Annotated in this window: 53 protein-coding genes (1 of these 53 running past the window's edge); 27 read left to right on the top strand and 26 right to left on the bottom strand. The window is 74.2% G+C overall.

From position 1 onward, the window contains the following. Positions 1-391: 391 nt before the first annotated feature. Together HDG68_RS15095 and HDG68_RS15100 are read right to left on the bottom strand one after the other, a co-directional pair. Entirely contained in the window at positions 392-760 is a 369-nt protein-coding gene (locus tag HDG68_RS15095; RefSeq protein WP_172153478.1) for a helix-turn-helix transcriptional regulator, read from the bottom strand. 85 nt (positions 761-845) lie between these two features. Beyond that, positions 846-1631 (bottom strand): deoxyribonuclease IV, encoded by a 786-nt coding sequence (locus HDG68_RS15100; protein WP_172153479.1) that lies wholly within the window; start codon positions 1629-1631, stop codon positions 846-848. A gap of 113 nt (positions 1632-1744) precedes the next feature. On the opposite strand from HDG68_RS15100, the gene HDG68_RS15105 reads away from it, so the two are divergent. The 5 genes from HDG68_RS15105 to HDG68_RS15125 all read left to right on the top strand — a co-directional run bounded on the left by HDG68_RS15105 (position 1745) and on the right by HDG68_RS15125 (position 6792). Beyond that, positions 1745-1984: an SHOCT domain-containing protein gene (locus HDG68_RS15105; RefSeq protein WP_172153480.1), complete on the top strand. Its 240-nt coding sequence runs from the start codon at positions 1745-1747 to the stop codon at positions 1982-1984. An 11-nt stretch (positions 1985-1995) separates the two neighbouring features. Then, a complete protein-coding gene (locus tag HDG68_RS15110) occupies positions 1996-2295 on the top strand; it encodes a hypothetical protein (protein WP_172153481.1) in 300 nt (99 codons plus the stop codon). A gap of 9 nt (positions 2296-2304) precedes the next feature. Further along, a complete protein-coding gene (locus HDG68_RS15115) occupies positions 2305-3138 on the top strand; it encodes a hydroxymethylpyrimidine/phosphomethylpyrimidine kinase (protein WP_172153482.1) in 834 nt (277 codons plus the stop codon). Positions 3139-3298: 160 nt separating this feature from the next. Beyond that, on the top strand, positions 3299-5965 hold the full coding sequence (locus HDG68_RS15120) for a phosphoenolpyruvate carboxylase (RefSeq protein WP_172153552.1): 2667 nt from the start codon (positions 3299-3301) through the stop codon (positions 5963-5965). Then, positions 5965-6792: a copper homeostasis protein CutC gene (locus HDG68_RS15125; protein WP_172153483.1), complete on the top strand. Its 828-nt coding sequence runs from the start codon at positions 5965-5967 to the stop codon at positions 6790-6792. Before HDG68_RS15120 ends, HDG68_RS15125 begins: the two co-directional genes overlap by 1 nt. Positions 6793-6865: 73 nt before the next feature. Here HDG68_RS15125 and HDG68_RS15130 read toward each other — a convergent pair whose 3' ends face one another. Genes HDG68_RS15130 through HDG68_RS15150 form a run of 5 tightly spaced genes read right to left on the bottom strand, consistent with a single transcriptional unit; the run spans position 6866 to position 12105 of the window. Then, positions 6866-7828 (bottom strand): 5'-3' exonuclease, encoded by a 963-nt coding sequence (locus tag HDG68_RS15130; protein WP_172153484.1) that lies wholly within the window; start codon positions 7826-7828, stop codon positions 6866-6868. Positions 7829-7847: 19 nt separating this feature from the next. Further along, positions 7848-8234, bottom strand: a complete 387-nt coding sequence (gene crcB, locus HDG68_RS15135; RefSeq protein WP_172153485.1) for a fluoride efflux transporter CrcB — start codon at positions 8232-8234, stop codon at positions 7848-7850. After that, entirely contained in the window at positions 8231-8689 is a 459-nt protein-coding gene (locus tag HDG68_RS15140) for a CrcB family protein (protein WP_172153486.1), read from the bottom strand. Before HDG68_RS15140 ends, crcB begins: the two co-directional genes overlap by 4 nt. A gap of 27 nt (positions 8690-8716) precedes the next feature. Further along, complete coding sequence (locus tag HDG68_RS15145; RefSeq protein ID WP_172153487.1) at positions 8717-9718, bottom strand: sigma-70 family RNA polymerase sigma factor; 1002 nt, start codon at positions 9716-9718, stop codon at positions 8717-8719. Between the two features lie 44 nt (positions 9719-9762). Continuing rightward, a complete protein-coding gene (locus tag HDG68_RS15150) occupies positions 9763-12105 on the bottom strand; it encodes a SpoIIE family protein phosphatase (protein WP_172153488.1) in 2343 nt (780 codons plus the stop codon). 149 nt (positions 12106-12254) lie between these two features. Between HDG68_RS15150 and HDG68_RS15155 the strand changes: the two genes are divergently transcribed. Both HDG68_RS15155 and HDG68_RS15160 read left to right on the top strand, forming a co-directional pair. Next, positions 12255-12944 carry a hypothetical protein gene (locus HDG68_RS15155; RefSeq protein ID WP_343037611.1) on the top strand — a complete coding sequence of 230 codons (690 nt, stop codon included), beginning with the start codon at positions 12255-12257 and terminating at the stop codon, positions 12942-12944. Between the two features lie 50 nt (positions 12945-12994). Beyond that, a complete protein-coding gene (locus tag HDG68_RS15160; RefSeq protein ID WP_172153489.1) occupies positions 12995-14191 on the top strand; it encodes an aminotransferase class I/II-fold pyridoxal phosphate-dependent enzyme in 1197 nt (398 codons plus the stop codon). On the opposite strand, the gene HDG68_RS15165 is transcribed toward HDG68_RS15160, so the two are convergent. Next, positions 14181-15194 carry a D-alanyl-D-alanine carboxypeptidase family protein gene (locus tag HDG68_RS15165; protein ID WP_172153490.1) on the bottom strand — a complete coding sequence of 338 codons (1014 nt, stop codon included), beginning with the start codon at positions 15192-15194 and terminating at the stop codon, positions 14181-14183. The genes HDG68_RS15160 and HDG68_RS15165 overlap by 11 nt on opposite strands. Before the next feature lie 61 nt (positions 15195-15255). Between HDG68_RS15165 and HDG68_RS15170 the strand changes: the two genes are divergently transcribed. Next, positions 15256-17289 carry a penicillin-binding transpeptidase domain-containing protein gene (locus HDG68_RS15170; RefSeq protein WP_343037612.1) on the top strand — a complete coding sequence of 678 codons (2034 nt, stop codon included), beginning with the start codon at positions 15256-15258 and terminating at the stop codon, positions 17287-17289. Positions 17290-17374: 85 nt separating this feature from the next. Here HDG68_RS15170 and HDG68_RS15175 read toward each other — a convergent pair whose 3' ends face one another. The 3 genes from HDG68_RS15175 to HDG68_RS15185 all read right to left on the bottom strand — a co-directional run bounded on the left by HDG68_RS15175 (position 17375) and on the right by HDG68_RS15185 (position 21562). Beyond that, positions 17375-17824, bottom strand: coding sequence for a hypothetical protein (locus tag HDG68_RS15175; protein WP_172153491.1), 450 nt, complete (start codon positions 17822-17824; stop codon positions 17375-17377). 73 nt (positions 17825-17897) lie between these two features. Further along, complete coding sequence (locus tag HDG68_RS15180) at positions 17898-19163, bottom strand: amidohydrolase (RefSeq protein WP_172153492.1); 1266 nt, start codon at positions 19161-19163, stop codon at positions 17898-17900. A gap of 350 nt (positions 19164-19513) precedes the next feature. Next, entirely contained in the window at positions 19514-21562 is a 2049-nt protein-coding gene (locus tag HDG68_RS15185) for an NAD(+) synthase (protein ID WP_172153493.1), read from the bottom strand. Between the two features lie 71 nt (positions 21563-21633). Here HDG68_RS15185 and HDG68_RS15190 point away from each other — a divergent pair, with 71 nt between their 5' ends. Both HDG68_RS15190 and HDG68_RS15195 read left to right on the top strand, forming a co-directional pair. After that, positions 21634-22407: a copper resistance protein CopC gene (locus tag HDG68_RS15190; RefSeq protein ID WP_172153494.1), complete on the top strand. Its 774-nt coding sequence runs from the start codon at positions 21634-21636 to the stop codon at positions 22405-22407. A gap of 159 nt (positions 22408-22566) precedes the next feature. Further along, entirely contained in the window at positions 22567-22848 is a 282-nt protein-coding gene (locus tag HDG68_RS15195; protein ID WP_172153495.1) for an HU family DNA-binding protein, read from the top strand. An 87-nt stretch (positions 22849-22935) separates the two neighbouring features. Here the strand turns inward: HDG68_RS15195 and HDG68_RS15200 are convergent, their stop codons facing one another. After that, positions 22936-25734, bottom strand: coding sequence for a lysylphosphatidylglycerol synthase transmembrane domain-containing protein (locus HDG68_RS15200; protein ID WP_172153496.1), 2799 nt, complete (start codon positions 25732-25734; stop codon positions 22936-22938). 188 nt (positions 25735-25922) lie between these two features. Between HDG68_RS15200 and HDG68_RS15205 the strand changes: the two genes are divergently transcribed. From HDG68_RS15205 to HDG68_RS15220, 4 genes are read left to right on the top strand one after another with little or no spacing between them, the layout of a single operon-like run. After that, positions 25923-27572, top strand: coding sequence for an ABC transporter substrate-binding protein (locus HDG68_RS15205; protein ID WP_172153497.1), 1650 nt, complete (start codon positions 25923-25925; stop codon positions 27570-27572). A 16-nt stretch (positions 27573-27588) separates the two neighbouring features. Continuing rightward, positions 27589-28632, top strand: coding sequence for an ABC transporter permease subunit (locus tag HDG68_RS15210; RefSeq protein ID WP_172153498.1), 1044 nt, complete (start codon positions 27589-27591; stop codon positions 28630-28632). Beyond that, a complete protein-coding gene (locus HDG68_RS15215; protein ID WP_172153499.1) occupies positions 28632-29702 on the top strand; it encodes an ABC transporter permease in 1071 nt (356 codons plus the stop codon). The genes HDG68_RS15210 and HDG68_RS15215 overlap by 1 nt, the downstream gene beginning before the upstream one ends. Next, positions 29699-31405, top strand: coding sequence for an ABC transporter ATP-binding protein (locus HDG68_RS15220; protein WP_172153500.1), 1707 nt, complete (start codon positions 29699-29701; stop codon positions 31403-31405). The genes HDG68_RS15215 and HDG68_RS15220 overlap by 4 nt, the downstream gene beginning before the upstream one ends. On the opposite strand, the gene HDG68_RS15225 is transcribed toward HDG68_RS15220, so the two are convergent. The 3 genes from HDG68_RS15225 to HDG68_RS15235 form a co-directional block, all read right to left on the bottom strand. Next, positions 31357-32193 (bottom strand): CPBP family intramembrane glutamic endopeptidase, encoded by an 837-nt coding sequence (locus tag HDG68_RS15225; RefSeq protein ID WP_172153501.1) that lies wholly within the window; start codon positions 32191-32193, stop codon positions 31357-31359. The genes HDG68_RS15220 and HDG68_RS15225 overlap by 49 nt on opposite strands. 117 nt (positions 32194-32310) lie before the next feature. Next, the gene (locus tag HDG68_RS16765; RefSeq protein WP_216648537.1) at positions 32311-32616 is read right to left on the bottom strand and encodes a type II toxin-antitoxin system antitoxin; all 306 of its coding nucleotides are present in this window, start codon (positions 32614-32616) and stop codon (positions 32311-32313) included. Continuing rightward, a complete protein-coding gene (locus HDG68_RS15235; protein ID WP_172153502.1) occupies positions 32613-33557 on the bottom strand; it encodes an SPFH domain-containing protein in 945 nt (314 codons plus the stop codon). Before HDG68_RS15235 ends, HDG68_RS16765 begins: the two co-directional genes overlap by 4 nt. A gap of 164 nt (positions 33558-33721) precedes the next feature. On the opposite strand from HDG68_RS15235, the gene HDG68_RS15240 reads away from it, so the two are divergent. Genes HDG68_RS15240 through HDG68_RS15255 form a run of 4 tightly spaced genes read left to right on the top strand, consistent with a single transcriptional unit; the run spans position 33722 to position 36406 of the window. Next, entirely contained in the window at positions 33722-34420 is a 699-nt protein-coding gene (locus HDG68_RS15240; RefSeq protein WP_216648522.1) for a hypothetical protein, read from the top strand. Beyond that, the gene (locus HDG68_RS15245; protein WP_172153503.1) at positions 34417-34716 is read left to right on the top strand and encodes a transcriptional regulator; all 300 of its coding nucleotides are present in this window, start codon (positions 34417-34419) and stop codon (positions 34714-34716) included. The genes HDG68_RS15240 and HDG68_RS15245 overlap by 4 nt, the downstream gene beginning before the upstream one ends. Next, positions 34713-35609 carry an ABC transporter ATP-binding protein gene (locus tag HDG68_RS15250; protein WP_172153504.1) on the top strand — a complete coding sequence of 299 codons (897 nt, stop codon included), beginning with the start codon at positions 34713-34715 and terminating at the stop codon, positions 35607-35609. Before HDG68_RS15245 ends, HDG68_RS15250 begins: the two co-directional genes overlap by 4 nt. Then, positions 35606-36406 carry an ABC transporter permease gene (locus HDG68_RS15255; protein WP_172153505.1) on the top strand — a complete coding sequence of 267 codons (801 nt, stop codon included), beginning with the start codon at positions 35606-35608 and terminating at the stop codon, positions 36404-36406. The genes HDG68_RS15250 and HDG68_RS15255 overlap by 4 nt, the downstream gene beginning before the upstream one ends. 105 nt (positions 36407-36511) lie before the next feature. On the opposite strand, the gene HDG68_RS15260 is transcribed toward HDG68_RS15255, so the two are convergent. The 4 genes from HDG68_RS15260 to HDG68_RS17440 form a co-directional block, all read right to left on the bottom strand. Further along, positions 36512-39160 carry a heavy metal translocating P-type ATPase gene (locus HDG68_RS15260; RefSeq protein WP_172153506.1) on the bottom strand — a complete coding sequence of 883 codons (2649 nt, stop codon included), beginning with the start codon at positions 39158-39160 and terminating at the stop codon, positions 36512-36514. 165 nt (positions 39161-39325) lie between these two features. After that, positions 39326-39646: a heavy-metal-associated domain-containing protein gene (locus HDG68_RS15265; protein WP_172153507.1), complete on the bottom strand. Its 321-nt coding sequence runs from the start codon at positions 39644-39646 to the stop codon at positions 39326-39328. A gap of 23 nt (positions 39647-39669) precedes the next feature. Next, positions 39670-40002, bottom strand: coding sequence for a metal-sensitive transcriptional regulator (locus tag HDG68_RS15270; protein ID WP_172153508.1), 333 nt, complete (start codon positions 40000-40002; stop codon positions 39670-39672). 119 nt (positions 40003-40121) lie between these two features. Further along, positions 40122-40568, bottom strand: a complete 447-nt coding sequence (locus HDG68_RS17440; RefSeq protein ID WP_172153509.1) for an HU family DNA-binding protein — start codon at positions 40566-40568, stop codon at positions 40122-40124. 208 nt (positions 40569-40776) lie between these two features. Between HDG68_RS17440 and HDG68_RS15280 the strand changes: the two genes are divergently transcribed. Further along, on the top strand, positions 40777-41565 hold the full coding sequence (locus tag HDG68_RS15280; protein WP_172153510.1) for a hypothetical protein: 789 nt from the start codon (positions 40777-40779) through the stop codon (positions 41563-41565). Between the two features lie 96 nt (positions 41566-41661). On the opposite strand, the gene hemL is transcribed toward HDG68_RS15280, so the two are convergent. Genes hemL through hemC form a run of 4 tightly spaced genes read right to left on the bottom strand, consistent with a single transcriptional unit; the run spans position 41662 to position 45873 of the window. After that, positions 41662-43047 carry a glutamate-1-semialdehyde 2,1-aminomutase gene (gene hemL, locus HDG68_RS15285; protein WP_172153511.1) on the bottom strand — a complete coding sequence of 462 codons (1386 nt, stop codon included), beginning with the start codon at positions 43045-43047 and terminating at the stop codon, positions 41662-41664. Between the two features lie 44 nt (positions 43048-43091). After that, positions 43092-44096, bottom strand: coding sequence for a porphobilinogen synthase (gene hemB, locus HDG68_RS15290; RefSeq protein ID WP_172153512.1), 1005 nt, complete (start codon positions 44094-44096; stop codon positions 43092-43094). Further along, complete coding sequence (locus HDG68_RS15295) at positions 44093-44845, bottom strand: uroporphyrinogen-III synthase (RefSeq protein ID WP_172153513.1); 753 nt, start codon at positions 44843-44845, stop codon at positions 44093-44095. Before HDG68_RS15295 ends, hemB begins: the two co-directional genes overlap by 4 nt. After that, the gene (gene hemC, locus HDG68_RS15300; protein ID WP_343037613.1) at positions 44842-45873 is read right to left on the bottom strand and encodes a hydroxymethylbilane synthase; all 1032 of its coding nucleotides are present in this window, start codon (positions 45871-45873) and stop codon (positions 44842-44844) included. Before hemC ends, HDG68_RS15295 begins: the two co-directional genes overlap by 4 nt. Before the next feature lie 202 nt (positions 45874-46075). Between hemC and HDG68_RS15305 the strand changes: the two genes are divergently transcribed. The 3 genes from HDG68_RS15305 to HDG68_RS15315 all read left to right on the top strand — a co-directional run bounded on the left by HDG68_RS15305 (position 46076) and on the right by HDG68_RS15315 (position 48078). Continuing rightward, positions 46076-46771, top strand: a complete 696-nt coding sequence (locus HDG68_RS15305; RefSeq protein WP_172153515.1) for a hypothetical protein — start codon at positions 46076-46078, stop codon at positions 46769-46771. A 147-nt stretch (positions 46772-46918) separates the two neighbouring features. Then, positions 46919-47368 carry a methylglyoxal synthase gene (locus HDG68_RS15310; protein ID WP_172153516.1) on the top strand — a complete coding sequence of 150 codons (450 nt, stop codon included), beginning with the start codon at positions 46919-46921 and terminating at the stop codon, positions 47366-47368. Next, positions 47368-48078: a spermidine synthase gene (locus tag HDG68_RS15315; RefSeq protein WP_172153517.1), complete on the top strand. Its 711-nt coding sequence runs from the start codon at positions 47368-47370 to the stop codon at positions 48076-48078. The genes HDG68_RS15310 and HDG68_RS15315 overlap by 1 nt, the downstream gene beginning before the upstream one ends. 131 nt (positions 48079-48209) lie before the next feature. Here HDG68_RS15315 and HDG68_RS15320 read toward each other — a convergent pair whose 3' ends face one another. After that, positions 48210-49664, bottom strand: a complete 1455-nt coding sequence (locus HDG68_RS15320) for an FAD-dependent oxidoreductase (protein ID WP_172153518.1) — start codon at positions 49662-49664, stop codon at positions 48210-48212. Further along, positions 49661-50809: a uroporphyrinogen decarboxylase gene (gene hemE / locus HDG68_RS15325; RefSeq protein ID WP_172153519.1), complete on the bottom strand. Its 1149-nt coding sequence runs from the start codon at positions 50807-50809 to the stop codon at positions 49661-49663. Before hemE ends, HDG68_RS15320 begins: the two co-directional genes overlap by 4 nt. A 50-nt stretch (positions 50810-50859) precedes the next feature. Here hemE and HDG68_RS15330 point away from each other — a divergent pair, with 50 nt between their 5' ends. The 3 genes from HDG68_RS15330 (at position 50860) to HDG68_RS15340 (ending at position 53848) form a co-directional block, all read left to right on the top strand. Continuing rightward, positions 50860-52242, top strand: a complete 1383-nt coding sequence (locus tag HDG68_RS15330; RefSeq protein WP_172153520.1) for a glutamyl-tRNA reductase — start codon at positions 50860-50862, stop codon at positions 52240-52242. 153 nt (positions 52243-52395) lie between these two features. Beyond that, positions 52396-52776: an SHOCT domain-containing protein gene (locus tag HDG68_RS15335; protein ID WP_172153521.1), complete on the top strand. Its 381-nt coding sequence runs from the start codon at positions 52396-52398 to the stop codon at positions 52774-52776. Between the two features lie 145 nt (positions 52777-52921). After that, positions 52922-53848: a Ppx/GppA phosphatase family protein gene (locus HDG68_RS15340; protein WP_172153522.1), complete on the top strand. Its 927-nt coding sequence runs from the start codon at positions 52922-52924 to the stop codon at positions 53846-53848. Positions 53849-53869: 21 nt separating this feature from the next. On the opposite strand, the gene HDG68_RS15345 is transcribed toward HDG68_RS15340, so the two are convergent. Then, on the bottom strand, positions 53870-55144 hold the full coding sequence (locus HDG68_RS15345; protein WP_172153523.1) for a CoA transferase: 1275 nt from the start codon (positions 55142-55144) through the stop codon (positions 53870-53872). A gap of 135 nt (positions 55145-55279) precedes the next feature. Between HDG68_RS15345 and HDG68_RS15350 the strand changes: the two genes are divergently transcribed. Continuing rightward, positions 55280-55690, top strand: coding sequence for a VOC family protein (locus tag HDG68_RS15350; RefSeq protein WP_172153524.1), 411 nt, complete (start codon positions 55280-55282; stop codon positions 55688-55690). Between the two features lie 72 nt (positions 55691-55762). Continuing rightward, positions 55763-56324: the 5' portion of a DUF5926 family protein gene (locus HDG68_RS15355; RefSeq protein WP_172153525.1), read on the top strand. Its footprint extends 266 nt past the window's final position; only the first 562 of its 828 coding nucleotides appear in the window; it begins with the start codon at positions 55763-55765; its stop codon lies beyond the right edge, outside the window.

A 56324-nucleotide genomic window follows, 5' to 3' on the forward strand; every position in this document is an offset into this window, starting at 1 on the left:
CAGGTAGGCAACGAGCCACGCCACCGCGACCAGAACAACACCACCCTGGCCAGCCGACCCCGGGTCAGCCACCCGAAGACTCACAGGTAGGCAACCCGGTCGCGAGGTAGGCGAGCTCGCGCCGAGATAGGCAACGTCTCGCGCGTACCGCGCGGCGTGCGGAGCAGCGCCTCGGCGTGTCGCTCGGCGTGTCGCCCACGATCCGCCCACTCTTCCTGGCACATGTCCGTATGGCGAGAGTCGCGACGCCGCGGCGTCACCAGATCACGCGTGGCGTGAGACTCACGCCCCGCGTGATTCGCGACCGCGCGGCGGGCACCGATGCCGCCATCGCGACAGGTGCGGGGAAGACCATCAGTTCCCGGCAGAGAGAGACGCACGGGCTACCGGGCTACCAGACCGACCTGCCGGCCGGCGTCGGGGCCTCGGTCACCAGCTCCACGACCCGGCATCCGAAGAGCTGCGCCAGCAGACCCACCTCGTCGAGCGACCACGCGACCCGTCCCCGGAACCGTGCCGAGACGGCCGTGCGTGACAGGCCGAGCTCCGTGGCGAGCTGTTGCTGCGAGAGTCCGCGTCGTGCGGCCTCGAGCCGGACCGCGCCCGCCACCACCAGGGCCAGGCCGTCGGAGGACAACCGAGGAGCGGGCCGACGGCGCGGGGGATCGGCGAGCTCGGCGATCCCGTCCGGACCGCTCTCGGCGTCGTCGATGTCGAGCACGGGCTCCAGGGGCTGGACGAACGGACTTCTGCGTCTCATCCCGCCAGTGTGGCGCCGCACCCGTCGTCACAGAGCGTCGTCCACAGCCCCTCGGCGGCCGGGCAACACCGACCCGGCCGGACGCTCAGAGTCGCTCGCGCAGCCAGGAGATGTCGGTGCCCATGTCGCCCTTGGTCTCGCAGACCACCGGGGCGCCGGCGTCGCGGACCACGCCGAGCAGCAGCTCCTCGGGGATCTCGCCCGCTCCGAAGTTGGTGTGTCGGTCCGCCCCCGACCCGGCGGCGTCACGCGAGTCGTTCGCGTGCACCAGGTCGATGCGGCCGGTGATCGCCCGGACGTCGTCCACCACCGTGGCCAGGTCCAGGCCGCCCGCCCAGGCGTGGCAGGTGTCGAGCGTGAAGCCGACCTCGACGTCGCTCTCGGCCTGCTGCACGGCCGCCCACAGCTCGGCGATGCGGTCCAGGCGACGCGCCATGGAGTGGTCGCCGCCCGCGGTGTTCTCGACGAGGACCGGCACGTCGGTGTCCAGCGACTCGATCGCCTTGCGCCAGTTGTCGAACCCCCTCGCCGGGTCGTCCTTCGCGGTCACGTGCCCGCCGTGCACGACGACACCCTTCGCGCCGACCTCCGAGGCCCGCGTCATGATCTGCTGCAGCAGCTTGCGGCTCGGGATGCGGATGCGGTTGTTCGTCGAGGCCACATTGATGACGTACGGCGCGTGCACGTACACGTCGATGCCGGCCTCCGCCGTCGCGCCGCGGAACGCCTCCGCTCCTCCCGGGTACTCCAGCGGCGGCACCTTCCACGCCTGCGGGTCGGACAGGAACACCTGCACGACGTCGGCACCCATCTCGCGGGCATCCGCGACGGCGTCGGCGAGGGACACGTGGGCACCGATCTGCAGGGTCATGGCCACCAGCCTACGAGCGGGGTCCGACGTCGGCGCCGTCGCCGCGAGCCTCGACCGCAGTTCCGGCGGCCGCTAGTGTGACCGACGCCGAGGAAGGGACGCACGTGTTCTCGATGAGCTGGACCGCTCTGACGATGATGATGCTGCAGGCGGCCGTGCCGGTCGTCACGATGGTGGCTGTCCTGGTGATCGCCGTGACGGTGCGGCGCGACAACCCCCTCCGGGTCGCCCCGACCGACCGGCCGGGGATCCTGGAGCAGCGGCTCGAGCACCTTGACCGCCTGCTGGCGGCGGGGCGCATCACCGAGCCGGAGCACCGCGATGCCCGGGCCCGGCTCCTGGGCACGCTGTGAACCGGGTCGGAGTGTCCGACGTCCTGCGTCCGCCCCGCGTCGAGCCGTTCGCGGACGAGGGCGTCGACCTGTTCGTCCCGGCGACCTACGACGTCGTGTGGTCGGTCGTCGTGGCGGTGGTCGTTCTGCTGACACTGACGGCGGTCGTCGCGATCGTGGTGCTCGTCCGGCGTCGAGCTGCCCGACCCGAGCGTGTCGGCACAGGAACGCGCGAGTCGCGGCTGGCCGAGGTCGACCGGTTGCACGCCACCGGCGCCCTCGACGACGACGAACGTCAGGCAGCCCGGACCCGCATCCTCGGCACGCTCTAGGCTGGGACCATGCCCAGCACTCCTCCGCTCGCCCACGTCGTCGCCGGGTCCGAGGCGACCGGCGGCGCCGGCATCCAGGCCGACCTCAAGACGTTCCAGCAGCTCGGCGTCTACGGCGTCGGCACGTTGACCTGCATCGTCTCGTTCGACCCGCAGGCCGACTGGGCCCACCGCTTCGTCCCCGTCGACCCGCAGGTGATCGCCGACCAGTTCGAGGCCGCGACCGCCACCCACGACCTCGACACCGTCAAGATCGGCATGCTCGGCACCCCCGACACCGTCGACGTGGTCGCCGAGGCGCTCGCGGCGAAGTCCTGGCGTCACGTCGTGCTCGACCCGGTGCTGATCTGCAAGGGCCAGGAGCCGGGCGCCGCCCTGGACACCGACACCGCGCTGCGGGAGAAGGTGCTGCCGCTCGCCACCGTGGTCACGCCCAACCTCTTCGAGGCGGCCACGCTGGCCGGCACCGAGCCGATCGAGGACGTCGACGGTCTGGTCGACGCCGCGCGCCGGATCCATGCCCTGCTCGACACGTCGGCCGGCCCGCGCTACGTGGTCGCCAAGGGCGGCGCGGAGCTGCCCGGCCCCGACGCCGTGGACGTGCTGTTCGACGGCACGGACGTCACCGTGCTGAGCGCGCCCAAGATCGGCGAGGAGCGGGTCTCCGGCGCCGGGTGCACCTTCGCCGCGGCGATCACCGCGGAGCTCGCCAAGGGCGCCGACGTGCGCGCCGCCGCGCAGGTCGCGAAGGATGTGGTCACCGCCGGGATCGAGGCGCGGGTGGCCGCACGCACGCCGTTCGACACGGTGTGGCAGGGCGCGTACGCACCCGCCGCCGGATGACCGGGCCGCGGGCCGCCGTCGTCCCGCGGAGGGTGCCCGCACAGCGGACGCAAACTATGTCTCAAGCCCGGTTCGGCTTAGTCTCTAGGTCGTGAGCGACAACTACGGACACCAGAGCCCGAGCACGGGCGCGATCGAGCGTGTGGTCGCCCGGCACGAGATGCCCGACCCGTTGCGCGACGACATCCGCCTCCTCGGCGGGCTGCTCGGCAGCGTGCTGCGCGAGGCGGGCGGGCAGGACCTGCTCGACGACGTCGAGCGGCTGCGCGAGCTGACGATCCGCGCCTACGGGGTGGACGACGGTGGAGCGGCGCTGGCCGAGGCGGCCGACGTCGTCGCCGGCTACAGCCTCGAGCGCGCCGAACAGGTCGCCCGTGCCTTCACCTGCTACTTCCACCTGGCGAACCTCGCCGAGGAGTACCACCGGGTCCGCGTGCTGCGGATCCGCGAGTCCGAGGCCGGCGCCGCGATCGAGGAGTCGCTGCCCGCCGCCTTCACCCAGCTGGCCGAGGAGGTCGGCCGCGAGGAGGCGCTGCGACGCCTGGGCGAGCTGGAGTTCCGCCCGGTCCTGACGGCCCACCCGACCGAGGCCCGCCGTCGTGCCGTCTCTGGTGCGGTACGCCGCATCTCCGACCTGCTGTCCGAGCGTGACACCCTGCACCCGGGCGGCACGTCCCGCACGGAGAACGAGCGCCGCCTGCTCGCCGAGATCGACACGATGTGGCGCACCTCCCCGATCCGCGCGGCCAAGCCGACCGTGATCGACGAGGTCAAGACCGCTATGGGCGTCTTCGACGCCACCATGTTCGACACGTTCCCCGAGGTGTACCGCCGCCTGGACGACTGGATCCTCGACGGCGAGGCCGGGCGCACCCCGCCGGTCGCCAAGCCGTTCGTGTTCCTCGGCTCCTGGATCGGCGGCGACCGGGACGGCAACCCGAACGTCACCGCCGACGTGACCCGGCAGGCCGCCACCCTGGCCGCCGAGCACGCCCTGACCGCGCTCGAGAACGCCGCGGTCGCCACCGGCCGCAAGCTCACCCTCGAGGAGGCGAGCACCCCGGCGTCGGCCGAGCTCAAGGCCCTGTGGCAGCAGCTGCGCCAGCTGTCGGACGAGCTGACGGCCAAGGCCGCGGCGGACTCCCCGAACGAGCCGCACCGCGCCGCGGTGCTGGCCATCGCCGGCCGGATCCGCGCGACCCGGACCCGCGACGCCGACCTGGCCTACCAGGTCCCCGAGGAGCTCGAGGCCGAGCTGCGCGTGGTGCAGGAGTCGCTCGTGGCGGCCGGTGCCAACCGTGCGGCCTACGGCGACCTGCAGCGGCTCGTGTGGCAGGTGCAGACCTTCGGGTTCCACCTGGCCGAGCTCGAGGTGCGCCAGCACTCCCAGGTGCACGCCGCGGCGCTCGACGAGATCGCCGAGAAGGGCGTCCACGGCGAGCTGTCCGACCGCACCCGCGAGGTGCTGGACACCTACCGCGCCCTCGGCGCCGTGCAGAAGCGGTTCGGCGAGCGCGCCGCCCGCCGGTACATCGTGTCCTTCACGCAGGCCCCCGAGCACCTGGCGGCCGTCTACCAGCTCGCCGAGCTGGCGTTCGACGGCACGGACGACGCCCCGGTGGTCGACGCGATCCCGCTGTTCGAGACCTTCGCCGACCTGGAGAACTCGGTCGACATCCTCGAGGCGATGCTGGAGATGCCGCAGGTCCAGAAGCGGCTCGAGCAGAACGGCCGCCGCGTGGAGGTCATGCTCGGCTACTCCGACTCCTCGAAGGACGTCGGTCCCGTCGCCGCGACCCTCGCGCTCCACAAGGCGCAGTCGCGCATCGCGCAGTGGGCGCAGAAGCACGACATCACGCTGACCCAGTTCCACGGCCGCGGCGGTGCCCTCGGCCGCGGCGGCGGCCCCGCGAACCGTGCGGTGCTGGCCCAGCCGCCGCACTCGGTGGACGGGCGGTTCAAGCTCACCGAGCAGGGCGAGGTCATCCTGGCCCGCTACGGCAACCCGACGATCGCCGCCCGGCACATCGAGCAGGTGGCTGCCGCGACGCTGCTGGCCTCGGCGCCGTCGACGGAGGAGCGCAACGCCAGCACGGCCGAGCGGTTCTCCGGCGTCGCCTCCGCGCTGGACGCCTCCTCGCGGGCCCGGTTCCACGAGCTGGTGCAGTCCGAGGGCTTCCCGCAGTGGTTCTCGCAGGTGACGCCGCTGGAGGAGGTCGGCCTGCTGCCGATCGGCTCCCGGCCGGCCAAGCGCGGCCTCTCGGTCAACTCGCTGGACGACCTGCGGGCCATCCCGTGGGTGTTCTCCTGGTCGCAGGCCCGCATCAACCTGGCCGGCTGGTTCGGTCTGGGCACGGCGCTGAAGTCGTTCGCGGAGGGCGAGGGCAGCCTGGACGAGCTCAAGGCCGCCTACACCGAGTGGCCGCTGTTCGGCACGCTGCTCGACAACATCGAGATGTCGCTGGCCAAGACGGACGAGCGCATCGCCGAGCAGTACCTGGCCCTGGGCGACCGCGACGACCTGGCCGACATGGTCCTCACCGAGCTGCGCCTGACCCGCGAGTGGGTCCTGAAGATCACCGGGAACGAGTGGCCGCTGGCCAGCCGCCGGGTGCTCGGTCGGGCCGTCCAGCTGCGGTCGCCCTACGTCGACGCGCTGTCGCTCCTGCAGGTGCGCGCGCTGCGGGCCCTGCGCACCCAGGGTGCGAGCGAGGGCCTGACGGTGGACGACGGCGAGTGGGTCGACGGCGGCTACAAGGACCGCTGGCAGCACCTGCTGCTCCTGACCGTGAACGGTGTGTCCGCCGGTCTGCAGAACACCGGCTGATGGTCGACGACGTGACGCCCGTCGGTGCTGCGGCACCGGCGGGCGGCGCCGTGTCCGGGACCGCCGGTTCGCGAGTGCCCGCGCTGGAGCTCGCCGTGCAGGACGTCGCGGGCGTCGACGTCGCGGCGTCGGTGGGTGCCCGCCGGGTCGAGCTGTGCGCGGCGCTCGGGGCGACGGGCGGGATGACGCCGGGCCCGGGACTGCTGGCCGCGGCCGTCGAGCGTGCCGGTGTGCCGTCGTCGGACGGCGTCGAGGTGCACGTGCTGGTGCGCCCGCGTCCGGGCGGGTTCGTGCTCGTCGACGGTGAGCTGGACGTGCAGGTCCGGGAGGTGGCGGCGGCGCGCGCCGCGGGGGCGCACGGGGTCGTCGTCGGTGCGTCGCGTCCGGACGGCACGGTCGACGCGGCCGCGCTGCGAGAGCTGGTCGCGGCGGCCGACGGCCTGGAGGTGACGTTCCACCGGGCGTTCGACCAGCTCGCCGACCCGTTCGCGGCGCTGGACGTGCTGGCAGGGCTCGGGGTGGCTCGTGTGCTGACCTCCGGCGGGGCGGCGCGCTGCGCCGACGGCGTCGAGCGGCTCGCGGCCTGCGTCGCGCACACGCGGGACGCGCTCGGCGGGGCGGTGCAGGTCATGGCCGGCGGCGGCGTGCGGGTCGCCGACGTGCCGGGGCTGGTCGCGGCCGGCGTCGACGCGGTGCACCTGTCGGCCAAGCGCGTGGTGTCCGACGACGGCGGTCCCGGTGGTGGGGGCGACTCCGGCTACGAGGTGACGGACCCGGAGGTCGCGTCAGCCGCGGCCGAGGCCCTCCGCTCAGCGTTGTGGGCGTAGAAACTGTGGTTCCAGAACGCGCATAGCGGGCATATCGGGCCAGATGGCGCGCCCACAACGGACGGGGGAGCGGTCAGCCGGCCAGGGCCTTCAGCACCCGGTCGACGCTGGAGCGGATGCCCCAGCGCTCGACCAGCGCCTCCAGCGCCGCAGGGTCCGCCGGCGCGGACGGCAGCGCGTCGTCGAACGGGGCGATCGGTGCGTCGTCGGCCACGCGCACGACGGCGGGAGCCACCGCGAGGTAGTCGGCCGCCGCGGCGATCCGGGTCCGCTGCGACGGGGTGACGCCCTTCTCCTCGGCGGCCGCGGCCTCGAGCACCCGGTCGAGCGTCCCGAACGCCGCCAGCAGCTTGGCCGCGGTCTTCTCCCCGATGCCGGCCACGCCGGGCAGGCCGTCCGACGGGTCGCCGCGCAGCACCGCCATCTCGGCGTAGGCGGACCCCGTGGGCACGCCGTACTTCTCCGCCAGGCGCGCCTGGTCCACGACGTCCGGGTCCCGCACGCCGCGGGCCGGGTAGAGGACGGCGACCCCCGCGGCGTCGTCGACGAGCTGGAACAGGTCCCGGTCGCCCGTGACGATCCCGACCTGCGGACCGGGGCCGCCCTGCCCGGCCGGGGTGCCGCCGTCGTGCCCGGCGACCTCCCGCGCGACGAGCGTGCCGATCACGTCGTCCGCCTCGTACCCCGGCGAGCCCACCCGCGCGAGCCCCAGCGCGGCGAGCACCTCGACGATCACCGGCACCTGGGCCCGCAGGTCCTCGGGCATCTCCTCGACGTCCGGGCCGTCGGCCCGCAGCTCGGCGACCCGGTGCTCCTTGTACGAGCCGATGGCCTCCACCCGGAAGGCGGGCCGCCAGTCGTCGTCCCAGCAGGCCACGAGACGGTCCGGGCGATGTTCGGTGACCAGGAACGCGATCATGTCCAGTAGCCCGCGCACGGCGTTGACGGGTTCGCCCTGCGGCGAGCGCAACGAGTCCGGCATGCCGAAGAACGCACGGAAGTAGAGCGACGCGGTGTCGAGCAGCAGCAGGCGCATGAGCACAGCCTGGCACGTCTCAGCCCAGCAGCGCCGCCATGAGGGCGAACCCGGCGACGACGGCGGCCCAGGATACCGCGAGGGTGCTCAGCGCGTGCCCGACGGCGGCGGCGTGCCGCCCGCCGCGCATCATCGTCACGGTCTCCACGATCGCGGTCGAGAACGTCGTGAACCCGCCGCACACCCCGATCGCGAGGAGCAGGTGCCAGTGCTCGCCGGCGTCGGAGAAGGCGAGCCAGCCCGTGACGAGACCGATGAGCAGCGCGCCGAGGGCGTTGACGATCCAGGTGCCCCAGGGGAAGCCGTCGGGGCGCCGCGCCTTGATGGTGTCCGCCGCCCAGAAGCGGACGGCGGCGCCCAGCCCGCCGCCGACCCCGACCAGCACGGCCGCGAGGAGTCCGGTCATCGGTCGTCCCTCCCGCGCAGCAGGCGGCCGAACGTGCTCGGGGGCGTCCTCGCTCCCAGGAGCACGCCCAGCAGGGCCGCCAGGGTGCCGAGCAGGAGCGTGGCACCGGCGTAGCCCAGGGCGGCGGGCCAGGTGCCGTCGCCGGTGAGCTGGGTGATGTCGAGCGCGAGCGAGGAGTACGTGGTGAACCCGCCCAGCATGCCGGTGCCGAAGAACAGCCGGACGCGGCGCAGTCGCGGGGTCTCGGGCCCGCGGCGGGCCAAGGCCTCCAGCAGCCAGCCGAGCAGGAAGGCGCCGGCCAGGTTGACGGCGAACGTCGACCACGGCCACTCGCCCGGCTCGTGGGGGAGCACGAGGCTCACGAGGTAGCGGGCGACGGAGCCGACGGCGCCGCCCGCGGCGACGAGCGTGACGAGCCGCAGGTCCTGGTGCGGTGGCCTGCCCGGTGACGTCACGCCCCCATCATGGCGCAGCGGGCGGGTCTACCTCGCGGGCAGGTGGTCCGGCAGGCCGAACCGGGGGAACCAGGTGGCGGTGTCGAGGAACGTGGTGATGCCGGTGACGCGGCCGGCGCCGTCGTCCTCAAGCACGACCAGTCCCCAGGGCGTCCAGCCGCCGTCGGCGTCGACCCGGTACTGCCCGAACGCCATCGACCCGTTGGCGTGCACCCGCAGGCACCGCGACCCGAGGCACCCCTTGCCCGGGCCCGCCATCCAGCGGGCGATCTCGTGCGGGCCCGAGACCCACAGGGTGTACGGCGGCATGTTGAGCACGGCGTCGTCGTGCAGAAGGCGCACGAGCGCCTCGAGGTCGTACCGCTCGAACGCGTCGAGGTACCGACCCAGCAGCTCCTCGTCCACCTCGCCCCAGCGCTCGGTGTCGCGCGAGAGGTTCTTCGAGCCGAGGGTGGCGCGCGCCCGCTGCAGCGCGCTGTTCACGGACGCGACGGTGGTGTCCAGCAGGGCGGCGGTCTCCGCCGCGGACCAGCGCAGCACCTCGCGCAGCACCAGGACCGCGCGCTGGCGGGGCGGCAGGTGCTGCAGCGCCGCGACGAACGCCAGCCGTACGGACTCGCGACCGATCGCCATGTCGGCGGGGTCGCCCTCGCGGGGCAGCACCGCGTCGTCGGGGACGGGTTCGACCCAGCGCTCCTCGGCGAGCGTCTCGCCGAAGTTCTCGATCTCGGCCGGCTGCGCGGCGCCGATCCCCATGGGGCGCTCGCGCCGCTTGGCCGAGCCCAGGGCGTCGAAGCACACGTTCGTCGCGATGCGGTACAACCACGAGCGCACCGACGACCGGCCCTCGAACCGGTCGTAGGCCCGCCAGGCGCGCAGCATCGTCTCCTGCACGGCGTCGTCGGCGTCGGCGGCGCCGCCGAGCATGCGGTAGCAGTACCCGGTGAGCTCGCGCCGGTACCTCTCGAGCAGCACGCCGACGTCGGGGGCGTCGACCCCGGCGGCCGGGGACGATATGGCCTGTGTCATACCTCACACGGTAGGCCCGCCCTCCGACACGCGCCAGGGTCCGCTCAGGTCTTGCGGCGTCGCGCCTCGTCCCGCGTCCAGGGCAGCACGCGCTCGACCAGCGGGATCGAGCTCGTGGTCGGCGACGGGCGCGGGATCGCCGGCACCACGCCGGTCAGCGGCCGCGCCTCCCGGTCGATCTCGAACCACACCGTCTTGCCCTCGCCGCCGTCGGCGTGGCGTCCGACCCCCTCGCCCAGGTGCTGGTCGACGCCCCACCGGGAGGCGAGCCGCTCCAGGAACTGCACGCCGCGCCCCGACAGGTCCTGCGGCTCGGGTGCGCGCAGCACGGGCGGCCGGGTGCAGCCGTCGCGCACGGCCACGCGCAGCCGCCGGTCGTCGACCTCGACGGTCGCCACGATGGGGCTGGCGCCGTGCTCGAGCGCGTTCGTGAGGATCTCGCTGGACAGCAGCATCGCGGTGCGGCGCTGCTCGGCGTCCACGCTGCACGACTCGAGCACGTCGTCGACCCAGCGCCGGGCCGGACCGAGGTCGCTCAGGTCGTCGGCGACCTTGCGTTCCGCGGTGGCGGGACCGTCGTCCGACGGCGGGCCCGACGGCGCCGGGACGCGGGCCCGGGCCGCCAGCACTGCGACGTCGTCGCGCTGCGCCCGCCCGACGAGCCGGCGCACGAGCGAGCGCGGCAGCGACGCCGTCGCCTCGCCGAGGGTGTCGGCGAGCGCCTGCTCGAGCGCCGCGGTGCGCTCCGGCACGGGGACCCCGCGCCGTTCGACGAGCCCGTCGGTGTACAGCAGGAGGGTGTCGCCGGGCAGCAGGCGGGTCACGTGGTCGTGGCGCGGGGTGGCGGGGTGGATGCCGAGCAGCATGTCGGGTCGTGCGTCGAGCTGTTCGACGCTGCCGTCGCGGCGCAGCACGAGCGGCGGCGGGTGGCCGGCGTTCGACCAGGTCAGCGTGTAGCCGCGCTCGGGTGCGCCGTCGGGTCCCGTGTCCCCGCAGGGGCGTTCGTCCTGGTCGAGCCGCACGACGACGGCGGTCGCCATGGCGTGCGGGCCCAGCTCGGCGTTGGCCCGGTCCAGGCGGCCGAGGAGCTCGGCGGGGGACTCGTCGTGGCTCCAGGCCACGGCGCGCAGCATGGAGCGGAGCTGACCCATCTGGGCGGCGGCGCCGACGTCGTGCCCCGCGACGTCGCCGATCATGAGCACGGCGGTGCGTTCGTCGCGCACGACGGCGTCGTACCAGTCCCCGCCGACCTGGTCGGTGCGTGCCGCCGGGGCGTAGGTGGTGGCGAGGTCGAGGTGGGCGACCTCGGGCGGGTCGGTCAGCAGGGACTCCTGCAGCGTGGTGGCGACGCGGCGTCGTGCCTCGAGCAGGGCGACCCGCTCCAGCGACATGGCCACGTACCGGCTGACCGTGGCCTCCAGGGCGGCGGTGCCGGCGTCGTGGTCGCGCTTCTCCTCCCAGACGCAGATGACGACGCCGATGACGTCGTCGTCGGTGACGATGGGCAGGAACGACCGTGCGCCGCTGGAGACCAGCCCGATCCCCGCCATCGCGGGGAACACCTCGATCATCTCCTCGTGGTCCCGGTAGAACAGGGTCTTGCGGGTGCGGACGACGGCGGTGTCCGGGCGGGGCGCGTCGAGGCGGGCCGAGCGCATGTCTTCGGGGAAGCCGGGTTCCTGGTGCCCGACGGTGATGTAGCGCAGGTGGCGGCGGTCGGCGTCGACGAGCGCGAGCGAGCACCAGCGGGCGCCCATGCCGGAGCCGACCACCTGGGCGATGGTCTCCTCGACCTCCTCGATGGTGGTCACGCCGGCGAACCGTTCCGACAGCCCGAGCAGGAACTGGGCCCGCTGGTGGGCGCGGAACGCGACCTGCTCGGCGCGGCGCGCCCGTTCCCGCTCGGCGCGCAGCCGCAGCTCGCTGGTGCAGGCCGCGGCGAGGTCGGCGAGCGTGGCGAGGTCCTCCTCGGACCAGGTGCGGGGGGTGTCGTGCAGGGCCCACAGCGCGCCGACGACGTGCCCGCGGGAGTCCTCGACGGGGTAGCCGGCGAGGGATCGCGTGCCGAGCGCCTTGACGAGCCCACGGTCGGCGACGGAGGGGACGTCGTCGACGTCGCCGATGATCACCGGTCGACGGTTCTCGACGATGTCACCGGTGACAGGGTGGTCCATGCGGTAGACACGGGCGCGCTGCACGTCGCCCGGCAGCCCGAGCGCGCCGGGCAAGAGCTGTACGGACGGGTCGTCGGAGAGCAGGACGAGCGTGGCTGCGGGCACGCCGAGCACCCGGTGGGCGATCCGCACGATGCGGTCGAACACCTCGTCGGCCGTGGCTTGCTCCGGGGCGCCGTGGGGCAGCGAACCCAGGACCTGGGTCTCGGGCACCGTCCCAGTATGGCGTGCGACACCCTCGGGCGGGTCCAGGCGTGCGGGCGCGGCCCAGGTCCGGGCGGTGCAGATCGCCCCCAGCCGTTGCGACGTGGGTCACACCGCGCGCACACTGGAGCAAGGACCGATACGGGGGTGGACTCGTGGTGGGAACCGCTGGAACGTTCGACGCCCTGCCCATGCTGGGCCGGGGCAAGCACCGTAACCCGAAGAAGGGCGCCTGCTTCATGGAGCTGGCGTCGTTCCTCGCGGGTGAGCGCTGGAGCGACCATCCGCAGTGCACGCACCCGCTGCTGGCGATGATGGCGCGCGCCGTCAACGACCTGACGTCCGACGACGCGCGGCCGCGCCTGGCGCCGCTGATCCCGTCGGTCATCGGGCTGACCAGCGACGACCCACGCTGGGACGTGCACATCGCCCTACGCGCGGCGCAGACGGCGCTGCCGGTCGCGCCGGAGGACCGTCAGCAGACCCTCGCGGTGGCGATCTACGGCGCCGAGCGCATGCTCGACGTCCTGGACGGCCGGCCGGAGGGGACGATGTCGGCCGCCAGCGTCGAGGCGCTCGCCACGACGCCGCGGACCGCCGAGTGGGCGCGGCGCTTCTGCGCGGGCACGCACGTCAAGCCCAAGCGGTTCGTCCGCGACGCGGCGCCCTCGGTGGTCTCGACGGCGGTGCAGGGCATCAGCGAGTCGTACCGGCCCGACATCGACGCCCGGCTGCGCGAGCTGCTCGAGGCGACGGTCGCCGACGCGCGACGCTGGGCGGGCGCGGAGGACGCCGAGGTGCTGCGGGAGGACCAGTGGGTCGACGTGGTGCGGCCCGCGGGCGTGTGACGTCGTCCGGACGGCTGGAACCGGGCGAGCGCGCCTGGTAGACCGGTCGGGTGACCGACTCCCCGCTGGACCAGCTCTCCCTCGCCGACCTGCGCCGTCGGACGTCCGTGAAGTGGACCGCCTACCCCGACGACGTGCTGCCGCTGTTCGTGGCCGAGATGGACGTGCCGCAGGCACCGTTCGTCGTGGCGGCGATCGACCACGCGCTCGCGGCCGGCGACACCGGGTACGACCGCGGCACGGGGTACGCCGCGGCGCTCGCGCCGTTCGCGCGGCGCCGGTGGGGGTGGGACCCCGACGTGCGCTCCAGCCGCACGACGGCGGACGTCATGGTCGCGACCGTCGAGATCCTGCGGGTGCTGACCGCACCCGGGGACGCCGTCGTCGTCACCCCGCCCGTCTACCCGCCGTTCTACGGCTACACCCGCAACGAGGGGCGCCAGGTCGTCGAGGCGCCCCTCGACGCCGACGGCCGGCTCGACCCGGACACCCTGGAGGCCGCGTTCCGGACCGCCACCGGTGCGGCCGCGCACGGCACCGGGCCGGGGTCCGGGCGTCGGGCGGTGCTGCTGCTGTGCAACCCCCACAACCCGACCGGCACCGTCCACACCCGCGCCGAGCTCGAGCAGGTGCTCGCCCTGGCCGGGCGGTACGGCGTGCGGGTGGTCGCGGACGAGATCCACGCACCGTTCACCGCCGAGGGTCTCGCACCGGAGGCGACCGCGTTCACCCCGCTGCTGGACGTCGCCGGCAGCGACGACGCGATCGCCGTGCACTCGGCGTCCAAGGCGTTCAACCTGGCCGGGCTGCGCGCCGCCACCGCCCTCGCCGGCCCCGACGCCGCCGCCGACCTGCGCCGCATCCCCGAGGAGGCCGGGCACGCCGTCAACCACCTCGCCGTCCTCGCGCACGCCGCCGCCTACACCGAGGGGGACGACTGGCTGGACGCGCTGCGCGAGGGGATCGTGCGACGCCGCGAGCTCGCGACGAAGCTCCTCGCCGAGCACGCCCCCGCGGTGCGCGTCCACCCCGGCGAGGGCACCTACCTGATGTGGCTCGACGTGCGCGACGCCGTGCCCGCCGACGTCGACCCCCACCAGCACGTGCTGCGCACCGCGAAGGTCGCGCTCGGCGACGGGCGGCACTTCGGCACCGGCGGGGACGGCCGGCTGCGGCTCAACCTGGCCACGACGCCGGAGATCCTGACCGAGGCGGTCGAACGGCTGGGAGCGGCGCTCAACCGCTGAGGCCGAACGCCTCCTCGAGGGTGCCGCCGCCGTGGTGCAGGTAGGCCGCCAGGTGCGTGCCGACGTAGCGCAGGTGCCACGGTTCGCCCCGGTAGCCGGTGACGTCCTCGGCGCCGCGGGGGTAGCGGACCACGTAGCCGTACCGCCACGCGTGCCGGTCCACCCAGTCCGACGACGGCGTGCCCCCGAAGTCCGTGAACGGCACCCCGGCCTGCGTGACGTCGGCCGCCCACCCCGTCTGGTGCTCCGAGTGGCCGGACCGCGCCGAGAACCGGGACGCCGCCCGCTCGCCGTGGCGTGCGGCGTACCGGTCGAACAGCCGCTCCTGGTAGCCGGCCGGCCGGAACCCGGAGACCAGCACCAGGCGCTCGCCCGTGGCGTCCTGCGCGTCGGCCGCGAGCTCGCCCAGCGCCTTCGCCGCCGCCGGCCGCAGCTCGGTCCACGCGCCCTGGGTCGCCAAGTCGGGTTCGACGAGGCGTCCGGGGCGGTACCCCTGCGGTGAGATCGCCCGGTCCTTGGTGACCAGGACCGTCGGGTCGGCGGGGTCCGTGCCCGCCTCCCAGGAGGCGTGGACCACCTTGACGCCGCTGGTGGCCGGGGCGGCGTCGGCCGTGCCCGCCACGAACAGCCGCCAGCGGGTCACCGGAGCCTGCGTCCAGTGGCCCGTCAGCCCCACCGCCGCGGCCCAGGTGCCCGCACCCGTCGGGAAGGACCGTCGGGTCATCCACGCTCCGTCCACGAGCTGCTGCAGCTCGACGTCGCGCCCCAGCCCCGGAGAGATCGCGACGCCGTCCGTCCAGGGCGTGCCGACCGTCCGCTCCTCCGTCGGCGCCCAGCCCACCACGGCCGTGTACCGAGCGAGCGGCTCGTGCGCCGCCGGGTCGGGCGCCACCGGACCGTGCGGCGCCACCGCACCCGCCGTCGTCGGGCAGGCGACCACCGCGGCGACGGCTGCTGCGGTCACCACACGGCGCGCACGACGGCGGAAGGACGGCGGGAGCACGGGGCGCACTCTAGGAGCATCACCCCTGGGCACGCCAGACGCACCCCGCTAGGCTCGCCGGGTGCGCCGCCGGACAACCCTGCCCCTGACCGTCCTGATCGCCCCCGCCGTGCTGGTCACGCTGACCGCGTGCACCGGGCCGGACCGGCCGCCCGCGGCCGACACCGCCGCCGCGCTCGCCGACGGGCTCGCGTCCGGCGACCTGGCCGCGCTGACCGTCACCGCGACGACGTCCGCCATCCCCCAGCAGGTCCTCGACGAGGTCACCGAACCCCTGCGGGCCGCGGCCGAGGAGGCCGGCGCCGCCCCCGCCGTCGAGGTCGCCGAGGTGACGGAGCGCCCCGAGGCCGAGGGCGAGGAACCCGCCGCCGACGTGACCCTCGCGTGGAGCTGGCCGCTGGACGCCGAGCGCACCTGGGAGTACACCACCAGCACCGAGCTCGGCTGGGTGCCCCCCGGTGAGGACGCCGGACCGGACGACGTCGGCACCTGGGAGGTGCACTGGGAGCCCGACCTGCTCGTCCCCGAGCTCGTCGCCACCGACCGGCTCGAGATCGAGACCGTCGCCCCGGACCGCGGCGACCTCCTCGACGTCGACGGCGAGCCGCTGGTCACCGAGCGCGACGTGTGGCGCATCGGCATCGACAAGACCCGCCTGGACCCGCCGGCATACGACGAGCAGTCGCGGGCGCTCGCCGAGCTGGTCGGCCTCGACCCCGACGAGTACGCGGCACGCGTCGAGGCCGCGGGGGACAAGGCCTACGTCGAGGCGATCACCATCCGCAAGGACCGCGAGACGTCCGGCGTCGACTTCACCGCCGGCGACGCCCGCACCATCCGCGGCGTCAACGTGCTCGCCGACACCATGGAGCTCGCGCCGACGTCGACGTTCGCGCGCCCCGTCCTCGGCCGGTCCGGTGACGCCACCGCCGAGATCATCGAGGACTCCGACGGCGCGATCCAGGCCGGGGACACCGTCGGGCTGTCCGGCCTGCAGGCCGCCTACGACGCCGAGCTGCGGGGCGCACCCGGCCTCGTGGTGAACGTCGTCGACACCGACGGCGAGGTGCTGCGCGAGGCCTACCGGGCCGAGGCGGTGCACGGCGCCGACGTCGCCACCGCGTTCGACCCCGCGCTGCAGACGCTCGCCGAGGACGTGCTCTCCGACGTCGAGCCCGCCAGCGCCCTCGTGGCGATCCGGCCGTCCACCGGCGACGTGCTCGCCGCCGCCAGCGGCCCCGGGAGCGAGGGCTGGTCGACGGCGACCCTCGGCCAGTACGCCCCGGGCTCCACGTTCAAGGTGGCCGGGGCGCTCGCCCTGATGCGCGCCGGCGTCTTCCCCGAGGACACGGTCAGCTGCCCCGAGACCCGGACCGTGGACGGGCGCACCTACTCCAACGTGCCCGGTTACCCGGCGTCCGCCACCGGCGAGGTGCCGTTCTCCACCGCGTTCGCCCACTCGTGCAACACGGCGTTCATCGGGGCGGGGGACGCCCTGGAGACCGGGGCGCTCGCCGACGCCGCGGCGGACCTCGGGCTCGTCGCGGAACCGTCGGTCGGGGCCGCCGCGTTCCTCGGCGAGGTCCCGACCTCCGACGGCGGCGCCACCGCGCGGGCCGAGGCGATGATCGGCCAGGGGCAGGTGCTGGCCTCCCCGCTCGGCATGGCGACGGTCGCGGCGAGCGTCGCGGCCGGGGAGCAGGTGGAGCCGCGCATCGTGCGCGAGGTCGTGGCGGCGGACGGGGGCCCGTCGTCGTCCGCGGCGCCGTCGGGATCTGCGTCGCCGTCCGCGTCGCCGTCGTCGGCGGGGGAGCCGGCGGGCACGGCCGACGGGCTGACCGAGACCGAGGCGGCCGACCTGCGCGACCTCATGGCCGGCGTCGTGACCGACGGCAGCGCCTCGGCCCTGGCCGACGTCCCCGCGGTGGTGGGCGCCAAGACCGGTACCGCACAGTACGGGGACGGGTCGCGCCAGCACGCGTGGATGCTCGCGATCACCGACGACGACCTGGCGGTCGCCGTGTTCGTCGAGGACGGCGAGTACGGGTCGACGACGGCGGGCCCGCTGATGGGGTCGTTCCTCACCGGGCGCTGAGCCCGGGGTTCGTCGCAGAGCTCGGTGCGCCCGGCCGGGAGGGTCGGGCTCAGCGCGCCCGGTCGGGTTCAGCGTGCCCGGTCGGTCACTCCGGGACGACGAACCCGGCGTCGGCGCAGAAGGACGCGAACGCCGCCACGGACTCCTCGACGTCGGCCGGGTCGGCGGAGCCGCCCTCGAGCGAGGTGTCGAACGGCGCCTGGATGGTCTCGAGCAGCGCGGCCGCCTCGGTGTCGGCGTAGCGGATCTGGGCGTCGAGACGGTCGCGCACGATCGTCAGCTCGCCGGTGTTCTCCTCGGTGGCGGGCTCGGCGACCTCGGGGGTCCAGGTGGTGACCCGGTGGTGGATCGAGAGCTCGCCGCCGTCGTAGTAGCCGCTGCACGTCGTGAGGGTGTCTGCGCCGCCCTCCGTCTCCGTGGAGGCCTCCGGGGTGGGGGAGGTCTCCGCCGCCGGCTCGGCGTCGTCCGGTCCGGCGCAGGCGGCGAGCAGGAGGGCGGTGGAGACGGCCGCGGTGGCGGCGAGGAGGGGGCGCATAGGAACGATTCGACCCGAAGTTGCCCTGGGCAGGCAACTTCGTGGCCGGGTTTGTTGCGGGTCTCACACCAGCTCAGGCGAACCGTGCGGACCGTTCGACGACCTGCCCCGCGCCCCGGCCGCCGTCGGCCTCGGCGTCCCACGTGTACACCTCGGTGCCGGTGACGAACACGTGCTCGGCACGGGCGTTGACGTCCAGCGGGTCGCCCGACCAGATGACGACGTCGCCGTCCAGCCCCGGACGCAGCGCGCCCACGCGGTCGTCCAGGTCGAGGAACGCCGCCGGGTTCACCGTCAGGGCCTCCAGGGCGACCCGGCGGTCGAGGCCCTCCTTCACCGCCAGCGAGGCCTGGTGCACCAGGAAGTTGATCGGCACCACCGGGTGGTCCGTGGTGATCGCGACGCGCACCCCGGCCTCGGCGAGCCGGCCCAGCGCCGCGATCGACCGGTTCCGCAGCTCCACCTTGGACCGGGTCGTGAACATCGGCCCGAAGATCACCGGCACGTCCCGCTCCGCCAGCACGTCGGCGACCGCCGCGCCGTCGGTGCCGTGGTTGATCACCAGGCGGTAGCCGAACTCGTCGGCCAGGCGCAGCGCCGTGGCGATGTCGTCGGCGCGGTGGGTGTGCTGGTCCCATGCGAGCTCGCCGTCGAGCACCCGCGCCAGCGTCTCCTTGGTCAGGTCGCGGGCGAACGGCTTCCCCTCGGCCTCCGCCGCATCGCGGGCGGCCGCGTAGTGCTGGGCGTCGAGGAACGCCTGCCGGATCACCGAGGCGACCCCGAGCCGGGTCGCCGGCGTCTTCTTCTGCTCGCCGTACACCCGCTTGGGGTTCTCGCCCAGCGCGCTCTTGACCGAGACGGCCTCGCGGATGATCTGCTCGTCCACCGTGCGCCCGCCCCACGTCTTCATCGCGACGGTCTGCCCGCCGATCGGGTTGGCCGAGCCGGGCTTGACGACGACGGAGGTCACGCCACCGGCGAGCGCGTCGCGGAACCCCTCCTCCTCGATGTTGATGCCGTCCAGCGCCCGGAACGCGGCGCCGTTCGGGGCGGTCTTCTCGTTGGTGTCGTCGCCGGCCCAGCCCTCGGCCTCCTCGTGCACGCCGACGTGCCCGTGCGACTCGACGAACCCGGGCAGCACCCACCGGCCGCCCGCGTCGACGGTGCGGACGCCGTCCGGGACCTCGACGTCGGCGCCGACGGCCGTGATGACGCCGTCGGTGATCAGGACGGTGCCGTGCTCGACCGGCTCGCCGACGACGGGGACGACGTGGCCGTTCGTGACGGCGACGGAGCTGCGGGTGGTGCCCGGGGTGGTGGGCTGCGTGGAGGAGGTCATGGGCCCATCCTGCCTCCCACGCCGCCCCCGACGCCGCCTTCCCTTCCCCGGTCACGACCCCAGGCACCCCGTTCCGCCGATATCGGCACTCTGTCCCCAGGTCGGCAGTTCGAACTGCCGATCCGGGGCCGAACTGCCGACGTCGGCAAATTGGACTGGATGACGAGGCTCGGTGCACGGCCGGCAGACGCTGCGCGGCGGTCGGTCGGCGCCCGCGATGGGATCGGCACTCTGCGGCCAGGTCGGCACGGATGACTGCCGAAATGGCCGCACCGTGCCGACCCGACGGGGGTGGGCACGCCGGCGACGGGCGCGTTCGCGGGTCCCTGCCCGCGCACCGGGCCCCGCTGTCAGCCCTCCGGGACATTCTCCTCGACCTCGCGCAGCCACGCCGCCGCCGAGGCGTCCGACGGCATCCGCCAGTCCCCGCGCGGCGACATGGTCCCGCCGGCCGACACCTTGGGCCCGTTCGGCAGCGCGGAGCGCTTGAACTGCGAGGCGAAGAACCGCCGGTAGAACACCAGCATCCACCGCCGGATCGTCGCGAGGTCGTAGGCGGAGCGCTCGTCGTGCGGGTAGCTCGGCGGCCAGTCGCCGACGGACGCGTCCCGCCAGGCGTGCCAGGCGAGGAACGCGATCTTCGACGGCCGCATCCCGAACCGCAGCGTCCAGTACAGCGTGAAGTCCTGCAGCGCGTACGGGCCCACCATCGCCTCGGTGGACTGCGGCGCCTCGCCCTCCCCGGCGGGCACCAGCTCGGGCGAGATCTCCTGCACGACGATCTCGCGCAGCACGTCGCCGACCTCCCCGGGGAAGTCGCCGGAGTCGGCCACCCAGCGGATGAGGTGCTGGATCAGCGTCTTCGGCACCCCGGTGTTCACCGCGTAGTGCGACATCTGGTCGCCGACGCCGTAGGTGCACCACCCCAGCGCCAGCTCGGACAGGTCGCCGGTGCCCAGCACGATGCCGCCGCGGTGGTTGGCGATCCGGAACAGGTAGTCGGTGCGCAGCCCGGCCTGGACGTTCTCGAAGGTGACGTCGTACACCGGCTCGCCGGCGCCGTACGGGTGGTCGAGGTCGCGCAGCATCTGCTCGGCGGCGGGCCGGATGTCGAGCTCCTCGAACCGCACGCCCAGGGCGCGGGCCAGCCGTGTGGCCCGGTCCTTGGTCTCGGACGACGTCGCGAAGCCCGGCATCGTGACGGCGTGCACGTCGGTGCGGGGTCGCCCGAGGCGGTCCATCGCCTTCGCGGCCACGACCAGCGCCTGCGTGGAGTCCAGCCCGCCGGAGACGCCGACGACGACCTTCGGCTGCCCGATCGCGGCCAGCCGCCGCTCCAGGCCCGTGACCTGGATGTTGTACGCCTCGTAGCAGTCCTGGGCGAGCCGTGTGGCGTCGTCGGGCACGAACGGGAACCGGTCCACGTGCCGGCGCAGGCCGAGGTCGCCCGACGGCGGACCCACCTCCCACTCGACGGTCCGAAAGTCGGAGGTGCGGTCCCGCAGCGCCCGCCGGTTGTCGTCGAACGTGCCCTGGCGCATCCGGTCCTGACGCAGCCGGTCGAGGTCGACGTCGGCGACCGCACGGCGCGGCCCGTCGGGGAACCGGTCCGTCTCGGCCAGCAGGTCGCCGGCCTCGTAGACCAGGGTCTGCCCGTCCCAGGACAGGTCGGTGGTCGACTCGCCCTGCGACGCGGCGGCGTACGCGTAGGCGGCGTGGCAGCGCGCCGACGCCGAGCGCACCAGCAGGCGGCGGTCCTCGGCGCGGGCGATCGTGATCGGGCTGGCGGACGGGTTGAGCAGCACGGTCGCGCCGGCCAGCGCGGCCTCGGCCGACGGCGGCACGGGCACCCACATGTCCTCGCACACCTCGACGTGCACGGTCAGGCCGGCGACGTCGGAGGCGCGGAAGAGCAGGTCCGGACCGCAGGGCACGTCGTCGTCGGCGAACGGCAGCCGCACGCGCGCGCCCCGCAACGCCTCGCCCGAGGCGAACCAGCGCTTCTCGTAGAACTCGCGGTAGGTCGGCAGGTACGTCTTGGGTGCGACGCCGAGCACCCGCCCGCCCTGGATCACGACGGCGCAGTTGTAGACCCTGCCCTCGATCTCGAGCGGGGCACCCACGACGAGCAGCGGACGCAGGTCGGCGCTGGCCTCCACGATCTGCTCCAGGGCGTCGGTGACGGCCTCGAGCAGCGTGTCGGCCAGGTGCAGGTCGTCGAGGGCGTACCCGGACACGGACAGCTCGGGGAACAGCGCGACGGCCGCCCCGTCGTCGTGGCAGGCGCGCGCCTGGTCGAGCACGGCGGCGGCGTTCGCGGCCGGGTCGGCGAGCGTGACGGGCACCGTGCACGAGGCGATCCGGGCGAACCCGTGGGCGTAGGCGTTGCGGAAGTCCACACCCCGAGTGTGCCCGACGACACCGGTCCGGCGTTGGCCGGGTGTCCGACGGCGGCGCTAGGGTCGCACCCGTGGCGCAGAATCCTGCGGGCCGAGCGCCCGCTCCCCAGAAGCCGGCGGCGCCGGGGTCCGACGACGGTTGGGCACCCGTGCGGGGTCGCAAGCGGATGCGCGTGGTCGCGACCATCGTGGCGATCGCCATGCTGCTGACCGTCGTCGGCGGCACCGCCGTCAGCGTGCTCACCGCGGCGTCGGCGAGCGCCCACGACCAGCTCCTGTCCTCCGACCCGGAGGACGGTGCGGAGCTCGACGAGCCGGTCGAGGAGGTCTCGCTGACGTTCAGCGCGGACGTCATCGCCGAGGGCACCCAGGTGCTCGTGACGACGCCGTCCGGTGACGTCGAGGCCGACGTCACCGTCGAGGGCGCGGTCGTCACGGCGGGCTTCGGCGAGCAGACGGTGGGCGGGGACTACGCCGTGACCTGGCGTGTCGTGTCCTCCGACGGCCATCCGATCACCGGCGAGTTCGCGTACACGGTGGCCGGGCAGGCCGGTGACGAGGCCTCGGCGGAGGCGTCCGCGTCCCCGGCCGAGGAACCGGTCCCGGCGGCCTCGGCGGAGTCCGTGCTCGAGGAGTCCGGCGAGGCGGACGGTCTTGGCGCCACCGAGCCCACGCCGTCGTCCACCACGGACGCCGAGGAGACCGCCGGCGCCGGCTCGATGCCGCTGCTGTACGGTGCCGCGCTGATCGCCGCGATCGGTGTCGCCGTCGCGCTGCTGATGCGGTCGCGCCGGCGTCTGCACGAGTCCGTCGGCCAGGATCCGCGGGACCGCGACCAGGACTGAACCGTCGTCCGCGGCACCGAGACGCGCCACGAGGGGCGCAAAAGTCGCAGGAAGCCGCGGATGTTCCATAGTGTGTTCCCGGTCCACCGGTTCTGCCGGTCCGACCGTGAACGTGACGGCGCACGGGTCCGTGCGTCGTGATCCGGAGAAGGGATGCACATGTCGCTCAACAAGTCCGAGCTCGCCTCGGCCATCGCTGCCAAGGCCGACCTGACCAAGTCGGACGCCGAGGCCGCCCTCAACGCCTTCCAGGAGGTGCTCATCGAGTCGCTCGGCAAGGGCGAGGCCGTCAAGGTCACCGGTCTGCTCTCGGTCGAGCGTGTCGAGCGCGCCGCCCGCACCGGTCGCAACCCGCGCACCGGTGAGGAGATCCAGATCCCGGCCGGCTACGGCGTGAAGATCAGCGCCGGCTCGCTGCTGAAGAAGGCCGTCGCCAAGTGATGTCCCGCTGACCTCGGTCAGCTTTTCGAGGGCCCGTCGTCCGCTGTGCCGCGGACGGCGGGCCCTCGCGTGTCCGGAGCGTCGGCGTCAGAGGTCGCCCTTGCGCTCCAGGTAGCGCATCGCGACCCACCCGAACGGCACCCGGCCCCAGTAGGTCACCAGCCGGAACAGGATGGTGGTGGACAGGGCGATCGACGCCGGCACGCCGGCCGCCGTGAGCCCCGCGGTCAGGGCCGCCTCGACACCACCCAGGCCGCCCGGCGTCGGGACCAGGGCACCGAGGGCGTTGCCCACCAGGTAGATGACGGCGACGTCGACCAGGTTGAGGGACTGGCCGAACGCGGCCAGTGCGGCGTCGAAGGCCAGCACGTACCCGAGCGACATGATGACGTTGCCGCCGATCCCCAGGGCCAGGCGGGTCGGCTGACCGAGCATCTGCGACAGCCGGGGCCAGACCTGCTCGAGCGTGGGGCGGATCTTCTCCCACACCCAGCGCCGCACGGCCGGCACGAGCAGCGTGGCCACGACCGCCACGGCGACGCCGGCGATCGCCAGCAGCACCGTGATGGACGGCAGCTCGATGAGCCCGCCGGACCCGGTGAAGATCGACAGGACCACCAGCAGCACCACGGTCACCACGAACTGCGAGACCTGCACCAGCGCGACGGTCGCGACGGCCATCGGTGTCTCGATCCCGCGCCGGGTCAGCATCCGCAGGTTCAGTGCGGCTGGTCCGATGCCGGCCGGTGCTGCGAGGGCCACGAAGGAGCCGGCCATCTGGGTCAGCGTCGCCCGCCACAGCGGCAGCTTCTTCGGGGAGAAGGCGGAGAACGTCAGCGCCGCGCCGAACCAGGTGATCGCCCCGAGCGCGAAAGCCGCCACGATCCACCACGGGTTCGCGCGGGAGACGGCGTCGGTGATCTCGTCGAGGTTCATGGTGGTGACCAGCGCGGTGATCACCACGATGAACAGCGCCAGCATGACGACGGTCCGGGCCCCGAACCGGGTGATGTTCTGGGGCTGGACGTCGACCTGGGGGAGGCGCTCGACGAGGGCGTCGCGCAGCGCGTCGAGCAGGCCCTTGCGCTGGCGGACCTCGACCCGGGTCGCGGCCGGCAGGGCGACGGACTGCAGCAGCGGCCCGACGGCGGCGACGTCCGCGGCGGGCAACGCCTGCACGGCGGAGGCGACCGCGCGGTCGGCGCCGACGCGCAGGGCCAGCAGCGCGAGGAGCTGGGTGAGGTCGAGCCGCCGTCCGAGGGTCGTCGAGGCGATCTCGCCCTGCTCCCAGCCGGTGAGCCACACGCGGGGCTCGCCACCGCCGTCGTCCCGGGCGACGAGCAGCACGTCCGGGGTGAGCGCGTGGTGCGTCAGCCCGGCGGCGTGGGCGCGGCGCAGCTGGGCCCACGCGGCGGCGAGGACCGCGTCGCCCTGCGGGCCGTCGAGGGCGTCGTCCGGCAGGTCGCGCCAGGCGACGGCGTCCGGGGTGTGCTCGGTGACGAGCACGATGGAGTCGGCCGCCTCGCCGACGCCGAGCAGCCGCGGGGTGCGGACCCCGGCGGCGGACGCGGCGTAGGCGAGCAGCGCGTTGCGCTCGGCGACGGCCTTGAGGGAGACCTGCGCGCGGCCCTCCAGCCCGCGCAGCCGCAGGGCGCGCCACATGCGGGTGAGCATGCCGACGACGTGGCGGTCGCCGTCCAGCACGACGACGTCGCGGCGGGTCCCGTCCGGGGTGAACATCGCGTACACGCGGGTGTCGTTGGCGCGGGTGAGGGCGACGGTCGCCGGGTCGGTCAGGGCGCCCGACGTCGGCACCGCGGCGGCGTCGCGTCCGCGCTCGCCGTAGCGGGGGCGGTTGCGCAGCAGCGCTCGCAGGGTGGTACGGCCGGTGACCTCCCCGGCGGAGTCGACGTGGGTGACGGTGTCGTCGGGGATGCGGTCCACGGGGTCGGTGCGCTCCGCCGCCGTGCCACCGGCGTCCGGGTCGGCGGACACGTCGGTACCGCCGTCGTCGACGCTGGCGGAGACGCCGCGGACCCGGACCAGGGCGTTGGGACGGAACCCGGCGCGACGGACGGCGGTGACGAGCTCGCCGCCGTAGGCGCGCTCGGAGCGCACCCCGGAGGCGTACTGCACCGTCTGGCCCGCCAGGCGGCCGACGAGCAGGGCGACGAGCACGCTGGGCAGCGGCGCCTGGCCGGTGATGAGCGCGATGATCAGCGCCAGGTACAGCACGTTCCAGGACCACCGCACGGTCCGGCGTCGGGTGCGGGGGCCCGCTGCGGTCAGCAGGGCGGCGATGCCCGCGACGTAGCCGGGCAGGGTGAGCCGCCACGCGCCGTCGGCGAACACGGAGAACGCCCGGATCAGCTCGTCGCTGCCCAGCCAGTCCAGCAGCAGGACCGTGAGCACGCCGAGGACGAGGCCCAGCGTGGCGGCGACGATCGACTCGACGACCTGGCGGCCGAGCCGGCGCAGGCCCAGCTCGACGAGCACCGCCACCGGGACGAACAGGGTGACCAGCGCCTCCAGGACGGCGACCGGCAGGAACAGCAGCTCGCCGAGGAACGTGTTGAACGCCCGCACGTCGGCCGTGACGCCCTCGGTGGTACCGTGCGCGACGACGGACAGGACCAGCACGAGCGCGATGCCGAGCGTGCTGCCGATGATGCCGAGCAGGTCGGAGGGGTGGCGCACGCGCTGCTCGGGGGTGTCGACCACCCGCACCAGTCCGGCGTCGGAGTCCGTGACGCCCTCGCCCAGGAACAGGGCGCGCAGGGCCCCGGTCGCCGGGGCCGGCTCGTCACCGACGAACGAGCCCACGTCGTGCACCGAGGTGCCCGCGGCACCGCGGCCCGCGGGCACCTCGCCGCTGGCTCGGGACATACCGGGATTCTAGGTGCGCGGCCTCGTTTCGGCCCGGTCAGCACGCCGCCGGGGCGCACCGGTCGCTGTCCGACCCTCCTGATATGTCACACTCACGTGATCTGGGCGACACAGTTGCCTGGTAGAAACGTCGTCACTGTGGACGGCTCGCGGCGACCCCGCGACCCGCATCGAAGAGGGGAACAACCATGAGGACGATCCGAAGGGCCCGGCGCTCGGCCGCGGCCGCGGCCGGCACCACGGCGGTCCTGCTGGCGCTGACGGCGTGCGGCGGCAGCGGCACCGACGAGGGGTCGGAGGGCACGGACGGCGGCGGCGCCGCCGAGTCGCTGGTCATCGGCACGACCGACAAGATCACGACCATCGACCCCGCCGGGTCGTACGACAACGGCTCCTTCGCCGTGATGAACCAGGTCTACCCGTTCCTGATGAACACGCCTTACGGCAGCCCGGACGTGGAGCCGGACATCGCCGAGTCGGCGGAGTTCACCTCGCCCACCGAGTACACCGTCACCCTCAAGTCCGGCCTGACGTGGGCCAACGGCAACGACCTGACGGCCTCCGACGTGAAGTTCAGCTTCGACCGCCAGCTCGCCATCGCGCACGAGAACGGCCCGTCGTCGCTGCTGTACAACCTGGACAGCACCGAGGTCGTCGACGACACCACCGTCGTCTTCCACCTCAAGGAGGCGAACGACCAGGTCTTCCCGTCGATCCTGTCCTCGCCGGCCGGCCCGATCGTCGACGAGGACGTGTTCTCCGCCGACGCCCTCACCCCGGACGCGGAGATCGTGGACGGCCAGGCGTTCGCCGGCCAGTACGTCATCACGAGCTACACCCAGAACGAGCTGGTCACCTACGCGGCGTTCGACGGCTACCAGGGGCTGCTCGGCGAGGCCGAGACCCCCGAGATCAACGTCTCCTACTTCGCCGACGCCTCCAACCTCAAGCTCGAGGTCCAGCAGGGCTCGGTGGACGTCGCCTTCCGTTCGCTGTCCTCGACCGACATCGAGGACCTGCAGGGCGACGACGCCGTCAAGGTCGTCGAGGGCCCGGGCGGCGAGATCCGCTACGTCGTCTTCAACTTCGACACCCAGCCCCACGGTGCCGCGCAGGACGACGCCGACGAGGACATGGCGCTGGCCGTCCGGCAGGCCGTGGCGCACCTCATCGACCGCGAGGCCATCTCCGAGCAGGTCTACAAGGGCACCTACACCCCGCTGTACTCCTACGTCCCCGCCGGCCTGACCGGCGCGACGGAGTCCCTCAAGGAGCTGTACGGCGACGGCGAGGGCGGCCCGGACGCCGACGCCGCCGCGACCGTCCTGGAGGACGCCGGTGTCGAGACGCCGGTCGAGCTCAGCCTGCAGTACTCCAACGACCACTACGGCCCCTCCTCGGGCGACGAGTACGCCCTGATCAAGGACCAGCTCGAGTCGTCCGGCCTGTTCAGCGTGGACCTGCAGACCACCGAGTGGGTGCAGTACAGCGAGGACCGCACGGCCGACGTCTACCCGGCCTACCAGCTCGGCTGGTTCCCGGACTACTCCGACGCGGACAACTACCTCACGCCGTTCTTCCTGGACGGCGGGTTCCTCGGCAACCACTACTCGAACCCGACCGTCGACGAGCTGATCGTCGAGCAGGGCGTCACCGAGGACCCGGACGAGCGCGCGGCCGTCATCGAGGAGATCCAGGACACCGTGGCGCAGGACCTGTCCACGGTGCCGTACCTGCAGGGCGCGCAGGTCGCCGTCGTCGGCGCCGACGTGACCGGCGCCGAGGACACCCTCGACGCCTCCTTCAAGTTCCGCTACGCGGCACTGAGCAAGGGCTGATCGAGGAACCCTGCCCGTGGCTGCAGCACCGACGGCAGGAAGCGCACTGGGACGGTACGTCCTGGTGCGCTTCCTGCTCATCATCCCGACCGTCCTCATCCTGGTCACGACCGTGTTCGTGCTCATGCGCGCCACGGGTGACCCGATCACGGCCGCGCTCGGCGGCCGACTCACCCCCGACCAGCTCGCCGAACGCATCTCCGCCGCCGGCTACGACCGGCCGATCCTCGTGCAGTACTGGGAGTACCTGACGGGCATCCTCACCGGCGACTTCGGGACCACCATCAGCGACAACCGTCCCGTCACCGAGGTGCTGGCCACGTACGGCGCCGCCACGCTCGAGCTCAGCGCCTACGCGGTGCTCGTCGCGCTCGTCCTCGGCGTCCCGTTCGGCATGATCGCGGCCTACCGCCGCGACCTGCTGCCCGACGCCGTGCTGCGGGTGCTCGCGATCCTCGCCTACGCGACGCCGGTGTTCTTCGCCGGCCTGCTGCTCAAGCTGATCTTCTCGGTGTGGCTGGGCTGGTTCCCCGTCGCGGGCCGGGTCTCGACCGGCGGCGAGATCGCGATGCGTCAGGCCGGCGCCGACTCGGGCTTCATGCTGGTCGACGCGTTCGCCACCGGGGACCCCGCCGTCGTGCTCGACGTGCTGACCCACGCGTTCCTGCCCGCCCTGACCCTGGGGCTGCTCACCGCGGGTGTCTTCCTGCGGCTGGTGCGCACCAACATGATCGGGACGCTGGGCACCGAGTACGTCGACGCCGCCCGCTCCCGCGGCGTGCGCGAGCGGCGGCTCGTGACCGCGCACGCCTGGCGGCCGGCCCTCATCCCGATCATCACGGTGGCCGGCATGCAGATCGCCATGCTGCTGGTCGGCGCGGTGCTGACCGAGACCACGTTCGAGTGGCGGGGGCTGGGCTTCCAGCTCTCGGAGTACCTGCAGGCACGCGACTTCGTGGCCGTCCAGGGCATCGTCGTCGTCATGGCCGTCGTGGTCGCGGTGACCAACTTCCTGGTGGACGTCATCGCCGCGCTCGTCGACCCGAGAGTGAGGTTCTGATGACCGCTCCGGAGATCGCCGGGGGGCCCGGCGCCGCACCCGCCACCCCCGAGCACCTGGGCGGGCGCGGTGCCTGGTGGCGCCGGCTGCCCGTGGTCCGTCAGGTGCGCCAGAGCGTGGGCCTGCAGCGGGGCATGCTCGTCGCCGGGCTGGTGCTGTGCGCCGTGTTCGTGGTCACGGCCGTGGGGGCGCGCTGGATCGCACCGTACGGCTGGTCGCAGCTGCGCACGCCGGACGGGACGTTCGGCGCCCAGCAGCCGCCGAGCGCCGAGCACTGGTTCGGCACCACCGTCGGCGGCTACGACGTGCTGTCCCGCGTGGTGTGGGGCGCGCAGACGGCGTTGCTGGTGGTGATCGTCGCCGTGCTGGCCTCGATCGTCGTCGGCGTCCTGCTGGGCCTGGTGTCGGGCTACTTCGGCGGCTGGGCGGACCGCATCCTGGTGCTCGTCGCCGACGCCGTCTACGCCTTCCCGTCCCTGCTGCTCGCGATCCTGCTCGCCATCGTCATCTCGGGCGGACAGTCGAGCATGTGGGGCGGGGTGCTGGCCGCGGCCCTGTCCATCACGGTGGTGTTCGTGCCGCAGTACTTCCGCGTGGTGCGGGCCGAGGTGGTCCGCATCAAGTCCGAGGCGTTCGTCGACGCCGCGCGCGTGCTGGGCACGCCGCACCGGCGCATCATGACCCGCCACGTGCTGCGCAACTCGGTGCGCACCCTGCCGCTCATCGTCACGCTGAACGCCTCGGAGGCGATCCTGACCCTGGCGGGCCTCGGCTTCCTCGGGTTCGGCATCGAGCCGACGGCGGCCGCCGAGTGGGGGTACGACCTGCAGCGGGCGGTCGCGGACGTCACGTCCGGCATCTGGTGGACCGCGCTGTTCCCGGGCCTGGCGATCGTGCTGGCCGCGATGGGCATGACGCTCGTCGGCGAGTCGCTCAACGACCTGGCCGACCCGCGGCTGCGGGTCCGTGCCCGGAACCGGAAGGTCGCCGGATCGGTCGCCGCCACGTCGGTCGCGACCGCGCCGGCGGGGGAGTCGTCGGCCGCCGCCGACCCGAAGGAGGACTCATGAGCACGCCCGTCGCGCGGATCGACGAACTCGCAGTCTCGTTCGCCACCGACACCGGCCCGGTGCGGGCCGTCGACGGCGTCAGCCTCGACGTCGCACCCGGCGAGGTGCTCGCCATCGTGGGCGAGTCCGGGTCCGGCAAGACGGTGACGGCCAAGACCGTCCTCGGGCTGCTGCCGGCGACGGCGACGGCGAGCGGCGCCGTCGTGCTCAGCGGGCGCGACGGGACGGAGACCGACGTCGTGCACGTGTCCGCGGGCGAGCTGCGTCAGGTGCGCGGCCGGGACGTGGCGATGGTGTTCCAGGAGCCGTCCACCGCCCTGAACCCCGTGTACACGGTGGGCTGGCAGATCACCGAAGGTCTGCGCGCCCACGGCAGGGTCTCGGCGAAGGAGGCCCGACGGCGCGCCGTCGAGGTGCTGCGGACGGTCGGCATCCCCGACCCGGAGCAGCGGGTGGACCACTACCCGCACCAGTTCTCCGGCGGGCAGAAGCAGCGCGTGGTGATCGCGATGGCGCTGGTGCTGAACCCCGGGCTGATCGTCGCCGACGAACCGACGACCGCGCTGGACGTGACGGTCCAGGCGGAGATCCTGGACCTGCTGCGCAGCCTGCGGGACTCCACGGGAACCGCGATCGTGCTCATCACGCACAACATGGGTGTGGTCGCGGACCTCGCCGACCGGGTCGCGGTGATGTTCCACGGCAAGGTGGTCGAGGAGGCTCCCGTGGCGGACCTCTTCGCCGCGCCGCAGGCCGAGTACACGCGGTCGCTGCTCGGTGCGGTGCCTCGCGTCGGCGAGGGGACGGCGCGCGCCGAGGCCCGGGCCGCTGCCCGTCCGGAGGGCTGGGCGGACGCCGACCCCGTCGTCGCGGCCGAGCACCTGACCATCACCTACCCGGGCCGGTTCCGCCGGCCGGGCTTCACCGCCGTCGACGACGTGTCCCTGACGATCCGCCCCGGCGAGGTGCTGGGCCTGGTCGGCGAGTCGGGGTCGGGCAAGACCACGATCGCGCGCGCGGTGGCGGGCCTGCAGCCGGTCACGGACGGTTCCCTGCGGGTGCTGGGCACGCAGATGCGCGGTGCGCGGGGGCGAGCGCTGGCGGACATGCGTCCTCGCCTCGGCTTCGTGTTCCAGGACCCGGCGACGTCGTTCAACCCGCTGCTGACGATCGCCGAGTGCGTGGCCGAGCCGCTGGTGGTGCACGGGCGGGCGTCGTCCCCGGACGCGGCGCGCGGACGGGTCGACGAGCTGCTGGAGGCCGTCCAGCTCCCGCGGTCCTACGGCGACCGGTACCCGCACGAGCTCTCCGGCGGTCAGCGGCAGCGGGCGTCGTTGGCGCGGGCCCTGGCCCTCGAGCCGGAGCTGCTGGTCGCGGACGAGCCGACGTCGGCCCTGGACGTCTCGGTGCAGGCCCGCGTGCTGGAGCTGTTCGCCGAGCTGCAGGACGAGCTGGGGTTCGCGTGCCTGTTCGTCTCCCACGACCTGGCGGTCGTGGACCGGCTCGCCGACCGGATCGCGGTGCTCTACCGCGGCCGCCTCGTCGAGGAGGGCACGGGGGCCGAGGTGCTGGGCTCGCCGCGGGAGGAGTACACGCGCCGGCTGCTCGCGTCGTTGCCGGTGCCCGACCCGGTCGAGCAGGCCCGGCGGAGGGCTCAGCCCACGCCGAGCGCCGCGAGCCACGCGTCGGGCACGAACGCGTAGCCGACGAACGCGACGACGTCGAGCAGGGTGTGCGCGACGACGAGGGGCAGCACCCGGTGGCGCCCCCACCGTGAGGTGTAGAACCAGGAGAAGACGACGCCCATGACGACGTTGCCGAGGAACGGCCCGATGCCCTGGTAGAGGTGGTAGGAGCCGCGCAGCAGCGAGCTGGTGACGATGAACGTGAGCCGGTGCCAGCCGAGGTCGGCGGTGCGTTCGTGCAGGTAGGCGACGGCGATGACCTCCTCGAGCAGGCCGTTCTGCAGGGCGGCGAGGATCAGGACGGGCACGGTCCACCAGTACTCGCTCAGGGCGCTGGCCTGGATCTCGACGGTGATGCCGAGCGCCCGGCCGAGCGCGTAGAACGCGAGGCCGGGGATGCCGATGGCGGCGGCGAGCGCGAACCCCCAGGCGGTGTCGCGGCCGGGCCGGGCGGCGTCGAACCCGATCCGGCGCAGCGTCCCGGGTCCGCGCGCGGACAGCAGGTAGAGCGCGAGCGCGACGGGCAGGACGGCGAACGCGATGCCGAGCAGCTGGTAGGTCAGGTCGAGGTAGGGGCGGGCCGAGCGGGAGGCGTTGAGCGTGGCCGACTGCTCGGCGAGCGCCGTGCCCGAGGTGAGCCGGGCGACGATGTTGACGATCGCGTAGACGGCGCTCTGGCCGAGGCTGAGGCCGAGGACGAGCCAGATCTCGGCGCCGGTCCGACGGCGGTCGCGGGCGCTGCGGACGGGTGCTGCGGGTGCGGGCGGGGTCCACGGCGCCGCGGGGGCGGTCTGCGGTGCGGTCACCGCCCCAGCCTAGGCACCCCTCCGCACCGCTGTGGGCGCTCTTTGTGGCCTGAAATGAGATGAATGTGTGTTTTCGACGCCCAAGAAGTGCGCCCACAGCTGAGGTCAGGGGCCGGGTCAGGGGGCCGACGGCGGCCGGCCCGGTCGGCGGGGCGGACGGGCGTCGCGGGGCATTCGACCCGCGTCGCGCAGCGCCCGGCGCAGCAGCATCTCGATCTGCGCGTTGACGCTGCGCAGGTCGTCGGCGGCCCATCGCGCCAGCGCCTCGTGGACGGCGGGGTCCAGCCGGAGCGGCACCTGCTTGCGGGCGGGCCGGCGTCCGGTCGACGACGGCGACCCTGCGGCGGGCCCGGCACTCTCCGGTGCGTCGCCGCCCGCCGGGGTGCCGTCGTCGTCCCCGGACGCTGCCGCCTGGCTCGTCACTGGTAGAGCGACCCCGCGTTGACGACCGGGGTGGCCCGGCTCTCCCCGCACAGCACGACGAGCAGGTTGGAGACCATCGTGGCGCGGCGCTCGTCGTCGAGGGCCACGACGTCCTCGGCCTCGAGGCGGTGCAGTGCCGTCTCGACCATGGAGACCGCGCCGTCCACGATGCGCTCGCGGGCCGCGATGATGGCGCCGGCCTGCTGGCGCTGCAGCATCGCCTGGGCGATCTCGGGCGCGTAGGCGAGGTGGGAGATGCGTGCCTCGATGACCTCGACGCCGGCGACGGCCACCCGTTCGGCCACCTCGGCGGCGATCTCGTCCGACACGAGCTCGGTCGCGCCCCGCAGCGACTCGGTGCCGTTGCCGCCGTCGTACGGGTGGGACATGGCCACGTGCCGCAGCGCGGACTCGGACTGCACCACGACGAAGTCGTCGTAGTCCTCGACGGCGAAGCTGGCCCGCGCGGTGTCGGCGACCTGCCACACGACGATCGTGGCGATGTTGATCGGGTTGCCGTCGGCGTCGTTGACCTTGAGCTCGCTGGTCTCGAAGTTGTGTACGCGCACCGACACCTTGGAACGGGTGGAGAGCGGGACGGTGAGCACCAGACCGGTGCGCCGCACGGTGCCGACGTAGCGACCGAAGAACTGGACCACGAGGGTCTGGCCGGGGCTGACGACGGCGATGCCGGTCAGCGGCAGGACGCCGACGACGGCGAGCAGGATGCCGGGCACGATGCCGACCGGGCCGGCCGCGAGCATGGTGGCGATGCCGAGCAGGAGGAGGGCGGCGGCGAGCACGATCGCGAGCACGGTCCCACCGGCCCCGAGGGACCAGGCGTCCCGTTCGGCGATGTCGACGCGGGTGCCGGCGTGGCCGACGGGCGTGCCGGTCGGGGCGGGCGCGCCGAGGTCGCGGGTGGGGGCGGGGTCGGTCATCGGGGTGGCTCCCTGGGTTCGTCGGGCACGCCGTCCTGGCGCTATCAAAGTGATATCACATTTGGTGCCCGCGCCGGGAGGGGGTTGTGGCGGGCGCCGGGCTGTGCCATCCTTCAAACTAGTTTGCATTACAAAGTGGTTTGCTGATCCCGAGGAGTCCGTCCATGAACGCTCACGTCGACCGCACGCCGACCGGCGACGACCCCCGCCTCGATGTCGCGGAGTCCCAGCGCCTCATCGCCGCCTCCCAGGAGCGTGCCCGCCGAGGCCTCGAACCCGACGGTCGCCTGCTCTTCGGGACCTGGGCCGTGGCCTGGGGAGTCGGCTACACGGTCCTGTGGGTGAGTGCCCGCGACACCGGCGCCAGCCCCGGCGGCGTCGCCTTCGCCGTCTTCTTCGCGCTGCTCGCCGCCGCCGTCGCGATCACCATCGTCCACATCGTGCGACGCACCGCCGGCACCCGCGGGCCGAGCGCCCGCGCCGGCGCCCTGTGGGGATGGGGGTGGCCCGTCGGGTTCTCCGTCTACGGGCTGATCCTCGGCGGGATCGCCGACGCCGGCGCCTCCGACGCCGTCATCGGCCTGGTCGCCAACGCGCTGGCCTGCGTGATCGTGGGCCTGATGTACCTCGGCGGCGCCGCCTGCTTCGGCGAGGTCCGGCTCTACGGGCTCGGGGTGTGGATCATCCTCGTGGCCGGTGCCGCGACGTTCGCCGGCATGCCCACCACCTACCTCGTGATGGCGGCGGCCGGCGGCGGGGGATTCCTCGTCATGGCGGTCGTCGAGGTCGCCCTGGCCGCGCGACGGCGCCGCACCGGCACGCCGGCCCCCGCGAGCACCGCCGTCGAGCGGGACGCCGCATGAGCGACCTCGACCCCGTCATCCACGCACCGGCGCGGCTCCGCGTCGTCGCGGCGCTCGCGGCGCTGCCCCCGGACGAGGAGATCACCTTCCCCAAGCTGCAGAAGCTGCTCGAGATGACCGCCGGGAACCTCTCGACCCACGTGCGCCGGCTGGAGGACGCCGGCTACGTGCAGGTCACCAAGACGCACGCCGGCCGCCGGCCGGCCACCTACCTGACGTTGACCACCGCCGGTCGACGAGCGTTCGAGGACTACACCACCACCCTGAACGACCTGCTGAGAGGAGCGGGAGCATGACCGTCATCACCGTCGACGGCGTCACGCGCCGGTTCGGCGACGTCACGGCCCTCGACGACGTCAGCCTCGACGTCGCCCCGGGCGAGCTCGTGGGGATGCTCGGCCCGAACGGCGCCGGCAAGACCACCCTGCTGTCGCTGATCAGCGGGCAGCGCCGGCCTGACGTCGGCACCGTCCGGCTGCTCGGCGGCGACCCGCGCGACGCCGCCACCCGGGTCGGGCTCGGCATCACCCCGCAGGAGACCGGCCTGCCCCCGACGCTGCGCGTCGGCGAGGTCGTCGACTTCGTCGGCGGGCACTTCCCCGACCCGGTACCCACCGCCGAGCTGCTCGAGCAGTTCGGGCTCACCGACAAGACGCGCAAGCAGACCGGGTCGTTGTCCGGCGGGCAGAAGCGACGCCTCGCCGTCGCGCTGTCCCTGGTCGGCCGGCCGCGGGTGGTCCTGCTCGACGAACCCACCACCGGCCTCGACGTCACCGCCCGCCAGGCGCTCTGGGACGCGATCCGGCAGTACCACGCCGGCGGCGGGACGGTGCTGCTGACCAGCCACTACCTGGAGGAGGTGCAGGCGCTGGCCGAACGCGTCGTCGTCATCGACCACGGCGTCGTGCGCGCCGACGACTCCCTGGACGGCATCCTCAGCCGCGTCGGGCTGCGGCGGGTGTCCGTGCGCACGACGACGGACCTCACGTCCTGGTCCGGGGTCTCCCGCGGCGAGCACCGCGGCGACGGCGTCCAGCAGCTCTACACCCCGGACGCGGACGCGCTGGTCCGCGCGCTGGTGACCTCCGGCGTCGAGTTCTCCGACCTGCAGATCCGCGGCGCCAGCCTCGAGGAGGCGTTCGCCGAGATGGTCGCCGACGACAACCCCCTGGAAGGAGCGGGACGATGACCACCGCGCCCGCCGCACCCACGCAGGCACCGCCGTCGGGCACCCTCAACCCGGTGGTGCTGACCTGGCTGCACCTGAAGTTCCAGTTCCTCGAGACGGTGCGGATCCCGATCGCCGTGCTCGGGAACATGCTCTTCCCCTCGCTGGCGATGTTCTTCTTCGTGGTGCCCCAGAGCCAGGTCGCCCAGAACCCCCTCGCGGCCACGATGGCGGTGGCCGGGCTGTCGCTGTTCGCGGTGTGCTCGGCGAGCCTGTTCACCTACGGGCTCGGCGTGGCCGAGGACCGCCAGCTCCCGTTCGACCCGTTCGTGCGCTCGCTGCCGGCCGGGCCGGCGCCCCGCATGATCGCGCGCATCCTCAACGGGGCGATCTTCGCGCTGTTCGGGCTGGTGCCGCTGATCGTCATCGGGTGGCTGTTCACGGCCGCCTCGGTGACGCTGCTGGAGCTGCTCACCGGCATCGGCGTGATCCTGGCGGCGTCGGTGCCGTTCGTGCTGCTGGGCATGGCGGTCGGCTACTCGCTGTCGGCGAAGGCGGCGCTGCCGGTGGTGCAGGTCGTGCTGTTCCCGCTGGCGTTCGCCGGTGGGCTGTTCCTGCCGCCGATGATGTTCCCGTCCTGGCTGGACACCCTGTCGCAGGTGACGCCGACCCGCGCCGGTCGTGACCTGCTGGTGCAGGCGTTGACCGGCGCGGACGCCTACGCCTGGGCGTGGCCGGTGCTGCTCGGCTGGACGGCGGTGTTCACGACGCTGGCCGTGGTGGCCTACCGCCGCGACGAGGGGCGCCGCTTCCGCTGACCCTTCGAGGTTGTGGGCGCACTTCCTGGCCCGAAACGTCACGTCTGTGGCGTTTCACGGGCCAGGAAGTGCGCCCACAACGGTGGGGGGTGGGCCGGATCCGGATCAGGCGGCGCGGCGCAGCCGCAGGGAGTTGCCCACCACGATGACCGACGACGCCGCCATCGCCGCGCCCGCGATCATCGGGTTCAGCAGACCCGCCGCCGCCAGCGGGATCGCGGCGACGTTGTAGGCGAACGCCCAGAACAGGTTCTGCTTGATGATCCGCAGGGTGCGCCGGGACAGCCGCACGGCGGTCGCGGCCGCCCGCAGGTCGCCCCGCACGAGCGTGATGTCGCTCGCCTCGATCGCCACGTCGGTGCCAGTGCCCATCGCCAGCCCCAGGTCGGCGGTGGCCAGCGCCGCGGCGTCGTTCACGCCGTCGCCCACCATCGCCACGGTGCGCCCCTGCGACTGCAGCCCGGAGATCACGGCCGCCTTGTCCTGCGGCAGCACGCGGGCGATCACGCGGTCGATCTCGACCTCCCGCGCCGCGGCGCGCGCCGCGCCCTCGGCGTCCCCGGTGAGCAGCACCGGCTCCAGCCCGAGGTCCCGCAGCTCGCGCACCGCGGTGGCCGACGTCGGCTTCACCGGGTCGCGCAGCACGAGCGCGGCCCGTGCCGTGCCGTCCCAGGCGACGACGACGGCGGTCGCCCCGTCGTCCTCGGCCCGCTCGACGGCGGTACGCACCTCGTCCGGGACCCGCACCCCGGCCTCGTCGAGCCAGCCCGTGCGGCCGACGACGACCCGGCGGCTTCCGAGCCCGTTGATCCCGGCCGCGCCGCGTGCGTCGGCCTCGGTGCTCCCGAGCCCCGAGTGCGCGGCCCGGACCACGGCCTCGACGCCGCCACCCGGCGTCGAGCGGAAGTCGAACACCTGCAGCGCGCCGATCGTGACGCCGTCGGCCCCCGCCCCGGCAGCCTCCGCCCCGGCAGCCTCCGCCCCGGCGCCGGCCGCCCCGGCGCCGGCCGCCCCGTCGGGCCGACGGCTACGATCTGTTGCACTCCCAGCCTCGTACTGCAACGGATCGTAGCCATCGGCAGGCTGGAGGTCGGCGGGCTGGAGGTCGGCGCGGTGGCGGCCGGCGGCCGCGGCGATCGCGCGGGCGACCGGGTGCTCGCTGCGGGCCTCGACGGCGGACGCGTACCGCAGCGCCTCGTCGGCGTCGACGCCCGACGCCGGCACCAACTGCTCCAGCGCCATCGCGCCGGCCGTGACGGTCCCGGTCTTGTCCAGAACCACCGTGTCGACGCGGCGCGTGGACTCCAGGATCTCCGGGCCCTTGATGAGCACGCCGAGCTGGGCGCCCCGGCCGGTGCCGACGAGCAGCGCCGTCGGGGTGGCGAGCCCCAGCGCGCACGGGCAGGCGATGATGAGCACCGCGACGGCCGCGGTGAACGCGAACTGCAGGTCCGCGCCGGCCACGAGCCAGCCGGCCAGCGTCAGGACGGCGAGCACGAGCACGATCGGCACGAACACGGCGGAGATCCGGTCCGCGAGCCGCTGGACGGGCGCCTTGCCGGTCTGGGCCTCGGCGACCAGCCGGCCCATCTGGGCGAGGGTGGTCTCCTCGCCGACCCGGGACGCGCGGACCACGAGGTGCCCGGAGGTGTTGACGGTCGCTCCCGTGACGGTGTCGCCGTGGGAGACGTCCACCGGCACCGGCTCCCCGGTGAGCAGGGACGTGTCGATCGCGGAGGCGCCGTCGACGACCTCGCCGTCGGTGGCGACCTTCTCCCCGGGCCGCACGGTGAACAGGTCGCCGACGCGCAGGGCGGCCACGGCGACCCGCTCGGTGACGGGGCCGTCGGGCCCGCCGACCGGGGTGCCGCCGTCGTCCAAGACCACCCGTTCGGCGTCCTTGGCGCCCATCTGCAGCAGGGATCGCAGGGCGTCGCCGGCGCGTCGCCTGGACCGGTGCTCGGCGTAGCGGCCGGCCAGCAGGAACGTGGTGACCACGGCCGCGACCTCGAAGTACAGCTCCGGCGGTCCGGTGTGCTCGCGCGAGGGCAGCAGCGAGGCGTCCATGGTCATGCCGAGCTCGCCGGCCCCGCCGAGGAGCAGGGCCCACAGCGACCACAGCGTCGCGGCCGCGACCCCGATCGAGACGAGCGTGTCCATGGTCGAGGAGCCGTGCCGGGCCGCGCGGGCGGCAGCCCGGTGGAAGGGCCAGGCGCCCCAGGTGACCACCGGCAGGGCGAGAGCGGCGACCACCCACTGCCAGCCGGGGAACTGCCAGGCGGGAAGCATCGACAGCGCCACCACGGGCACGGTCAGCACGGCGGCGACGCGCAGGCGGCGGCGAAGGTCGTCGCCGCGGTACTCGGTGTGCTCGTGTGCGGGGGTCTCGTGCGCCGACGGCACCCCGTCACCCCGGTCGTCGTGCGGGGCGCGGGACGACGGCGCTCCCGGCGTGCCATCGTCGTCCCCGGCGGGGTGGGGCGCCAGGTCGCGGCGGCCGGTGACGTGGGCGCTGTACCCGGCGCCGGCGACGGCGTCGAGCAGGGCGTCCTCGCTGACGGGGGAGGTCAGGGTGACGCGGGCGGTCTCGAGGGGGAGGTTGACCGTGGCGGTGGCGCCCTCGAGGCGGCCGATCCGCTTCTCGACGCGGGCGACGCAGGAGGCGCAGGTCATGCCGGTGACGGCGAGGTCGACCTCCGCGATCGGGGCCTGCGCGTCGGGGGTCGTGGTGAGCGATTCGGGTGTCTGTGTCATGGGTGACTCCAAGGGTGCGGACATCACCCGCGACAGGTCCGGGGTGGCGGTCGTCGCGGTGGGGCACCCGGTCCCGGTGGGGTGGGGTGCGGCGCGGGCTGCCTGCGTCGCGGTGCGACGGTCCGGCAGGCGGCCCGCGGGATGGCCCGGTGCCCGGGCGTGCGGTCAGTGCTGGCCGTAGGTGCGGGCGGCGGCGTCGTGCGCGTCCTGCTTGCCGGGTGCTTGCTCGGCCTGCTGCGCGGCGAGGGCGTCGGTCTGGACGTCGACGGAGGCGACGGCGTAGTCACCGGCCTCGTCGACGGCGGCACGCAGGGCGTCCTCGGCGACCGGCTCGTCGGAGAACACGGTGACCTCCGACTCCCCGCCCTCGTTCAGGACGGTGCTGACGTGCTCGACGCCGTCCACCGACTCGAGCTCCTCGGTGACGTGGGCGACGCAGTTGGCGCAGGTCATGCCGGTGACGCCCAGGGTGGTGACGGTGCTCATGGTGCTCCTCGTATGTCGGGTGTTCAGCTGCGGACGAGGCGACCGATGGCGGCGGTCGCCTCCTTGACCTTGGCGGCGCCGGCCTCGTCGGACTCGCGGGCGGCGTCGACGACGCAGTGGCCCAGGTGGTCCTCGACGAGGGCGAGGCTGACCGACTGCAGCGCCTTGGTGACCGCGGAGACCTGGGTGAGGACGTCGATGCAGTACACGTCCTCGTCGATCATGCGGGCGATGCCGCGCACCTGCCCCTCGATGCGGCGCATCCGCTTGAGGTAGGCGGCCTTGTCCGAGGCGTAGCCGTGCGGGCCGTCGTGCTCGCCGGCGGCTGCGTGCTCGGGTGCTGCGGTGTCGGTCATGGCTTCAGCATACCCCCAAGGGGTATGGCGTCAACAGGTGTGCGTCGTGCCCGGGACGCGGCGAGCCCCGGACCCGTGGTGGGTCCGGGGCTCGCTGCGAGCGCTTTGCGGGCCGGGCGTCACTTCTTCTTGGACTTCTTGCCCTTCTTGGACTTCTTCTTCGAGTCCTTCTTGGAGTCCTTCTTCTTGCCGGACTTCTCGTCCTTCGCCTTCGAGGCCGACTTCGCGGCAGCCTTCGACGTCGACCGCGTGGCCGGCGAGGGGGACGCGGCGGCCGGGGTGGCGTTGCCCGACTCGGACACCCGCGTCCGGAAGCCGGTGCCGGCACGGAAGCGCGGCACGACGGCGGCGGGGACCTCCACCGAGGCGCCGGTCTGCGGGTTGCGCGCGGTGCGGGCGGGTCGCTCGGCGCCCGTGAACGTGCCGAATCCGACCAGGGAGACGCGGTCGCCGTCGGCGACGCTCTCGACGATGGAGCTCAGGACGGCGTCGACGTGGCGGCGCGCCTCGGTCGGGGTGCTCCCGGTGCGGGCCGCGACGTCGGCCGCGAGCTGGGTCTTGTTCATGGTCGGTTGCCTCTCCGTGTGCGATGTCACGTTCAGTTCATCCGAGAAGTCCCCAACGTACTGAAGCGACACGCCGCGGACCAGGGCGACCGGGATCATGGAGCCAGCGGGTGAAAACCGGTTGCCGGGGTCACCAGGGCCTCTCGCGCCGCTACTCTGAGCCGCCGCACGTGCGCTGTGCCGAGCGGTTCGACGAAGGAGAAGCACGATGAAGCGCACGATCCTGGCGTCCCTGGTGGGCGCCGTCCTGGCCGTCGGGGGCATCGCAGCCCCGGCCGCGGCGGGGAGCGGCTCGACGACCGACTCCGACGGTGACGGGCGGTCCGTCCGTATGACGGTGACGACGCCGACGTACGTCACGATCAACCGGGACGGGTTCACCAAGGTGCCGGTGACCGCGAAGCTCAGCTTCTCCGGTCCGGGGGAGTTCACGGGGTGGTGGGCCGACGGCGGCACCGCCGTGGCCGAGTCGATCAACGGAGCCTGGTCGTGGGCCTGGGCGGACTTCTCGAGCAAGGTCGCCACGACGAAGAAGACGACGATCAGGTTCCGCAAGTTCGACCACCTGGAGCCGCAGCGGCTGGCGGTCGGGGCCGAGCTCACGCCGGTGTACGGCGAGTCGTGGCTGTACCCGTTCGACGACCACCTGACCACCGTCCACCTGCGCAACGAGCGCCGGATCGTGGGGGCCGACGCCTACCGCGCGAAGGTTTCGCGCGCCGTGGTCCGGGTCCGCGGCACGCTGCAGGAGGACGTGTGGCGCTCCGCGACGTCGGACGACGGCGTGTGGAAGGGCCGCAAGGGTGTGCGCGTCGCCGTGCAGTTCGACCCGCGTGGCGCGGGGAGCTGGCGCACGGTCAAGCACGTGACCACCGGGCAGGGTGGCGAGATCGCCACCTCGTTCAAGCGGTCGAAGGCGGGATCGGTGCGTCTGGTCGTGGAGGGCACGAAGCGGGCCACGCCGGCCTCGGCCCGGGACGGCGTCGGCGCGCGGTGAGCGGTACGGGCCGGGCGGCGTGAGGACGCCGCTCGGCCCGTCGTCCCACCGGACGCCCGCTGGACAGGACGACGCCGGTCCGGCGCCGCGACGACGTCAGTCCGGCGTCGCCTCCGCGGCCGCCCGCGCGGCGGCGGGCAGCGCCTCGAGGATCCGTCCGACGGCGTCCTCGTCGTGGGCTGCGGAGCAGAACCAGGCCTCGAACAGCGACGGCGGGAGGTTGACGCCGGCGTCGAGCATGGCGTGGAAGAACGGCTTGTGGCGGTACACGTCCTGCGCCTGCGCGTCGGCGTAGGAGCGCACGCCGTCGCGGGCGGCGGCCTCGCCGAAGAACACGGAGAACAGCGACCCGACGCGCTGCACCCGGTGCGGCACGCCGGCGGTCTCGAGCGCGGACCCGAGCGCGTCCGACACCGTCGTGGCGACCGCGGCGACGTGGTCGTAGACCATCTCGTCGGCCAGGCGCAGCGTCGCCAGCCCGGCGGCCACGGCCACCGGGTTCCCCGACAGGGTGCCCGCCTGGTAGACGGGGCCGGACGGCGCCAGGTGGTCCATCACGGAGGCGGCACCGCCGAGGGCGGCGACGGGCATCCCGCCGCCGATCACCTTGCCGAACGTGAACAGGTCCGGCGTCCAGCGGGCGTCGGCCGCGCGGCCGGTGTTCTCCAGGCCCCAGTACCCGGCCTCCGAGACGCGGAACCCGGTGAGCACCTCGTCGAGGATCAGCAGCGCCCCGTGCTGCGACGTCAGCCGCCGCAGCCCCGCGTTGAAGCCGTCCGACGGCGGCACGACGCCCATGTTGGCGGGTGCGGCCTCGGTGATCACGGCCGCGATCCGGTCGCCGTGCTCCGCGAACGCCGCCTCCACGGCGGCCAGGTCGTTGTAGGGCAGCACGAGCGTCTCGGCGGCGGAGGCCTCGGTGACGCCGGCGGAGCCGGGCATCGACAGGGTCGCGACGCCGGACCCGGCCTCGGCGAGCAGCCCGTCGACGTGCCCGTGGTAGCAGCCGGCGAACTTCACGACCAGCGGCCGACCGGTGACGCCGCGGGCGAGCCGCACGGCCGTCATCGTCGCCTCGGTGCCCGTGGACACGAGCCGCACGTGCTCGGCGGCCGGGACGCGCCGTCGGACCTCCTCGGCGAGCTCGACCTCGCCCACCGTCGGCGCCCCGAAGGACAGACCCCGTGCGGCCGCCTCCTGCACGGCCGCCACCACCTCGGGGTGGGCGTGGCCGAGCAGCGCCGGACCCCACGACCCGACCAGGTCCACGTACTCTCGCCCGGCCACGTCGGTGACGTACGGGCCGCGGGCGGAGGTGAGGAACCGGGGGTCGCCGCCGACGGACCCGTAGGCGCGCACCGGCGAGTTCACGCCGCCGGGGATGGCGTCCTGGGCGCGCAGGAACGCGGTGTGGTTGTCGGCCGGGGGCGTCGCCCCGACCAGCGCGGTCTCGACCTGGCCGAAGCCTGCGGTGTCCGTCATGGTGGTCCTTCCGTGGGGTGCGGCAGCGAGCGGGCGCGGAACGGTCAGCCGAGCCAGTCGGCGATCTCGAGCGCCCAGTAGGTCAGGATCAGGTCGGCGCCGGCGCGCTTGATCGCCAGCACGGACTCGAGGACGGCGCCGCGGCGGTCGATCCAGCCGTTCGCGGCCGCGGCCTCGATCATCGCGTACTCGCCGGAGACCTGGTAGGCGGCGACCGGCACGTCGGAGCGGTCGGCGACGTCGCGCAGCACGTCCAGCGAGGTGCCGGCCGGCTTGACCATGACGACGTCGGCGCCCTCGGCCAGGTCCAGGTCGGCCTCGCGCAGTCCCTCGCGGGAGTTCGCGGCGTCCATCTGGTAGGTGCGTCGGTCGCCGGAAAGCGCCGAGTCGACGGCCTCGCGGAACGGGCCGTAGAACGCCGAGGCGTACTTGGCGCTGTAGGCCAGGATCGACACGTCGGTGAACCCGGCGCCGTCGAGGGCTTCGCGGATCACGGCGACCTGACCGTCCATCATCCCGGACGGCGCCACCACCTCGGCTCCTGCGCGGGCCTGGACGACGGCCATGGCGGCGTAGCGCTCGAGCGTGGCGTCGTTGTCCACGGTGCCGTCGGCGGCGAGGACGCCGCAGTGCCCGTGGTCGGTGAACTCGTCGAGGCAGGTGTCGGCCATGACGACGGGTCCGGGCCGTCCGGTCTCGCGCTCGACGGCGGCGACGGCCTCGCGCGCGGTGCGCAGCCCGCGCTGCAGGATCCCGTCGGGGTCCGTCCCGGCCGAGCCCTCGGCGTCGCGCACCGCGGGGATGCCGAACAGCATGACGCCCCCGACGCCGGCCCGTCCGGCCGCCGTCACGGCATCGGCGAGGGTGGCCTCGGTGTGCTGCACCTGGCCGGGCATCGACGAGATCGGCACGGGCTCGTCGATGCCTTCCTTGACGAACAGCGGCACCACGAGGTCGGCGGCGTGCAGGCGGGTCTCGGCGACGAGGCGGCGCATGCGGGGCGTCGTGCGCAGCCGGCGCGGCCGGTGGACGGGACCGGTGAGGCTCATGGGTTGTGCTCCAGGGCGGTGGTGACGGCGGCGGCCAGGCCGTCGTCGGTCGGGGTGGTGGCGACGGTGGCGACGGTCAGTCCGGCCTCGCGGGCGGCCTGCGCGGACGGCCGTCCGATGGCGACGACGGGTGCCGCGGTGCCGAGCTGGTCGGCGATCTCACGGGCCACGGAACCGGAGGTGACGACCACCAGATCGTAGCGCCGGGCGACGACGTCGGCGGGCAGCGCGGAGCGGACCGTGCGGTAGGCGGTGACGACGTCGGGTCGCCGGCCGAGCCCCGCGAGCCCGTCGCGCAGGGTCGGGCGGGCGAGGTCGCCGAGCGGGAGCAGCACCCTCTCGCCGTCAGGCCCGGGCAGGCGGCCGAACGCGGCGACCAGCCCGGCCGCGGAGGCGTCGTCGGGCACCAGCTCGGGCTCGACGCCCACGGCGTGCAGGGCGCGGACGGTCGCCGGTCCGACGGCGGCCCACCGGGTGGGGACGTCGGCGAGGGGCGGCGAGGCGCCGGCGCCGGGTGTCCCGACCAGTGCGTCCACGGCGTTGACGCTCGTGATCACGGTCCAGGCGTACTCCCCGGCGCGGAGCCGCGCGACGGCGTCGGCCAGCGCGTCCTGGTCGGTGGCCGGTGCCCGCTCGATGACGGGCGCGACCGTCACCCGGGCGCCGGCGTCGCGCAGCAGCGCGGCCAGACCCGCGGCACGCTCAGGTGCGCGAGGCAGCAGGACGGACGTGCCGGCGAGCGCCGTCACGGACCCTCCGGGTCGTCCGTCCCCGTGGGGACGCGGTCGGCCCCGGCGGTCGTGGGGGCCGGGGCGGCCGTGAGCTCGGCCAGCCGCGCGGCGCCGTCGGCGAGCAGCCGTTCGGCGACGCGCACGCCGAGGTCGTACGCGGCCGGGTCGGCGTCGTCGTCGGCCACGTGGGAGGCGATCTCGACGCGGGCGGTGTGCGAGAGCTGTTCGGTGCCGTCCACGCGGGAGACGACGGCGGCGAGCGCCAGCGCACCGTCCTCGAGGCGGGCGTAGGCGCCGATCGGGGCGGAGCAGCCGGCCTCGAGGCGGGCGAGGACGGCGCGTTCGGCGGTGACGGCCAGGCGGGTGGGCCGGTGGTCGAGGGCGGCGAACGCGCGGGCGAGCTCCGCGTCGGCGGTCAGGTCGGCGGTCCGCGCCTCGACGGCGAGGGCGCCCTGGCCGGGGGCGGGTGCGACGACGAGGGGGTCGAGCAGCTCGGAGACGACGTCGGTCCGCTCGAGCCGCGCCAGGCCCGCGAAGGCGAGGACGACGGCGTCGAGGTCGGCCTCGTCGCCGAGCGCCCGGGCGAGGCGGGTGCCGACGTTGCCGCGGATGTCGACGACGTCGAGGTCGGGGCGGGCGGCGCGCAGCTGGGCGGCACGGCGCGGCGACCCGGTGCCGACGCGACCGCCGCGGGGCAGGGTGTCGAGGGTGCGGCCGTCGCGGGCGCACAGCGCGTCGCGGGGGTCCTCGCGCTCGGGGGAGACGATGCGCAGCTCGTCGGGCTGCGCGGTGGGCAGGTCCTTGAGGGAGTGCACGGCGATGTCGCAGCGATCGTCGAGCAGCGCCTCGCGCAGCGCGGCGACGAACACTCCGGCGCCGCCGAGGGAGGCGAGCGGGGTGGTGCGGTCGGCGTCGCCCTGGGAGGTGATGTGCACAAGCTCGACGGGCCGGTCCAGCAGCTCCTCGAGGCGCCGCGCGACGGTCCCGGACTGGGTGGTGGCCAGCGCGCTGGCACGCGTACCGAGGCGCAGGGGTGGGGTGCTCACCCGGCCAGTCTCTCGCAGACCGGTGGGGGCGGGACAACCCGGGTGCCGCCGTCGGACGGACGTCACAGCGAACGGGACGTGAACGCGCCGTGAGAGCACTCTCATCGGCGCCTCACGGGCACCTCATCACGGCTTCCTAGCGTGAGCGTCATCAGCCGCACCGCGCACCAGGCGCCCGCGGCAAGAGTCCTCGGGAGCAACCGTGCTCAAGAACCGCATCCTCGGAACCCTCACCGCGCTGGCCCTGGCGGTGGCGAGCGTCGGCGTGGGCGCGAACGCCGCGCACGCGGACGACGACGACCGCGTGACCTGCTCGGGCTACGGCACCAAGAACGCCCAGTACCGCCTCACGCTCGCCGAGCGCGACGACGACCGCATGCGCACCCGTCTGGCGATCGACACGAAAGTCAAGAACAAGAAGTGGACCGTGAAGGTCTACCGCGACGGCACGAAGGTCCACCAGGCCTCGAAGCGCACTGGCAAGAAGGGCGACGTGACCTTCGCCAAGACCGTGCGCGGCGACGACGACCACCGCTACCGCGTCGTCGCCACCACCAAGGGGCAGAAGATCGTCCGCACGATCGCGCTGGACGACGACCTCGAGTGCCGCAGCGGCAAGGGGTCGAAGGGCAGCCGGTACGGCTACTCCGTGACCGAGCGGGACGACGACCGCGCCACCGCCCAGCTGCGCGTCAACGGCCCGAAGAAGAACGCCCGGTGGAACGTGTCCTACTACCGGGACGGCAAGAAGGTCGCCTCGGCCACCAAGCGGGCGAACAGGTACGGCAACGTCACCGTCACCAAGACGTTCCGCGCCGACGACGACCACCGGATCAAGGTCGTCGCGAAGTCCGGGTACGGCGAGCGGATCACCCGCACGATCGACCTCGACGACTGATCACCGCCGACGACGCCCGCCCGGTCCCGCGACGGACCGGGCGGGCGCCGTCGTGCCCGCGTCCCGCCGTCGTCCAGGTGGCCCCCAGCAGCCGGTGGCACGATGAGAGCATCCGGTCGCGCCCGACGACCGGGTGAGGGGAGCCCCATGGACGCCGTCCGGCACAGCATCGCCCTGGTGGCGCACGACAACAAGAAGGTCGAGCTGCTGCGCTGGGCCGAGTTCAACCGCGGCACGCTGTCCGGGCACCACCTGTGGGCCACCGGCACCACCGGCACCATGCTCGAGTTCGAGCTGGGCCTGCCGGTCCACCGGCTCCTGTCGGGGCCGGTCGGCGGGGACCAGCAGATCGGCGCCAAGATCGCCGAGGGCGCCATCGACATGCTGATCTTCTTCTGGGACCCGCTGGAGGCGCAGCCCCACGACCCCGACGTCAAGGCGCTGCTGCGGCTCGCCGCCGTGTGGAACGTGCCGATGGCCTGCAACGTCGCCACGGCCGACATGATGATCTCCTCGCCCATGCTGCACGAGGACTACGCGCACAACCGGCCCGTGATCGACCAGCGCGGCTGGGTCGGCGGGGAGCCGGTCGAGTGATGGCCCTGCGCTTCGAGGAACTGGACTTCCAGCCGACCCCCATGGGCGAGATCAGCCTCCGCCGCCGGCACGACCCCGCCGCACGCCAGGACGTCTACGAGGTCCGGCTCGGCGACGAGTACCTCATGTCGAGCCTCTTCACGGTGGCGGAGCGGGCGCTCGCCACCCTCGCCCTCGACCTCCTCGACGCCCCCGCCGACGCGGCCTTGCGGGTGCTGGTCGGCGGCCTGGGCCTCGGCTACACCGCGCACGCGGCGCTCGCGGACCCGCGGGTCGCCGACCTGACGGTGGTCGAGTACTCCGGTCCCGTCCTGGACTGGCACCGGCGCGAGCTGCTGCCCGAGACGGCAGGGCTCGCCACCGACCCGCGCTGCCGGCTCGTGCAGGACGACTTCTTCGTCCGCATGGGTGCGGCGCCGCGGGAACGCTACGACGCGATCCTGCTCGACATCGACCACACGCCGCAGCACGTGCTGCACCCGAGCCACGCCGACTTCTACACCGCGGCGGGGTTGCGCGCGGCGGCCGCGCACCTGGAGCCGGGCGGCGCGTTCGCGCTGTGGTCCGACGACCCGCCGGGCCAGGGGTTCGAGGCGACGCTCGGACAGGTGTTCACCGAGCAGCGGGCGCACGTGGTGCCGTTCGACAACCCGGTCACCGGCGGGACCTCCACCAACACGGTCTACCTGGCCCGCGGCGTCGTCCGATAGACGCCGATCCCCGCCGCCGGAGACGCCGGCCACCGCCGCGCGGTCGTACCTTCCGTGCCGCGGTCGTACCCGGCGCGTACGACCGCGAGACGGAAGGTACGACCGCGCGGGGGGACGGGGAGGGGCGCCGCCTACAGCCCCTCGACCGCCGCCTGGGCGTGCCCCACGATCGCGGCCAGCCCCGTGCCGGCCACCCAGCCGCCCGTCGTCGCCAGGCCCGGGGTGCGCCCGACGGCGGCGCTCAGCGCGGCGACGTCGGCCCGGTAGGCGGGCGTCGGGGGAGGCAGGGCACCGTCCCACCGCTGGACCAGGTGGTCCACGACCCGGTCGGTCAGCGGCACCCCCAGCAGCCCGGAGGCGTCCCGGGCCGCCTCGTCCGCGTCCGGGGCCACGGTGGGCTCCCCGAGCCGCCCGTAGCTCAGCCGCACCACGTGGAAACCCTCGCCGGCCGCCGCGCGCACCCGGTCGGCCAGCCACGGCCACTTCGCCGTCGCGTGCGTCAGCGCCTTGGCCCGCACCTGGGACGAGTCGGACGCGGGAGCCACCAGCATCCCCGACCCGCGCGGCGCCGCGTCGAGCTCCGGAGCCTCCAGCAGCAGCGTCACCAGGTGCACGTCCGCGCCGGCCTCCGGGCGCGGGACGACGCCGGTCCACGGCTCCAGCAGCGGCGCCACCGCCGGGGTGGTCACCACCAGCCGGGGAGCCACCGTGGTGTGCACCGACCCGCGACCGCCCCGCACCCCCGCCGACGTGGCCCGCGTGCGCACGACCCAGTCGCCGTCGTCGGACCGCTCGATCTCGACCACCTCGTGCCCGAGCCGCAACGCCGTGTGGATGGGGCCCGTGGCGTCCGTGGTGGGCGAGTCCGTCCAGTCCTCGGCGCTCGCGGCGATCTCGCCGGCGAGGGCCTCGACGAGGGTGTGGATACCGCCGTCGATGCCGCGCACCGCGGACCCGGCCGGGACCGCGGCGCGCAGGGCGCCGACGGCCCGCGTCAGCGAACCCTCCACGGCGAACCGGTCCAGCAGCCCGGGGGCGACGGTGGAGACGGCGAGCCGCTCCAGCGGGGCGGAGTGCACGCCCGCGGCGACCGGGGCGACGAGCCGGTCGGTGACGCGGGCGCCGAGGCGGGCGCGCACCAGGGAGCCGAGGTCCTCGGCCCGGGCGCCCACCTGGCGGGGCAGGACCCGGTCCAGCGCCGCCCGGGCGACCCCGGGCCAGCCGATCGCCCGGCGCACGTCCGGTGCCCAGGGCACGGCCGGGATGCCCAGCACCCCGGCGGCCGGCAGCGGGAAGGCACGCCCGGCCGCGTACCCCCAGGCGGGCAGGCCGGCGGGTGCGACGACGTCGAGGCCCAGCTCGTCCGCGAGCTCGGTCACGGCGCCGCCCCGCGCGGCGAACGACTCGGCGCCCAGGTCGAGCGGCACGCGCGGCAGCGACTCGAACGACCCGCCCCGGACCGGCCCGCCCAGCCGGGTGGAGGCCTCCAGCACGACGGTCTGCAGGCCGCGGTCGATGAGCGTGCGGGCCGCGACGAGCCCGCCGATCCCGCCCCCGACGACGACGGCGTCGACGCGCTGGCTCACAGCGCGTGCACGAGCTCGACGACGCGGGTGAGCACGTCCGGGTCCGTGGACGGCGGCACGCCGTGGCCGAGGTTGACGACGTGGGCGGGGGCGGCGCGGCCGCGGTCGACGACGTCGCGCACGTGGGCCTCCAGCGCTTCTCGCGGGGCGCCGAGCAGCGCGGGATCGAGGTTGCCCTGCACCGGGACGTCGCCCCCGAGCAGGGCTGCGGCCTCGTCCAGGGGCGTGCGGTAGTCGATGCCGACGGTGCGGTGCGTCAGGCCGGCGTCCGTGAGGACGTCGCGCAGCGCCTCGAGCAGGTGGCCGGTGCCGGTGCCGAAGTGGATGCCGGGCACGCCGAGCGGGCCGTCGGTGCCGGCGTCGGGCACCCGCAGGTCCGCCACGTGCCGCAGCGCGCGGGTGGACGACGGCGCCACGTGCGTCGTGTAGTCGGCCAGCGACAGCGAGCCGGCCCAGGAGTCGAAGAGCTGGACAGCGCTGGCGCCGGCGAGCACCTGGGTGCGCAGGAACCGTCCGGTCAGGTCCGCGGTCCACTCGGTCAGGCGCCGCCACGACTCGGGGTCGGCGTGCATGAGGGTGCGCGCGGCGAGGTGGTCGCGCGACGGCCGGCCCTCGACGAGGTAGGCGGCGAGCGTGAAGGGCGCCCCGCCGAACCCGATCAGCGGCGTCCCGTCCGTCTCCTCGGCCAGGCCGGCGACGGTCCGGGCGACGGCCTCGGCGATCGGTGCGAGCGCCGCGTCGTCCACGTCCCGCGAGACCATCTCGTCGACGTCGGCCGCCGTGCGGTAGGGGCGGTCCATGACCGGGCCGACGCCGGAGACGATCTCCACGCCGACGCCGGCCAGCTTCAGGGGGACGACGATGTCGCTGAAGAAGATCGCCGCGTCGACGCCGTGGCGGCGCACGGGCTGCAGCGTGATCTCCGCGGCGAGCTCGGGACGCAGGCAGGACTCGAGCATCCCGACACCCTGTCGCACCTCGCGGTACTCGGGCAGGCTGCGGCCCGCCTGCCGCATGAACCAGACCGGGGTGCGGTCGGGCCGGTCGCCGCGCAGGGCGCTGACCAGCGGGGACGTCGTCGTACGCCCGTCGACCAGGGGGTGGGAGCCGGGAAGGTTGCTGACGTTCGCCGTGGGGGATGTCACGGTCCACGATTCTGCCCCGAGGGGGCCAGGATCATAAAGTGGGGGGCACTGTGGTTCTGATCTCCCTCACCGCATCCCACCGCGAGCTGGACCTCGACGCGCTGGAGCGCCTGTCGACCGGCTCGGAGTCCGTGGGCCGTACCGTCGTGGGCTCCTGCCGCCCCGTGCAGGGCGCCGTCGTCATCTCCACCTGCAACCGGTTCGAGCTGTACCTCGACGTCGACGCACCGCTCGACGGCGACGTGGTGCGGCACGCCACCCGGCACGTCGCGGCCCTCGTCGCCGAGGCGTCCGGGGTGAGCACCGAGACCGCCGCCGCCTCGTTCGCGGTGCGCACCGGGTCGGACGTCGCCGCGCACCTGTTCGCCGTCGCGTCCGGCCTCGACTCGATGGTCGTGGGCGAGCGGGAGATCGCCGGCCAGGTCAAGCGCTCGCTGGTCGTGGCGCGGGACCAGGACACCACCTCCAAGACGCTCGAGCTGCTCTTCCAGACCGCCTCGCGCACGTCCAAGCAGGTCGGGCACCACACCGCGCTCGGGGGGACCGGCCGTTCGCTCGTCGCGCTCGGCCTCGACCTCGCCGGGGCGGTGCTGCGCCCCTACCCCGCGGCCCGGGCCGTCATCGTCGGCACCGGCGCCTACGCCGGGGCGTCCGTGGCGGCGCTGCGCGCCCGCGGGTGCGCCGACGTGCGGGTGTACTCCCGCTCCGGCCGCGCCGCGGAGTTCGCCGCCTCCCACGACGTCGTCGCGGTGGGCGCGGACACCGAGTCGCTCGTGTCCGCCCTGGCTGAGGCCGACCTGGTGGTCTCCTGCTCGGGGGCACGCGGTCGCGGCGGTGCGGCTCCGGCACCGGGCGCCGAGGCGTCGCTGGAGTACGTGCTCGACGTCGCGGCCGTGGCCCGCGCCCGGGAGCGGGCCGCGGACCGCGCGGGCGACGAGCCGGAGTCGGACGCGCTGGTGATCCTCGACCTGGCCTTGCACCGCGACGTCGACCCGCAGGTCGCCGACGTCGAGGGCGTGCTGCTCTACGACCTGTCCACCCTCAAGGCGAACGCCCCGGCCACCGAGCACGCCGTCGTCGAGCACGCCCGCCGGATCGTCGCCGACGCCGCCACGCGGTTCGAGGAGACCCGGCTCGGCCGTGCCGCGGACGCCGCCGTCGTCGCGCTGTTCGACGACGCCGAGCGGACGGTCGCCGCGGAGGCCGCCGACGCCACGGCCCGGCTCGCCGCCGAGCTCGCGCCGCTGGGCGCCGAACCCTCCGAGGACGACCTGGAGAAGATCGCCCGGGACGCGCGACGGCGCGCGCACAGCGCCCTGCACCACCGCATCGTCGAGGTGCGTGCCGCGGCGCTGGCCGAGGCGCGCGCGGCCGAGGCCGCCGTCGTCGCCGGCGCCGAACGGAGCCTGCGGGTGACCGAACCGGTCGACTGAGACCGAGGACACGAGAAACCACCCGCCCGGTCTGTCCGGTTGGTTCTCCTTTGTCGCGCCAGAACGGGCGCGCGTGTGTAGCCTGCCGTCGGGAGGCCGAGATCTCCGGTCTCCTCACAGTCTTCACTCTTCGCGCGGAAGGACCACACGACGATGGACAGCTTCTGGGACTACATCTGGTTCCTGCTCTGGATCTTCCTGTTCATGGCCTACCTCATCGTCCTGTTCCAGATCCTCACGGACCTGTTCCGGGACCACCAGCTCTCCGGCTGGTGGAAGGCGCTGTGGGTCGTCTTCCTGATCTTCATCCCGCTGGTCACCGCCCTGATCTACCTGATCGCCCGCGGGCGCGGGATGGCGGAGCGCAACCTCGCAGCGGCGAAGGACGCCAAGACCGCCACGGACGACTACATCAAGTCGGTGGCCACGCCGCACTCGCCGGCCGACCAGATCGCCTCGGCCAAGAAGCTGCTCGACGAGGGCACCATCTCCGCCGAGGAGTTCGAGTCGCTGAAGGCCAAGGCGCTGTCCTGACCTGAGCAACACCCTGCTGGACGCGCGACGGGTCTCGTCCGCGGTCGTCACCCCCGAAGTGGAGCGCCCCCAGGGCGCGTGAACGCGACCGCGGACGAGACCCGTCGCGCGTCCGGCAGCGGCCGACGCACAGAAAGGCTCCAGCATGCGACTCGGCGTGATCGACATCGGCTCCAACACCGTCCACCTGCTCGTCATGGAGGCCCGTCCGGGTGCCCGCCCGGTGCCCCAGGCGAGCCAGAAGACGACGGTGCGGCTCATGCAGTACCTGGAACCGGACGGCGGCATCTCGAAGGCCGGGGTCAAGGCGCTGCGCCGCGCGGTGGAGGCTGCGGCGGCCGTGGGCCGGGAGCACCGGATCGAGAGCGTCATGGCGCTGGCGACGTCGGCGCTGCGCGACGCGCGCAACGGGCGCGAGCTGATCGCGGACCTGTCGGGGCGCATCGGCGCCCCGATCGAGGTGCTCGCCGGGCCGGAGGAGGCGCGGCTGACGTTCCTGGCGGCGCGTCGCTGGTACGGCTGGGGCGCCGGGCGGTTGCTGCTGCTGGACATCGGCGGCGGGTCGCTGGAGATCGCGACGGGGGTGGACGAGTCGCCGGACGTGGCGCTGTCGGTGCCGCTGGGGGCGGGTCGGATGACGCGGGAGTACCTCTTCGAGGACGACCCGCCGAAGCCGGGCGACGTGGAGCGCCTGCGCAAGCACGCCCGCAAGGTGCTCAAGGACGCGGTGGGTCCGGTGCGCAAGGCCCCGACGCCGGATCATGCGGTGGCGACGTCGAAGACGTTCCGGTCGTTGGCCCGGCTGGCGGGGATGCCGCGGCAGGTGCTGGGCACGGGGGACCGGTGGCGGATGCGTCAGGAGCACCTGGCGGACTGGCAGCCGCGGCTGGCGAAGCTGTCGTCGGCGGACCGCACGGTGCTGCCGGGCATCGGGCCCGGGCGGGCGCTGCAGGTCGTGGCGGGGGCCGTCGTCGCCGAGGAGGCGATGCGGGCCCTCGGGGTCGACGAGGTGGAGATCTGTCCGTGGGCCCTGCGCGAGGGCGCGATCCTGCAGCGTCTCGACCGCCTCTGACGGGCCACCACCCGGCGGGTCTCAGGGCCACCGCGCCGGGTCGCCGCCCCAGGGGCGGGCCGGGAACGGGTAGTCGTCCACCGGCAGCGCCGGGCGCGCCGTCGTGACGTCCCCGTGCGTGACGGTGGCCGACGACGGCGGCACCGCGGCGGGCGGGTGGCCCGGCTCGCGGCCGGCGGCGTCGAGCAGCCAGGTGGCCGTGCGCGCCAGGGACACGGTGACGTCCCGCCCGGTGCCGTCGTCGGACCGTGCCGTCAGGGCGTCCACCACCCCGGCGGCCAGCAGGTACCCGGTCGCGTGGTCGAGGGCCTGCGCGGGCAGCGCGCCGGGGGTGGCGCCGTCGGCGGACTCGATCAGGGCGATCCCGCAGGCCGCCTGCACGATCGAGTCGAACCCGCGACGCCCAGCCCACGGACCGGCGTCGCCCCAGGCCGAGACCCGCGCGCGCACCACGTCGCCCGGCACCCGCAGGCCCAGTGACTCGATCGCGCCCGGCCGGTAGCCGATGACCAGGACGTCGGCGGAGTCCAGCAGCTCCTGGGCGAGGGCGAGGCCGGCGCGGTCGCGCAGGTCGAGCACGGTGCTGCGCTTGCCCTGCCCGGTGTCGAGGTGCTGCTCGGCGATCTCCGCCGGGTGCGGCGGGTCGACGCGCAGCACATCGGCCCCCAGCAGCGCGAGGGTACGGGTCCCGACGGGCCCGGCGATGACCCGGGTCAGGTCCAGCACCCGCATGCCGGCCGGCACCCGCCCACCGCCCCGCAGGCGCCGACGGCTCTGATCTGTTGCACTCCGGCGGCCGTACTGCAACGTTTCGTAGCCGTCGGCGCGGGTGGAGGTGGCGACGAGCGGTCCGACGGCGGCCGCCCGGCCGGGTGCGGAGCGGCGCCACTCGCCCTCGGTGCGGACCCGGACCGCGACCGCCCCCGCGGCCGCGGCGTCGTCCTCCACCCGCTGGGCGCTCGCCGTCGCGAGCCGGGCGGCGAGCTGCTCCCGGTCGGCGTCGCCGGGCAGCCCCAGCACCTCGAGCAGCCGCGCGCGGTGGTGCGGATAGTTGGCGTGGGTGCGCACCCAGCCGTCCGCGGCGGGGAAGAACCCGGAGTGGGCAGCGAACCCGGCCCAGGGCTCCCCGCCGACCCGCAGCAGGCGGTCGGAGCCGAACGCCGCGGCCACCCGGGCCGGGTCGAGCGGGGCGTCCACGAGCGGGCCGGTCGTGCCCGCCCGGCGGGCGGCGTCGCGCACCGCGCTCAGGGCGCGGTCGGCGAGAGCCGGCACGGGCAGGGTCGCGGCGAGCCACATGATCCGACGGTAGCGCCGACGGCGGATTTCACCCCGCCCTTCCGGCCCGGTGGGGGCATGCTGGAAGAGGCGCCGTCCTCACCGCACGGACCGGCTCACGGCCCCCGGGCGACGTCCGGCACGAAGGAGTGCGTCATGGTCGATGTCCAGCGAGGGTTCGCGAGCTTCTCCGTCGACGACATCGACGCGGCGCAGCGGTTCTACTCCGAGGTGCTCGGGCTGCCGGTCACGGCCGAACGCGGGACGTTGATCCTGCACCTGCCCGGTGGGACGGTGATCTTCGTCTACCCCAAGGGCGAGGACCACGCCCCGGCCTCGTTCACGGTCTTCCACCTGGCCGTCGACGACGTGGACGCCGTGGTCGAGGAGCTGGCCGCCCACGGGGTGGAGCCGGTCCGCTACGAGGCGTTCGAGCACGACGACAGCGGGGTCGTGCGCGGGTTCATGGAGGGCGGTGACGGTGTCTGGTTCGCCGATCCGGCCGGGAACGTCATCGGGTTCATGGACGGCGAGGGGGCACGGTTGTTCGCCGAGGCGGTCGGCTGAGCCGGTGCCCCCGGGGCGGCCTGCTAACGGCCGGCGTGCGGCCCGCCCCGTGATGGTCGTTAGGATCGGGGCATGGCCAAGACCTCCGGTGAGTTCGTGCTGCGTCCGTTCGAGGGTCTGCCCGGTGAGGCGGACTGGGTGTCGATGCGGGAGATCGTGCCGTCGGCGACCGCGCCGGCGCGCACCACCGCCGAGCACGGCGCCCGGGAGGTGACGGTCGCGACGGTGCTGCCCGGTGGATGGGCGGCGCTGCACCGCGAGGACGGCACCGTGCTGCTCGCCGTGCAGGGCATCCTCAACTCGGACGACCTCAGCCGCGACCTGGCGGCCGCCCTCCTGATGGCGCTGGACGCCGAGCCGGGGACCGGCGTCGGCCCCGAGCAGCTCGAGGTCGCCGCGGACGGACCGCGCCTGCAGGACGTGCTGGACACCTCCGTCCCGTTCGAGGTGACCGTCCACGACGGGTACGACTACTGGATCGACTCGTCCGCCGAGGTCACCGAGGACATCCGCGCGGGCCTGGACGAGGCCGCCGGCCAGTCGGTGCCCACCGTGAAGGTCGACGGCGTCGAGGCCGCCTACTGGTGCCGGATGAGCCGCGAGTTCGTGCGGTGGGCCCGCACCGAGGACGAGG

The sequence above is a fragment of the Isoptericola chiayiensis genome (assembly GCF_013149805.1).
Lineage (GTDB): Bacteria > Actinomycetota > Actinomycetes > Actinomycetales > Cellulomonadaceae > Isoptericola > Isoptericola chiayiensis.

Coding starts and splice junctions, on each gene's coding strand:
- HDG68_RS15095 (WP_172153478.1), bottom strand. CDS start 760: ATGAGACGCAGAAGTCCGTTCGTCCAGCCCCTGGAGCCCGTGCTCGAC.
- HDG68_RS15100 (WP_172153479.1), bottom strand. CDS start 1,631: ATGACCCTGCAGATCGGTGCCCACGTGTCCCTCGCCGACGCCGTCGCG.
- HDG68_RS15105 (WP_172153480.1), top strand. CDS start 1,745: ATGAGCTGGACCGCTCTGACGATGATGATGCTGCAGGCGGCCGTGCCG.
- HDG68_RS15115 (WP_172153482.1), top strand. CDS start 2,305: ATGCCCAGCACTCCTCCGCTCGCCCACGTCGTCGCCGGGTCCGAGGCG.
- HDG68_RS15120 (WP_172153552.1), top strand. CDS start 3,299: ATGCCCGACCCGTTGCGCGACGACATCCGCCTCCTCGGCGGGCTGCTC.
- HDG68_RS15125 (WP_172153483.1), top strand. CDS start 5,965: ATGGTCGACGACGTGACGCCCGTCGGTGCTGCGGCACCGGCGGGCGGC.
- HDG68_RS15130 (WP_172153484.1), bottom strand. CDS start 7,828: ATGCGCCTGCTGCTGCTCGACACCGCGTCGCTCTACTTCCGTGCGTTC.
- crcB (WP_172153485.1), bottom strand. CDS start 8,234: ATGACCGGACTCCTCGCGGCCGTGCTGGTCGGGGTCGGCGGCGGGCTG.
- HDG68_RS15145 (WP_172153487.1), bottom strand. CDS start 9,718: ATGACACAGGCCATATCGTCCCCGGCCGCCGGGGTCGACGCCCCCGAC.
- HDG68_RS15175 (WP_172153491.1), bottom strand. CDS start 17,824: ATGCGCCCCCTCCTCGCCGCCACCGCGGCCGTCTCCACCGCCCTCCTG.
- HDG68_RS15180 (WP_172153492.1), bottom strand. CDS start 19,163: ATGACCTCCTCCACGCAGCCCACCACCCCGGGCACCACCCGCAGCTCC.
- HDG68_RS15195 (WP_172153495.1), top strand. CDS start 22,567: ATGTCGCTCAACAAGTCCGAGCTCGCCTCGGCCATCGCTGCCAAGGCC.
- HDG68_RS15200 (WP_172153496.1), bottom strand. CDS start 25,734: ATGTCCCGAGCCAGCGGCGAGGTGCCCGCGGGCCGCGGTGCCGCGGGC.
- HDG68_RS15205 (WP_172153497.1), top strand. CDS start 25,923: ATGAGGACGATCCGAAGGGCCCGGCGCTCGGCCGCGGCCGCGGCCGGC.
- HDG68_RS15215 (WP_172153499.1), top strand. CDS start 28,632: ATGACCGCTCCGGAGATCGCCGGGGGGCCCGGCGCCGCACCCGCCACC.
- HDG68_RS15220 (WP_172153500.1), top strand. CDS start 29,699: ATGAGCACGCCCGTCGCGCGGATCGACGAACTCGCAGTCTCGTTCGCC.
- HDG68_RS15235 (WP_172153502.1), bottom strand. CDS start 33,557: ATGACCGACCCCGCCCCCACCCGCGACCTCGGCGCGCCCGCCCCGACC.
- HDG68_RS15240 (WP_216648522.1), top strand. CDS start 33,722: ATGAACGCTCACGTCGACCGCACGCCGACCGGCGACGACCCCCGCCTC.
- HDG68_RS15245 (WP_172153503.1), top strand. CDS start 34,417: ATGAGCGACCTCGACCCCGTCATCCACGCACCGGCGCGGCTCCGCGTC.
- HDG68_RS15250 (WP_172153504.1), top strand. CDS start 34,713: ATGACCGTCATCACCGTCGACGGCGTCACGCGCCGGTTCGGCGACGTC.
- HDG68_RS15255 (WP_172153505.1), top strand. CDS start 35,606: ATGACCACCGCGCCCGCCGCACCCACGCAGGCACCGCCGTCGGGCACC.
- HDG68_RS15260 (WP_172153506.1), bottom strand. CDS start 39,160: ATGACACAGACACCCGAATCGCTCACCACGACCCCCGACGCGCAGGCC.
- HDG68_RS15265 (WP_172153507.1), bottom strand. CDS start 39,646: ATGAGCACCGTCACCACCCTGGGCGTCACCGGCATGACCTGCGCCAAC.
- HDG68_RS15270 (WP_172153508.1), bottom strand. CDS start 40,002: ATGACCGACACCGCAGCACCCGAGCACGCAGCCGCCGGCGAGCACGAC.
- HDG68_RS17440 (WP_172153509.1), bottom strand. CDS start 40,568: ATGAACAAGACCCAGCTCGCGGCCGACGTCGCGGCCCGCACCGGGAGC.
- HDG68_RS15280 (WP_172153510.1), top strand. CDS start 40,777: ATGAAGCGCACGATCCTGGCGTCCCTGGTGGGCGCCGTCCTGGCCGTC.
- hemL (WP_172153511.1), bottom strand. CDS start 43,047: ATGACGGACACCGCAGGCTTCGGCCAGGTCGAGACCGCGCTGGTCGGG.
- hemB (WP_172153512.1), bottom strand. CDS start 44,096: ATGAGCCTCACCGGTCCCGTCCACCGGCCGCGCCGGCTGCGCACGACG.
- HDG68_RS15310 (WP_172153516.1), top strand. CDS start 46,919: ATGGACGCCGTCCGGCACAGCATCGCCCTGGTGGCGCACGACAACAAG.
- HDG68_RS15315 (WP_172153517.1), top strand. CDS start 47,368: ATGGCCCTGCGCTTCGAGGAACTGGACTTCCAGCCGACCCCCATGGGC.
- HDG68_RS15335 (WP_172153521.1), top strand. CDS start 52,396: ATGGACAGCTTCTGGGACTACATCTGGTTCCTGCTCTGGATCTTCCTG.
- HDG68_RS15340 (WP_172153522.1), top strand. CDS start 52,922: ATGCGACTCGGCGTGATCGACATCGGCTCCAACACCGTCCACCTGCTC.
- HDG68_RS15345 (WP_172153523.1), bottom strand. CDS start 55,144: ATGTGGCTCGCCGCGACCCTGCCCGTGCCGGCTCTCGCCGACCGCGCC.
- HDG68_RS15350 (WP_172153524.1), top strand. CDS start 55,280: ATGGTCGATGTCCAGCGAGGGTTCGCGAGCTTCTCCGTCGACGACATC.